We start from the raw sequence: 57,671 nt of genomic DNA on the forward strand, positions 1-57,671 counted from the left end.
AACCTCACATAGTATACTATCATGTGAGCGCTTTCTCGACAATACATTACTTTCAAAATTTTGCTACATCCTGCGTGAAACGGCAAGGAGGCTGCTATGTCAAACCTGATGAGTACGATTAGACGGCCGGTGCTGAAGATCGGGCAGGACCGGTTCGCCTGGGAAGACGACGAGATTGTTACGGAATACCCGCTGACGATATTTCTCAATGACGAAGAGTTTGCGACGATTGTCTGCACGCCCGCCGACCTGGAGGAAATGGTGATCGGCTTTCTCGCCGCAGAGGGAGCAATCCGGCAATACACGGACATCAAGCAGATGTCCATCGACGAAAGCCGCGGATTTGCCTACGTGGATCTGCATCAGCAAACCGGACTGTCACACAGTTTTTACACGAAGCGGCGAATCACGTCCTGCTGCGGGAAAAGCCGGCAGTCGTTTTACTTTTTCAGCGATGCGCGAACGGCAAAACCGGTGGCGGGCACAGTCACGCTCACGCCGGCGCAGGTGTTCCGCCTGATGGACGAGTTGCAGGCGTCGTCCCACATCCACCGCAGCACAGGCGGCGTGCACAATGCCGCGCTGTGCACGCCGGAGCAGACGCTGCTAAGGTACTCCGACATCGGCCGGCACAACGCGCTGGACAAGATTTACGGATACTGCCTGCGGGAAAACCTGCCGACGGAGGACAAAATTCTCGTGTTCAGCGGCCGCATCTCCTCCGAGGTGCTGCTCAAAGCAGCCAAGATTGGTGCCGGCATCATTCTCTCCAAGTCAGCTCCCACCGACTTGGCGCTGCAGTTGGCGGAGGAGCTGAACATCACCGCCGTCGGATTTGTCCGCCCCGACAAGATGAACGTGTATACGCATGCGGAGCGGATTGTAGCTCTCGATAATCGAGTAGGAGGGGGTGGTTAACCCCCGTCCTCTCACACCACCGTACGTACCGACCGGTATACGGCGGTTCACCAAGCTTGACGAAGTGTGAAATATCGCTGTATCAAACTCATCAGCCCTTGTTGTTGCCAGTAGGCAATACCAAGGGCTTTGTGCATGTGCGGGGATTTTGTTGTCCGCCACGCCCCCTTTCGGGTGTTTGCGATTTCCAGTGCTCTGTTGTGAGAAAATCCAAGCGAACGAAGTTCGCGGTACCTCGTACGAACTCGTTTCCACTGCGTCCATAGACAGAGCCGGAGCCTTCGGCGAATCCATTCCTCTATTCGCAGAAGATGGGTTTTCGCCTCGGCCAGCGCAAAATACCCGATCCATCCCATGAGGTATTGGTTGAGTTTTTGAATCCTCTCCTGCATGGTCATGCTTCGATGTGGGTTGGTTAATTGGCGAATTCGTCCTTTTAACCGGGTGATCGATTTGGGATGCAGACGTATCCGCGCTTCCTTTCCCGGAATAAAGCTAAAGCCGAGGAACTTCCGGTTGCACGGGCGGTCCACCGCACTTTTCTGTTGATTTACCTTGAGTTTGAGAACCCTGGTCAAGTATCGCTCCACACTTGCCTTTACACGTTCACCCGCACGTTTGGAGCGGACGTAGATGTTGCAGTCGTCCGCATAGCGGCAGAAACGGTGTCCCCTTTTCTCCAACTCCTTGTCCAGGTCGTCTAGCAGAATGTTGGCCAACAGCGGACTTAAGGGGCCACCTTGCGGCGTGCCCTCTTCCGTCGTGACACACACTCCGTTGACCATGACTCCGGATTGCAGATAAGCGCGAATTAGTTTAAGAAGGCGCTTGTCCTTCACCTTGCGGGCAACCCGGCTCATTAGGATATCATGGTTGACCCGGTCGAAGAACTTCTCCAAGTCGATGTCGACCACATACCGGAATCCTTCGTTGATGTACTGTTGTGCTTTCCGCACAGCACTGTGAGCACGGCGGCCTGGACGGAACCCGAAGCTGGAGTCGGAGAACTCTGGGTCGAATATGGGAGTCAATACCTGCAGGATGGCCTGCTGGATGAAGCGATCTACCACGGTAGGGATGCCTAGCAATCGTATTCCCCCGTCAGGTTTCGGGATTTCGACCCTGCGGACAGGAGACGGCTTGTAGGTTCCCTTCTCGATTTGCGACCGGATGGTCGCCCAGTGCTGACGAAGGTAGTCGCGCAGTTGTTCGGTTGAAACACCGTCGATTCCCGCAGCACCTCTGTTGGCCTCCACTCGTTTGAGAGCGGCCATGAGGTTGTCCCGTGACAGCACTTTCTCCAGCATGCCCCTGACGATACTCCTCTCTTCGCACACATGTTGCTAAGCTTGCCGTACGATGCTCAGCCCTTCTCTGTACCCTCGGGGCTTCACCCCTACTATTCAGAGGAAGTTCCATTTCGGAATTCTGCTTCGACGCACCGTATCGAAAGGGATTAGAACATGTGTTGACTTGATGTTCGGCCCTTCCTCCTTCGAGCGTCCTCTATCGGAGTACTATGGCCTCTGCTGACTTCTGCATGTTCAGCGCCCCCTCGCGGAGACGGTTGCCAACGGTAGTAGGCGTATCATGCAGACCTCCCCGGGTAAGGACGGTAACTTTCGTCCCATGTACCTGCCCAATTTACTGCTGCACTCCTTGGCTGTATGGGGCTTCACCTTGTTCGGCAGGCTCGCCCGAGTACAACAGCCTCAAATTGGGTTCGTGTACCTCAGGTCAGGACTTTGCCGCCGGCTTCCTTCAGATTCCGCCTCACGGCGGACACCCTTGCCTTAAGCTAACGGTTGGTACAGCCAACCCCCGTTCGGGACTTTCACCCTATAGCTACCGCCCATGCCGGGCGCACCGTAAAGGAAACCCCCGGTTTTGCCGGGGTTTTTCCTATTGCTTGATAAAGCCGCGATTCACAACAAACCTACCTCCGCTCCATGTCCCGCGCGTGCTGTTCCGCGAGGGCCATCCGGTATTCTTCCGGCGTGTTGGCGTTGTAGGCAGCCCAGTCATCCAAAAGACCGGGCGGCGTCTCGGCAATCCGCAGCCGCTCCAGCACATCCATCAGTCGATAACGGCCTGATCGCAGTGCTTCTTCCCACAACGGCTGCGTCCTTCTGTGATACAGGGCAAACAACGGATGAAGCCGGCCGGCCGTGTGCGCTGCCACGACATCCCACTCCTTCGCTTGCTGCGCATGGGCGAGCAGGCGGCCGATCTGCTCCCGGTCAGCAAACGGCAGGTCGCAGGAGAGGATGAGCAGCGCTTCTTCCCGCCGCACGCGAAACGCCGTCACGATTCCACTGATCGGACCGGCGGAGGGCACCAGGTCACCGGTGATGCTCACTTTCGCCAGCCTGGTCACTTCCTCCGGCAGCCGTTCAGGGGCGTTGGAGACGATCAGACAGGGCAGGTTCAACGCAGTCACTTCGCTGACCACGTGTCCGATCAATGTGCCCCCTTTCCAGCTCAGCAGTTCCTTGGGCCGTCCCATCCGGCCGCTGCGGCCTCCCGCCAGCACCACTCCGCCGATTGTCAGCACATCCAGATTCACCACTCCCCTCTCCTTACCGGTTATTTTCCATGATAAACCGAGCAAAATATTGGCGGTAATGAAGCCATTGACAAAAGGGGGTATTAGTTTATAATAAGTATTAAATAATAATGATTTTAATTAAGGAGCGGATAAACCATGAAACATCAGGTACACAGTGTATTGAACAAACAAATCGCCAACTGGACCGTCCTGCACATGAAACTACACAACTATCACTGGAACGTGAAAGGCCCTCATTTTTTCACGCTGCACGCCAAATTTGAGGAGCTCTACAACGAAGCAGCCGCCCACATCGACGAACTGGCTGAACGCGTCCTGATGCTGAACGGCCAACCGATCGCCACTCTCGGCGAATGTCTGCGGGACGCCAGCGTCGAAGAGGCATCCGGCATCGAAACAACCGAACAGATGGTCGAGACCCTGATCGACGATTTCCAGACGCTGGTGGACGAACTGCGGGAGGGAATCAAAACGGCCGAACAAGCAGAGGATGAAGCGACCGCCGACATGCTGCTCTCCATCCAGCGCAGTCTGGAAAAACACCTCTGGATGCTGAAAGCCTTTCTGAGCTAATCTCCAGGCCTCAGCTGCTTCCCCAATTCGCTGTTCCCCCGACATCACTGCACAAAAAGGGCGTTCGTGCTTGAAACACAACGCCCTTTTTGCGGCTGTTGTCACCGTTTCAGGGAAAAGATCAGCTTGCGGCCGTCCTTGTCTACTTTCACCTGCGGCAGGTGCTTCAACGCTTTTTGGATGCCGATATACGGACTGGCAAACTCCACGCCGTGCCGCTGTTTCAGTTCGCTGCATAATTCCATCAGCGTCAGCGGCGCCGACGCCTCCCGCAAGATGGCTTCTACCTGTTCGGCCACGGCCGCGTAATCATGACGGATAGGCGTCTTTCTTTTCCGCAAATGCTCCAGCACTTCCGTCGGAACTTCCTCGGCCGCGGGCGCCTCCACGTTCGTTTGGTAAGCGTTTTCACGTTCATCTAACTCCCTGATCCGGGCCAACAATTCCTTGATGTCCAATCCCAATTGTTTGTCCTGATCCACATACTGTCGCCGCAGTGCGGCACGCTGTTCCAGCAGCCCCTGCAGCGTCATGTGCAAAGCCTTGCGTTCATCAAAAAACGACGCCATCCCCTGCCCCCTTTTTTCACATTAATTTCTTTATTCATTATCATAATAGAAATTTGACGGATTGGAAATTGGAGATTTCCGCTGGTTTCCCGCGCCGCTCGTTATCCAAATCGAGGATGGATGCCAACTGGTGCGCTGGCCTGGGGGATGGGCCTATTTACGTGCGTATCTGTATCTCACTCCCCTACCTTGTCTTTGATTTCCCGCAGTTCGCAGATGATCAGATCGTACTTGTCGCTGAACTTGTCCAGCAGGTCCTGCAGCCGGGTTTCCCGCTCGCGGTTGGTTTTCATCACGTAAAACAACAGCCAAACAAACAGCGCTGCAAATGGCCCCTGCTGAATCAGCGCGTCCAAGACCGTATGTTCCATGGCGCCTTCCTCCTTCCTTAACTGGTTTCAACTCCACGTTCTCGCTTCACTTATATAAGGAAAACATCACGGTCGCGTAACAACCGGGTCATCTCTTTTTCTTCCAAACAGAAAAGAGCCTTGCGAAGGCTCATTCGACGCATGTTTTTTGTGCGACGCAGAAACATGACCGGGTGCAGAAGCGTCTTGCATTTAGAAATAATTTAAATAAATGTCAACCATATATGGATCGAGGTGCGAAAACCAACGATGCTTATACAGATCGTCGCTGTGCTGTGTGCAGCGGTAAGTGGTCTCTATTCCCCCGCGTCTCCGGAAACAGGCGCGGACGAACCGGCTGCCTCCCAAGAAAAAGCAGTGTCGGAAATCGTCATTCTGTCACCTCAAGAACGGAGCGTATTCACACTGCCGCTTCCCGAAAACCAAATCACTGTTGCGGGTAAAATCGACGGTTACGTGCAACCGGGCAAAACGCTTCAAATCGGATTGTATGGCGGTCAGGAGAATTACAAGCAGCATATGATGTACGCGTTTGACTATCCTGTCAATCCTGACGGTACCTTTACCGTCCATTTCCCCGTGGGAAGGTTGGTTCCCTTTCCGAACGCCAAACCGGATCACTATACACTGGAATTGACATATCCGCATGCGCCAACGAAAACGGTGACTGTTGTCATCCAAAAACAAACAGCATGGAGTGATAGGCCAGGCGAGCTCCTTTGACGACCTGCTCAGTGGAAAAACGAAAGACGCGAGGGATACAGGGGGCACAAGTCTCACTTCGTCGAAATACCCAGATGTTTGCCTCCTGCCCGCGTCGCGTTTTGAAGCGGATGCCGCCAACTTCTTTGCTGGGCGTCAAGAGAGCGAGCGGGCCCGATCACCCATGCCCCACGGACTTTGTCTACACGCTGAAGCCGGGAAGCATCAGTTCCCGGCCATGCATTTTCCTTACGGCCCAAAACAAACCGTCGTGTAGACGGGTAAAGCCCCGCTCTTTGCTTCTTTCAAATCACCGAAGTAAAACGAACTGGCCTGACCCGTATTGGGATTGATCCACCACGGGCTGTAGGCGGAAGCGAGCTTGTAAGCTGCTTCACCATAGCCTGACGCCTTGGTAGGAACGGGCCAGTTGCCGCAGCCGCTTCCGTACGGTGCAATGGAGCCCGAGTATCCGCACATGGCCCCGTTCCATCCCGTCGCGCTCAGTTTGAAACTGCTCGTTTTGGTCGTCATGGCTTTCAAGTATTGGGCGAGAATGTTGAACGATACCTGTACGGCGGTGGTCGTGTTATCCACGATTTTTCCCTTGCCAATAAGGTCGCTCAACGTATACGATGTGCCGTGGGCGCAATTATACGCGTTCAAGTGATCTTTGCCGATTTGCACAATGCCATACGTCGAACCTGTCGGATCAATGGCTGTCGGGTTACCATTGGTTTCGACAGAGGCGATCGCCAAAAGAGTGGCCGGGTTCATGCCGTATGCTTTCCCCGCCGCATTCGCCTGCGGCAGCCATTTTTGGATGGCGGACGACGTGATGTTGTATAAGTCGCGAGACCCGTATTTCGCGCAGTCGAACGGTCCGCATGATTGCAAACTTCCCATTATCAAATCCCCCATTCAGTTCAGATGGATAAAGGAGAAAACAAAAGGGATACAGGGTAGATGAGGCCTATCCCTAGCCTCTCTGCCTGTTTTGTTTTCCCCTTCACTTTGGAAGGAAAAAAAGCGTGCAAACCAACAACCGCCATGCAACAAAAAAAGAACCGACTCTCCTGCAGTCGGTTCTTTCTTGGGAAAACTTTTTTCTACAGGCTTGTCCGCCGTCCAACCTTGCATCAATCAGACAGATGAGCGATGCCATTCGATCAAAACCAAGCTGTCTGAGCATCCGCACGGTCATTCACCCTCGCGGATAAACGCGATAAACTGCGCCTTGATCTCCTGGATGCTGTCTTCTCTCGGCATTTTGATAAACCGGGCGAGCGCGTGAATCTCCGGTTCAAACCATTCCAACAGCTGGAGCAGCGCTTCATTGTCCCCTTTCCGGGCTTCGTCCATCAGCCGTTCAAATGCTGCAGACGCGTGCGCAGCTGTTGCAGCGCTTTCGTTTTGCATTTGTTCACCCCCTGCTGTGACATGGCCAGTTCGCGAGCCACTTCCCGTTCGGGATACCCGTGCAGGATCACGCGTTGAACGATCCACCTGCCCTTGTCCGACGAGATCGCGGCCAACATTTCCCGGACGTACAGCGCAGACATGTCCTGGTCCGTTGATACCAGGGCCACAACCCGTTCGGCCCCCAGGCATTCCCGCTGTCTGTACTTCCTGGCTTGGTATTGGATGCGCCAAGCAAGCCGGCGCAGTACCGTGCGGCATTCTTCCTCTGTCAATGTTTGCTGATTCAATGTACCCTCCCCCTTTCCAACATTCCTCTCATACATGTAGGAAAAATATGGATCACCATAACAACTACATAAGAACACGTGTTCTGCATTGGAAGATATTCACATCATATAGTACAAGAGTCTTGTATGTCAACGGGGAAATACAAGTTTTTTGTACCATATTTCCTAATAACCTCCAATTGTGTACAATATATTTGTACCCATCTCACAGGAAGGAATGGATGGTCCATGCTGTCCCAGCGCTTGCGAATGGCCCGCAGGGCGAAAGGACTGACGCAGGAAGGTCTGGCGGAAATGGTCCGGACGACCAAGGGAACGATCAGCAACTACGAAAACAATCACAGCTCGCCCCCCAACGACATGCTGACCATGTTGGCCGACGTGCTGAACGTCTCGACCGACTGGCTGCTCGGGCGAGTGGACGAGCAGCTTCCTCCATCCGCCGCGAACGACCATAAGCGCGAACGGACACTGGACGAGCTGCTCCAGGAAAAAATCGACGATCCGGACGACTACTATTTTCTCGACGGGTATTTGGAAGCATCCGAAGAAGAGAAAAAAGAGATTCGCCGATACTGGTACGATTTGAAAAAGCAAATGAAGCCCCACCATGTAAAAGAAAGCCATTCTCCCTCCCTGTATGCCATCACGGAGGAGATCAAAAAGATAAAGTAGCCCCGCGACGGGGCATTCTTTCCACCCATCAACCGAACATACGTTCCGCATAAAGGAGGTTTCCATGCACTTCCTCGTAGCTGATATCTGCCAGCCGCAGACGTGGCTGGAATCACGTGTATACCTGCTGCTGCGGCATCACGGGATCCAGCGTCCCGAGCAGATCGACCTTCCCGAACTGTGCGCCAGTTACGGCATCGAGCTGCGCAGCATCCGCGGGCGGAGCCGCACGCACCGTCATCCACAGGAAGCCGGCCGCTTCGTGATCGCTGTCGACGAACGGCTGGACGAGCCCACACGGCGGGTCAAAATCGCTCACGAGCTGGGGCATCTGCTGCTGCATGAAGGGGTTCAGCCGTTGGGCAGCGACCTGATGATTGACTGGCAGGAGGCCCAGGCCAATCACTTCGCCGAACACCTGCTGATGCCGTATTACATGTTTGACTCGCTGATTGGGCATTGCAGTCGCTATGAAGCACCCAGCTACCTGGCCAGGACGTTTCGTGTGCCGCTCGACTTTGCCCACAAGCGGTTTGAACGTTTTCTCAACAGACTGTACACCAAAGGCTATCCTGTTGCGTGGTGATGAGAGGAGGTTGTGGAATGAAGCGCGTGTTTATTGCCGGTGATGCTTACAGCACCCGTTTCTTTGAGCTGCCGTTGGAGGATGAGGAGCTATATTTGATGCCGTATTTGCTTGCGGCCAGCTATCACGTGGCCCGTTTCGCCTTGATCATGCGGGACGACGGGCTTGCAAACATCGGGATTCGGGAGGGGAACGCCCTGCTGATTGCCGACTATTCACTGGAGCCGGTGCGGGGCAGACCTGTGCTGGTGAGGCAGGAGGGGGAGTACATCGTCCGCATCGCCGAAGACGTCAATCCGCTGGAGTGCGTGTTTACCGCCGCCAAAAAGGGCGTCGCACCGCTCGTCTTGCCGTCGGAAAACATCCGCATCATCGGTGTCGTCTCCGGCATCATCTCTCCGCCGTACGAGACCGGACGGATTGGGAATGCGGGAGATACGCTGTTTTGATCAGGGTGGCTACCGCCAAATCCGTTATCTCATCCATGCGTAAAACCGCATCGGTTGCCGACATCGGTGCGGTTGCTTTTGTCCTGAAAAAAGGCTGCTTTTGGAACAAATGCGTTCCTTTTCCTCAATATCATCGGCGTCTGCACGAGATTTGTCCTAGATTTGCCAGAATATGGACAAGCGGCTGCTCCTTTTTTTCTCCTCTCCCTTCGCCTTCTCTCCCTCCCGACGAACTGCACTGTCCTTCCAGTTTTAGGAGGCTTCCGCACAACGTTTTCTCGTACCAACCGATCATGAACATTTGACTGAACCGACATGATTCGGGTGAAGATGTGCCTGTTCCTGCCCCGGTTGGAGCCAGCATGCGAAGGACCAAGGCTGTATAAATTTTTTGGTCTATTCGATCATTTTCCCACTAGCAGTATTTGGTAGAATGGCACTGTCACGAAACAACGACATCATTTGCGAGAAGGAGGAGGATTACAGATGAAAAAGATCGTAACGACCTCTCTCACGGCTGCCTTGATGATGGGCGCCGTACCTGCAGCACTGGCACAAGCGGAAGAGCTGGCGAACCAAAATCCAGCGGTCTATGCCGAAGTGCAGAGCGAAGATGCTGCCGCGACGACGGATGAAACCGGCACTGACACATCGGCAAACACAGATGAGCAATCGTCGGCGGACAAGCCCTCACAGACCGAAGACGATACAACAACTCCCTCCGCAACTGCACCCGATCAGTCAAACATCACTCTGACTGTCCAGGAAGCAGTGCAGGATGCGGAAAAACTGAGCAAACTCCGCCAGCAGTTGAAAGACGCACCTGAGGTGACAGAGCAGGTGGCAGCCACGTACAAGGAGCTGGTCAACGCACTCGTCGACATCTCCGATCTGCCGCAGGCCATCGAGGTGCAAAAGGAACTGCTGAAGCGAACCTATCAGGCCGGAAATACCGAGCCGTTTCAAACGTTGGGCCAGCTGTACATCAAGGCGAACGTGACGGGTATCAAAGCGTTCGTCAACGGCGTGGAACTCACGCTGGATCAGGCGCCGTTTATCGTAGGCGGACGTGCGCTGGTGACGGAGCGGGTCATCCGCGAGGCGTTGAACGCGGATGTGCGCTGGGATGAGACTACAGGGATCGTCACCGTAACCCGCGGAGACCGCACAATCTCGCTTACGGTGAACAAAAACGTGGCGGTAACGAACAACAACAGGCTCACGACCGACGCCGCGCCCGTTGTGAAAAACGGCAGCCTCTACCTGCCGATTCGCTTGATCAGCGAACAGTTGGAGGCCAAGGTCGACTGGCAAAAAGACGGACAGATCATCATCATCGACGACAATGCAGACCAGGCGCAACCGGCAGACTCCACTGCACCGGACGCAACGGACCAGACGGGCGAAGGAACGTCGGGTGCGGACAATGCCTCGGACAAAGACACTACGGCCCCGGACAACTCCACTGACGGCTCTGATTCGGACCAGTCGGCGGATCAAGACTCGTCTGATTCCGATGATTCCGCGGATGGCGACTCCTCCAGCACGGACGATGCTGCCAATACCCAATAGCGCAGACAAAACTTGGTGAAGTGTGAAATATCGCTATATCAAACTCATCAGCCCTTGTTGTTGCCAGTAGGCAATGCCAAGGGCTTTGTTCATGTGTAGTGTTTTTGTTGTCCACCATGCCTCCTTTTAGGTGTTTGCAATTTCCAGTGTTATGCTGTGAGAAAGACTATGCGAACGAAGCATGCGGTAACGCATACAAACACTTATCCATTGCATCCATAGGCAGATCCAGGACCTTCGGTGACGGAGGCAATCCTGCTGGATGTATTGATCTACTACGGCGGGGATCAAGAGTCTGTATCCAAAAATGGATGATGATTTATAAATTTCCATGTTTTGGTTGACAATCTCATTCTTTCGAACTAACATATTACTTGCTGGTACCAGTCCTTATTCCTATTAATTGAGTATTAATGGAGGTGAATATATCAACAAATCAAGAATTTTCATAATTTTCTTATGTATTATTTGATTAATAGATGGAGGTGGAATTAATGAAAAAACGTAAACTGATTCCTCGAGTTGCTCTAGCATCTACTATATTCACAGCGCTTTTGCTCCCACAAACTGTAATGGGAGAAGGAACTGGTGATGATCCTAGAATGATCGAAGATGTTAAGACTGAAAAACAGGTAAAAGCTGAAAAAGAAAAATTGAGGAAGGTAAGAGAACACATTACTAACAAGAGAGAAGCAGCGGAATCGGAAGGGAAAGTATCTGCTTTAGGTCTTTTTCGAGTCATCTCGGTCCCAAGTTTCGAACAGGAGACAAGTTATTGGTGTGGTCCTGCCACCGTTAAACAGGTACTGGATTACATCAATGGCACATCGAAAAGTCAACGTTACTATGCCGACGAACTTGGTACAACTAAAGACGGTACAGTCTTCTCTGTTGTGGATGACGTATTAAATGATCATCAGGATGAAAATTATTATGTTTACACAACTCATGATTCCGATGAACAAAGTAAATTTAATGATAAAATTGAATGGGGAATCGACAACGGATATCCTAGCATACTCGATTTGAAGATTGACCCGGATTATATGCCCAAATATACCAGGTCCGTTGCAGGACACATCGTAAACACCTCAGGGTATGACTGGGATGATTGGGAAATTCGTATCACAGATCCTTTTGACCAAGGTAATCGCGGTGTAACCCTTGGTAATGTATGGCATCCTGCAGACGGTATTTGGGAAGCCAACCAAGCACACTTCAGACAAGCTATGATTTGGTGAGTAGTTAGAGTCCTAGGGGGAAAAATATTCCTCCTAGGACTCCTATCTTTGCGAATGGAGGAAATCAAATGGGGAGACGGACGATTACAATTGTTGCAATTGCTGGAGTAATGGTATTAGCAGCCTTTGGAATTTGGTATACCCAGTATGATAACCATCAAATGACAACTTCGAATGAAACTGATGATGAGATAATTGAGAACAAAGAAATGAAAACAGTTGAGGATGGTCGAACATTAATCAATATTGAAGAGACCCCCGATGTAGAAATTAACTCCGTTGAGGAATTTTCTTATCCGTTCCAGATTGAGGAGTATGTAGTAGAAAGTCCTGATTTTCGCTGGGCTCCAACCGCACCACAGTTTGTAAACGATCGAGTGATTGCTTTCGATATGGACGACAGTAAGCTCCAACAGTCGTTTGTCGGACTGTTTGACCGGAGTAGTAAGAAATATGAAAAAATATATAGTGCCCCTCCATTTTTTATCATTAATTCTTTAGTGGGAATTGATAACGTTTTATATTGGGTAGAATATGACAGAAATCCCTCCCTAGAACTAAAGTGGAGGATCATGTCCATGGACTTAGGGAATAAAAAAATTGAAATGATCAAGCAGGGCATAAGTCAGGACGGTACAGATCCTCCTATCCTGCGGGTTTACGGAAAAAAAGTTACTTGGATCGAGTATGAGGTAGAGAACCAAATCGTAACAAGTAAGGCGATGATCCTGCATCAAGATCGCCAGAAAGCTATAGAGGTTATTGCAGAAACAAAACTAAGCGAAAAAGATGGTCGGGACGGATATTATTTTGCAGTACAAACCCCCACTGATCGAGGACTAGTCATCCAACAGTCAAAGTACCAAAATAAGGACGGAAAGTCACAAAAGAGTTATGTCATCACTTTGTTTCCTTATGATCGTTCCAAAGCTGTTGATTTGTTAATTGGTGAACGCATCATTGATTTCAACGTTCATGGGAACTGGTTTGTATGGACTGAAGAGGGAAAAGTATCCGTAGCTTCATTGCAGGACGGAAAAGTAAAATACAGATTTTCTGGAAAATCAAAAACCTTGACGAACGATACCCCCTTTATTAAGAACGATTTTCTGATTTATCGCTATGGAATGAACCGAGTTTTTATTGCCAATCTGAAAACAGGCAAGCACCAAGGTTTATTGGAAGAAAAAATAATCACGACGAAACTATTTAGGTCTGGAGAGTATCTGTCTTATGGAATAATTGAAAGAAATGGTCAAAATAGTCGCATGAAGTTTGTCGTGATAAAATAGCTAGAATAGACTGATGACAACTGCTCATTTTTTAGTAAGGTCTCGCTAGAAACCGATCTTCCCATAAAATCCAGTCCAGAGGCTCGGTTTGCCCCCTGCCCGCGTCGCGTTTGGGAGCGGGCGCTATCCACTTCTTTACTGGTCGTCAAGAGAGCGAGCGGGCCCAATCACCCATGCGCCACGGACTTTGTCTACAAACGGAACCCGGACCATTGACTGGTCCGGTTTTTCTGTCGCGGCTGCACAGATTTCCCTCCGGATTACGCCTCCCGCCTCATCCGGTTGGTGAGACGGCCCAGCTTTTCGATCTCGATCGTCACCACGTCCCCGTCCTTCAGCCACACCTGCCGCTCCTTGGGATAGCCGAGGATCACGCCCTCCGGCGTACCGGTCAGGATGACATCCCCCGGCTCCAGGGTCATGTACCGGGAGATGTAGTGAACGATTTCGTCGCAGGCAAAAATCATGTCCGAAGTATTGGAGTGCTGCCGCACGTCCCCGTTGACAAAGGAGGTGATCTCCAGATTGTTGGGATTGCCCACTTCATCGGAGGTGACCAGGTAGGGACCTAGCGGACTGAAGCCGTCACAGCTTTTGCCCAGCAGCCACTGGCTGGTGCGCATCTGCAGGTCGCGGGCGGACAGGTCGTTTGCGTTGCAGTACCCGGCCACGTACGAGAGGGCCTCCTCTCGCTTTACCCGCTTGGCCCGCCTGCCGATCACGATGGCCAGCTCCGCCTCGTAATCCACCTGCTGCGCTTCCGCGGGCAGCGTGATCTCGTCGTTGTGCGCGGCCAGCGCGTTGCTGTACTTGTTGAACAGCACCGGATATTCGGGCACGGCCATGTTGGACTCTTCCGCGTGCTTCCGGTAGTTCAGTCCCACACAGATGATCTTGCCCGGCTCCGGCACGCACGGCCCGAAGCGCAGCGACTCTTCGTCCAGGAACAGCTGCGCCTCCCCCGCTGACTCCATGCGGCGGACGTGGGCCGCAAGCGCCTGAAACGCCTCCTCCCCTCCCTCGAGAAACTGACGGATGGTCTGCGGAACAGCAGCCGTTCCGCCGTGCCGCTCCACCGATGCCGCTACGTCCAGCACACCGCGGTCCGTCTTGACGCCAAGCGTCAGGCCGCGCTCCGCATAAAAGGTCAACAGCTTCATCTTACTCCCCCCGTCTGTCTTCTGGCATGTATGCAAACACGAACCCGCTGTCGATGTACAAGGGTGATTCCATCATCAGGCGGGACTCATCTGCTCCAATCACAGAGCAGCCTTCCTCCTTTGGTTCTTGTATGTAAAACCAGGTTTTATATCATGATTACTCTCATCATAGCAACGATTTTCGCACCAAACAATCACCAAATTTGAAAATATTTTTTATTCAGAAAACAGTTGCAATTGCGCTTCCATTTGCTCTATCATAAAAATTGCCAACCATTATACGATATTGTCGTATGTCGTTTTATATTATAAAACTACTCAGACGTTCTGCCGAACATGCCTACACGTCCCTTTCTTGCACCCGACATCCCGGTATTTCCATCCCCCGTGTTACATACGGAAAGGAGGCTTGTCCATGTCCGCCTATCGCGCCATCATGATGCAGCCGCATGACAACGTGGCCACGGCCCTCGAACCCATACCGGCAGACAGCCGCGTCACCGTTTCCTGTCTGGACGTGCAGCATACGGTGACGCTCCGCCAGGCGATTGAATTCGGGCACAAGTTTGCCGTCCGCCCGATCGGAAAGGGAGAGGACATCGTGAAATACGGGGAGGTCATCGGAGTCGCGACCCGTGACATCGCCCCCGGCGAACACGTCCATGTGCACAATTTGGAAGGAAAACGCGGGAGAGGAGACAAAATCGCTCATGAAGCATGACACAACGTTTTGGGGATACCGCCGTCCGGATGGCCGCGTCGGCGTGCGCAACCACGTCCTGATTCTGCCCACGATTACATGTGCCACACAGGCGGCCAGGCAGATTACCGAACTGGTGCAGGGGACCGTCTCGTTTATCCACCAGCACGGCTGTGCCCAGGTGGGCAGCGACTACGAGCAGACGTTTCGCACGTACGTCGGAATGGGCGCCAACCCTAATGTCTACGGCGTCGTCGTCCTCGGACTCGGCTGTGAAACGCATCAGGCGCGGAGCGTAGCCGAGGAAATCGCCAAGACGGGCAAGCCGGTGGAACTGGTCTCCATCCAGGATCACGGCGGCACGCTGACGGCGATCGCACAGGGCGCAAAAATAGCTGCCAAGATGGTGCAGGACGCATCCGTCTTGCGGCGGGAGCCGTGCGATTTCAGCGAACTGATCGTCGGAACGGAATGCGGCGGTTCGGACGCCTGCTCCGGTCTGTCCGCCAACCCGGCCGTCGGCGTGGTCAGCGACATGATTGTCGACCTTGGCGGCACCTCCATCCTGGCGGAGACGACGGAGCTGATCGGCGCGGAACATCTGCTGGCCAACCGCGCCGTGGACGACAAGGTGGCCAAGCGCGTCTACGAAGTCATCCACGCCATGGAACAGCGCTCCATCCAGATGGGCGTGGACATCCGCACCGGCAACCCCAGTCCCGGCAATATCAAGGGCGGCCTCAGTTCTCTGGAGGAAAAGTCCCTGGGCGCGGCCAACAAGGCCGGCACCCGGCCGCTGCAGGAGCTGATTGATTACGCCCAGCGGCCGACCAAAAAAGGCCTGGTCTGGATGGATACCCCCGGACACGACATCGAGCAGCTGACCGGCATGGTGGCTGGAGGAGCACAGGTGGTGCTGTTTACGACCGGCCGCGGCACGCCTACCGGTTCACCGATCGCTCCGGTGATCAAAATCGCCACCAACACGCCCATTTTCGAGAAAATGGGGGACAACATCGACCTGAATGCAGGCACGATCATCGAAGGAAAAGAAACGCTTCAATCCGTGGGGCAGCGGATTTTTGACGAATTGGTCCACGTCTGCTCCGGCAAGCTGACCAAAGCGGAAATCCTGAAGCAGCACGACTTCGGCATCTGGCGGATCGGCCCCACGTTCTAGCAGTTGTTTCCCTGTAAAACCATACGTTGAGAGGAGGAATCATCGTGAGCGTTCATACACAAGCGCAAACCTACCAAAACTACATCGGCGGCGAGTGGCGGCCGTCCGCGTCCAACCAGGTGGAGGCGAGCATCAATCCGGCCAACCGACACGAGGTGATCGGATACGTGCAAAAATCGACAGCCGAGGATCTGGATCAGGCGGTGAAAGCGGCCCAATCGGCACAAATCGCCTGGCGGAAGCTCTCCGGTCCCGCCCGCGGCGAATACTTGTACCGCCTGGCCAACGTGCTGGAGCGGCACCTCGACGACATCGCGGCAACCATGACGCGGGAGATGGGCAAAACACTGCCGGAAGCGAAAGGTGAAACGGCCCGCGGCGTGGCCATCCTGCGCTATTACGCGGGGGAAGGCATGCGCAAAATCGGCGACGTCATCCCCTCCACCGACAGCGAAGGGCTGATGTTTACCAGCCGTGTGCCGCTGGGCGTCGTGGGCGTGATTACGCCCTGGAACTTCCCCGTCGCCATCCCCATCTGGAAAATTGCCCCGGCCATCGTCTACGGCAACACGGTCGTCTTCAAGCCGGCACAGGAGACCGCTGTCACCGCCGCCAAGCTGATGGAATGCGTGGACGAAGCGGGGCTGCCCCCGGGGGTCGTCAACATGGTGACCGGCGCGGGTTCGGTCATCGGCCAGGGAATCGTCGATCATCCCGGCATCGCCGCCGTTACGTTCACCGGCTCCGATCAGGTGGGCAGGCAGGTGGGCCTGGGAGCGCTCGCCCGGGGAGCCAAGTACCAACTGGAGATGGGCGGCAAAAATCCGGTCATCGTCGCGGCCGACGCCGACCTCGATCTGGCCGTGGAGGCGACGGTAAGCGGCGGTCTTCGCTCCACCGGCCAGAAGTGCACGGCCACCAGCCGCGTCATCGTCCAGAGCGCCGTTTACGACGCGTTCAAGCAAAAGCTGCTGGAACGGGTGGCCGCTCTGAAAGTGGGCGACGGCCTCGCCCCCGACACCTGGATGGGACCGTGCGCCAGCGAACGGCAGATGCAGACAGTGCTCGGCTACATCCAGAAAGGGCTCGAAGAAGGAGCCGTACTGCTGTGCGGCGGAAAACGCGTGACCGCGCCCGGCCTGGAACACGGATTTTACGTGGAGCCGACTGTGTTTGAAAACGTAACGCCGGACATGACCATCGCCCGGGAGGAGATTTTCGGCCCGGTGCTGGCGCTGATGAAAGTGGACACCCTGCAGGAAGCCCTGCAGCTGGCCAATGATTCCCGCTTTGGACTCAGCGCCTCCATCTTCACCCGGGACATCGGCAACATGCTGGAATTTATCCGCGACATGGACGCCGGCCTGGTGCGCATCAACGCCGAGAGCGCGGGTGTGGAGCTGCAGGCCCCGTTTGGCGGCATGAAGCAGTCCAGCTCCCACTCCCGCGAGCAGGGTCAGGCGGCCATCGAGTTTTTCACCGCGATCAAGACGGTGTTTGTGAAAGGATAAAAACAAGCCAAGGGGAAGCCTCTTTCAGCTTCCCCTTTTATTTTTCTGCCGCTCGCGAAACCGGCCGACTTTCTTGTGGTTGTTGCCCATCTCGTCGTCACACCAGCGGCGGGCCCGGTTGCGGCTGTGTCGCCAAAAATCCGGCAGGTCAGCTCAGCGTACAGGCAATGCAGCACGTTGAGAACGGTGGGTTGCAGCACGTCCAGCGCCTGTAGATTTACTCTGCAAGCGTTACGACGTTGCCTGGAATGGTAATTTTCACGTAATTACGGTTCCATATGGTTGTTTCCACGATTACGTTCTGCTGCTCCTTTGTAAACAGATAACCGCTGCCCATTTGTGTGTCGTAGGTCCAGCCTTCCTTGTTCATTCGCTCTTGCAGAAGTGTTAGAACATCAGAGCTGCGTCGTTTGTCCGTCAGATATATGCCATGCCCTTCCGGGGTGACTGTGACCGGAACGAGAGGTTGATCTGTTGTGTTTAAGATGTGCATGGGCATGAGGTAATCGCGATCGGCTTGCTTCAGCGTAAGCAGCAGTTGCAAATTGTCGTATCCGATCCGATTCACAAGCAGCACGACTGCTGTCACACCGAGAACCACCGCGCCAGCCAAGCCAAAAAAAGCAATCTCCACGGATTTTTCATGATTGAACCTCACCGTCCCTTTCCATCTTAATTATTTATTATCTTTCAAAAAATTCACCGTCGCCAAGAAACGACGGTGAATTCTCTGCATAAATCAATTTGTAGCTTTATCCATTTCATACCCGTAGACTGTGTAACCATCATTGTACCACTTTGCCAGAGGATCAAGTTCATCTTTGTGTGTAAATTCCCCACGGTTAGAGAAATAAACCAGCCAACACGAATCACTTTAGACAACGCAGTTGTGGCCTGCATTTCTCGCCATTCTAAGTACTCTCCCATATCGAGATACTTTTTGCCGCCTGCCCATTTTTTGTCTATCTCCATAAGTAAAGCTCCGATTAGGCGGATAACCGATTCACGGTTAGGCAATATGCGAATGACACGTTCTCGTCGGCGAATTTCTTCGTTGAGTCGCTCCATGCCATTCGTTGTCCGAAGTCAATCTGACCTTCCCAGTCGATCATTTCCACTAAATAATCTGACACAAGTTCGGCAAGATCAGCCTTAGCAGGTCGCTCCTGTGTAAATCACGTTACTTTCCACTAAATAGTGGTCAGGAAAAGAGTCGACATAACAAATAACATCCAGCACTCTGCATGGGGTATATATTGCGATTTAATAGCGAGGGGATAATAAACTAGAATCGCCAAGCAAAATTTTAGTGATTTCGAGCCTTTAATCGGATCCATTCGCCTAAAACAGTGCTGTCATAACGACTACAAAAAGAATTAACGCAACAAATAATAAGGCAAAAATAATGCCCCATAAAACTTCTTGTTTTTTATTATCGGCAGAGCGAATATGGAGTATTTTTTTTAAAGCGAACAAGCCAATCAAAACGATCAACCCGATAACAAATGTACCTATTGAAGCGTAGTATAATGTTATTTCTTCTTGGGTTGCTATAATAATAGCTAGAACTGTTAACCATATGATTGCATATATTGCAATTATTTTTGACATGATTTTGTCCATATATTACTCCTTGTTATTGTTTTCAACAAATCCACATTTTTACTAAAGTAAAGGGAGGAAATGAACTGCCAAGCTATTTTCCTCCCTCTTTTTTATTTCCCATGCTTATTTAATTTTTAGAGCGATCGTCATATGCTCCTGTTAACGCTTTTTCTACATAGTATGGTGTTCTTGGGTGTTTACGCATTGTACTATGTCCTCCAAACTCATCATCCCAAATCAGGAATCTAGTATTCATTTCTACTGGAGAATCACCGAAGTCTTCCTCTGGGTCATAATCCGAGCCAAGAGCTGAATCAATATTTACTGGACCATCTTCAATATCTCCGTACAAAGGATAATCTCCCGTTTTATCATAATACTTTTCATTTACATATTCATTCCAACTCGAATAAGTTTTTGTCGGTCCAACCCCTAGTCCAGTCTGATATATGTTTCTTATATCGCCAAAATCCCCAACCAGTGTATTATAGCTCGGGTTCCATCCAGCAAAACCAATAAGTGGTTTGCTGAAATCATTTTCAAGCTTCCTGGAACCATTCCACAATTCACTATCATCTCTATCTAAATCTCCAAAAGGTGCCTGATCGCTTCCAAAATGCGGAGTCCCCAAGGTAACCACCCTTTCAACATCTGCGCTTCTGATATTCTCAACTAAATACCGAGAAACCAAGCCTCCCATGCTATGCCCAACCAGATTTACATCCTGCGTTGAACTACTGAATACACTATTTTTCAACTCACGAATAACTGAATTTAGATGGTTAGCTGCTGTTCTAACACAACCTGAAGTACCATCAGCGTTATATATAAATGTAAAAATATCTTCATTAGGGGTATACCCGTAATCAATAATTAACATTGGACCAAGCTCTTCATCATCAACAATTCCAGTTATTGAATGAACATCAATATTTGAATATGTAGTTTCTTCATGAGTGCTATAGCTTTCTCCAGTTATCGTTTCATAAGAACGAATGGGTTCAGAGGCCCAAGGTTCATCGTATCCAATATGATACCATCTATCTTCAAATCCCCAAGTGTCAGCCCCTCCCAATAAGCCATGAACTAAGATAACGGGTGTCTTTCCAGACTGGGTGGTGACAGCAGTAGCAGTAGCTATTGTCTCATCCCCCTGTTCATACACATCTTCTATTTTATAAGTAGACTCCAATAAATGGGTGTTATCAACATCATCCGCTTCGCCATCCAGACTGATATCATCATCATATTTTACAGTCTTTGAAATTTTAAATGTCCCATCATCACCAATGCTCTCAGCGTCGATTTCTAGTGGTAAATTGATAAGTTTTACTTTCCCTTTTTTCCTCTTGAATTTTCCTCTTTTAGCTTCTTTTGTTGGTACATATTCTGTAAAATCTTTGCTGGATAGTAAAACAAAAGTCCCTCCTCCTACAAACTCAACCTCTATTGAATTTGTCCTTTTGGAATACTTTTGTTCCTTAATAGGTTCTAACTGAACTTTCTTTTCATTGTATTTATATAAAACATAGTCTTCATTTTTTTCTTTCTCATTAACCGGTATCGACAGATTAAATTCTATGTTTGGATCCAAGCTTACAATATTGAAAGTTAGCGCACTCCTTATTTTTTGGGCTAACAGAACCGGTGTCTGACGGACAATTACTTTCTGAGGAACGTTTGAAATTCCGATCATTTCGCCTTTTATGCCAAATTCATTTTTTGGAAATGTGTATTTATGTTTCTCATCCCCATCCAACTTTTTGTTGTTGTTTTCATCAGAATTTAATGGATCCGATCCTAAATACGAAATTTCAATACCATCTTTAAGACCGTCTCCATCAGTATCTGCAACTGATGGTTTTGTTTGGTATTTATCTATTTCAACTTTATCATCTAAACCATCGCCATCACTATCTTTAGCATCTAATTTTGTTCCCAATTCCTGCTCTTCAAGATTTGTAAGTCCGTCACCGTCATAATCTTCATCACCATCTAATATCCCATTACCATTAGTATCATTGTTTATTGTGCTGGTAATAAACAATTCATTAAAGTCTGTTAATCCATCATTATCGCTATCCTGTTTAAACTCTATACTGTCAATAGTTTTTTGCTTAGATTTTGCATAAGCTTCAGGTGTCATCACCCCTTGGAAGAAAAATAATGTAACAAGTGATGCTGATAACGTTAGAATATGTATTTTCTTCATTAACATTATTAAACCTCCTATTTTTCAATTTTTTACCTTTACGTTGGTATTATATTCTTATAATTTTGACATATCAACACTTTATATGTCATATTTTAGGATTGATCTTTAATCGTGCTTGAAATTTTTCTAACGTAGTTTTCGTTTTTTATATGGCTTGTTTACGAATCTCTACAGTCCCAAAAAAGTGCACAGCCCAAACTGGTACGTCGCCTGCAATTCTATGAGTCCCTGATGCACCACTTCCTGTCGTCAGGAATTTGCTGTAGGGGCGGGACCACTCATTGAGCCGTCTGAGACGGTCACTCCCGCCAAATCTTGGCCATCGTTCCTCTATCTTCATTTGTCGAGTACATATTTTTTCGAAAAGCTTGAATGCCATGACCTTCATCTGCGGCTAGCCTTTAGCAAGTACGCCGTAGCTTTAAACGATTGAATTATCGATGCCTCATCAAATAGATGTCTATTATTCATGCTTTGTACATATACATATTTCTCCCTTTCTACTAGACGCCCTAATTTCATTTAAGTAGCTTTTCCAATAGCCAAGTATTGCTCGGCGTGATATCCTTTAATAAATCTTTCGGTAACCCCAAAAGTGTCACCGCCGGGATATAATTGACCCAGGTTCGCCGGAAAGAAAATGACCCACCCATAGCGAATATATCCCCTTCGTAATTAACGGCCAAGTTAATCTTCGGAGGGAGACACATGCTAAGGAGTGGGATAGTGATATCGTTACATACCATGAGGGCAGAAGGCAAGAGTATTCGTGAAATTGCCCGTCTAACGGGGCATTCTCGAAATACAGTTCGCCGATATCTCCGGGGTGAATTCTCCCCCGAAAAGGGAACCCGTAAATCTCGTGGTTCCAAGCTTGATCCGTATAAACCGTTCCTGCAGGAACGTCTTCAAGAAGGTATCTATAACTGCGAGGTTTTATTCGATCTTCTACGAGAAAAGGGGTATACCGGGGGACGTACCATCTTGAAAGACTATGTGAAGGACTTCCGTCCTCCCAAACAAGTTCCCGCTGTTCTTCGTTACGAGACGAAACCTGGTGAATATGCACAGGTCGACTGGGGACTGTGTGATTACGTAGATTTGGACGGTACAGTCCGAAAAGTGCCGGTATTTGTCATGGTATTGGGGTACTCTCGTTCCACCTATATAGAGTTCACTAAGCGTTGTGACATTCACAGCTTTCTTCGTTGCTTGATTCATGCTTTTGAATATTTTGGGGGCATCCCAAAGGTAATGCTGACCGACCAGATGAAAACCGTCGTACTGGGCATGGGAGATGATCGAAAACCTCGCTGGCATCCGCTTTTTGCCGACTTTGCTGCAGCGATTGGGCTTGTTCCAAAAGTATGCAAAGTTCGACGCCCCGAAACAAAGGGAAAAGTGGAACGAGGCGTTCAATACGTAAAAAACAACTTTCTTCCTGGCAAACGCTTCGTTGATTTACAGGATCTCAATCAACAAGCCCTACACTGGTGCGAGCGGATTAACCGCCGTATTCATGGAACAACCGGCGAACGTCCCATCGACCGACTCCGTGAGGAAAATCTGTCGCCTATCCCTTCAGCTGAACGATGGGAAAAATACTTGCATGAACCGAGACAGGTCAGCCGAGACGGATTTGTTAGCTACGATGGTGTACGATATGGGGTTCCATGGAGGTACAGTGGACGTGAGGGTACCGTGCGAGAAGTGAATGGGTGGGTGGAAATCTGGGCCGACGGCACATGTATTGCTCGACACCAAAAGGTCTATCGATCCCGTGCAACTGTTTTTTGTGAAAACCAGTATGCAGGTCTTACGACTGCTCAAGGATATGCCTATCCACGTCCGCAAGCCCGACAGATTTCATCGCAGCAAGTGGAAGTGCGTTCGCTGGATGTCTATGAGCAGCTGACGGGGGTGGGAGCATGATTGAACTGGAACAGGCACGGCTACGTCTTGAGGAACTTGGGCTTCAGCAAGCGGCTCTACTCTTGGATGCCCATTTGGAAGCGGCAAGTCATGGACAGCCCACCTATCTGTCCTTTCTCAACATGCTTCTAGATGCAGAGATAGCGGAACGTCAAAAACGGAATATGGAGGTACGCACCAAACTCGCACACTTGCCTTACCGAAAAACGCTGGAGGAGTTCGATTTTGCTTTCCAACCCAGCATTGACGAACGGTTGATTCGAGAGCTGGCCACGATGACTTTTGTAACCCGACACGAGAATGTCTTGTTCTTAGGGCCTCCCGGAGTAGGAAAAAGTCATCTGGCGGTGGCGTTGGCTGTAGAAGCCATCTCGCAAGGGATATCCGTTTACTTTGTCAGTCTCTCGCAACTCATCGAAGATCTGCGAAAAGCTTACACGGAAAACAGGCTGGATAAACGCCTACGCATCTATATTCGACCAAAGCTCCTGATTATTGACGAAATTGGTTACTTACCGTTTGACAGTTTGGCAGCTAACCTCTTTTTCCAGGTAGTAAGTGCAAGATACGAGAGAGGGAGTATTCTGTTGACCAGCAACAAGAGTTTCGGTGAATGGGGGGAACTGATGGGCGATCCGATACTTGCTACGGCTATCCTGGATCGGCTCTTACACCATTCCCACATCGTCAATATTAGGGGGAATAGTTACCGACTTCGTGAGAAGATGAGGACTGGAGCCTACGGCTCCCCCTCTACCACCTAACCAACAAAAAATCGCCGGGTGGGTCAATTCTAAACCGGCGATGGTGGGTCAAAATAAAGTCGGCGTTGACAAAAAGCAAAGCAAGCAAAAAAATAAACCACCAGCACTGAAGTGACCCCAAAAAGTTAGACAGTAATTTTAGTTAAGCCGCAAGTAAGGTTTGAGTTCGGTATTGCACTGGATTCAAGCCTTTTAATTTTGCCTTGATGCGTTTGTTATTATAGTAGTCGATGTATTTTGCCAACTCTTGTTTAAAATGCTTAATGCATTCAAACTCTTGCATATTATAATAATTCTGATTTCAGGATACCAAAGAAGTTCACAGCATTGTCATGACAGTTTCCTTTCCGCGACATACTCTGCATAACGTTCTTCTCTTTCAATGCATGTTGGTACTTGCTCATTTGGTAATGCCAGCCTTGATCTGAGTGAATAAGCGTCTTCACTTTCGGGTAGATAACTGAAGTCAAATAGCCGTTGACCTGCTTTGTCAACGGCTTTACACTTTCATCTCGTCTTGTCAAAAATCAATTGCAACGTGACCCCCGGTCACGCACGACGCGCTCCTTCCTCCAGCGCCTCGTCGCTTTCCGGAAGCTGGCGGATTGACGCGATCAAGCGCGCGATCATCTCCCGCTGGCGTGCAGTCTCCTCGTCGTCCCACTGCAGTGCATCGGCCATCAGCCTGACGACCTGCTCCGCCTTTTCTTCCGCCTTGTGCAGTTGAAAATACGTCCAGCCGGTGCGCAGCCGCAGGAAGTCCACGGCGTGCACTGTCATCTCCTCCTCCACGGCGTACTGAATCTGCGCCCGCAGCAGCTGTTCGGGGGTGAGCGGCGGTTCCGGCAGCCGGTCGTAAATCCGCAGCGTGTTGGTGCCGTATGTGTCGAGCCACTCCTGCGCCGTATGGCGATCGACGCCTTTTTCCATCCCCATCCGCAGCATCTCCTGCTTCCAGTCTTCATACCGCTCCCATCCTCGCCGCTCTCCGCCGCTAATCACGATCCGGTCGGTCGTGCAGCCGGGAAAGGATCGGCCTTTCCGCTCCTGCAGCCGCTGCGCCACCAGATCGACCACCTTCTCCGCCATCTTGCGGAAGCCGGTCAGCTTGCCTCCTGCAATGGTGATCAGTCCGGAAGGGGAATGAAACACCTCGTCTTTCCGCGACAGTTCCGACGGTCCTTTGCCCTCCTCGTAAATCAGCGGGCGCAGTCCGGCCCAGTGGGAGAGCACGTCCTGCGGCTTCAGCCTGACATCGGGGAACATCGCGTTGACCGCACGCAGCAGGTAGTCGCGATCTTCCACGGTGGTGCGGGGCTGGTCGATGTCGTTGCGGTAGGGCGTGTCGGTCGTACCGATGTAGGTGACCGCGCCGCGCGGGATGACAAACACCATGCGTCCGTCCGGGGTGTCAAAATACGCCGCTTGCGACACCGGCAGACGATCGTAGGCGACCACCAGATGGACGCCTTTCGTCAGGTAGAGGCGCTTGCCGGCAAGCGAGCCGTCCAATTGTCGCAGTTCGTCCACCCAGGGTCCGGCGGCGTTGACGATGCAGGCGGCGTACAGATCAAACGTCTGGCCCGACACGCCATCCGCGACGCGCACCCCCGTCAACCGGCCGTTGTGGTAGAGAAACTGGCGCGCTGCCGCGTAATTGACCGCCCGCGCTCCATGTGCCACCGCCGTCTTCATGATGTCGAGCGTCAGCCGGGCGTCGTCCGTGCGGTATTCCACGTAGAGGCCGCCTCCTTTGAGCCGGTCCCGCCTGAGCAGCGGCTCCTGCCGGATCGTCTCGTCGCGGCTGAGCATTTTCCGCCGCTCCGCTCGCTCCACGCCGGCCAGCAGGTCGTACAGGTAGAGGCCGACCGACGTGGCCAGGTAGCCATAGGTTCCCCCTTGGTAGATCGGCAGCAGCATCGGGGCGGGAATGACCAGATGGGGGGCGTTTTTGTACAGGATGGCTCGTTCTCTCCCCACTTCCCGCACCAGCTTCACTTCTCCCTGCTTCAGATACCGGAGCCCGCCGTGAATCAGTTTGGTGGAGCGGCTGCTCGTCCCCGAACCGAAGTCCGCTTTTTCCACCACGCCCACCTTCATGCCGCGGACGCTGGCGTCCAGGGCGATGCCCGCACCGGTAATCCCGCCGCCGATCACGAGCAGGTCAAGCGTCTCTCCTGCCATTTCCTGAAGTACAGCCAGTCGGCTGCTCGCTGAAAATGTCATGTTCACACAAAAGCCTCCTCTCCGGCGGGAACAAAGCCTCCCTGCTGCTTCGCCCGCGCCGGTTCTTCTCACGCGCTCCAATGTTTCATGAAAAAACCCCCGTGAAAAGTGCAGCCTGCCGTCATCAGACAAGCTGTCCTTTCAAGGGGGTTCTCCTGTTCTCTTCCCTGTATCCTATTTATGAAAAATGATCAAGAAGACTTGCGATACAACACGCCGCTAGTACCACAGTTCCTTGGTGCCGACCGATACAGCCAGCGCCCCGGCGGCAAGCGCGTCGTCAATTTCCTGCTTGGTGCCCACCAGTCCGCCGGCAATGATGGGCAGCGGCGTCAGGTCAGTCATCTCCCGGATCACCCGCGGCATCACCCCAGGCATCACTTCGACCGCGTCCGGCATGCTCTGCTCCACGACCTTGATGCCTTTGATCACGGCGTTGCGGTCGATCAGAAAGATGCGCTGGATTGCCATCAGCCCCATCTCCTTGGCGACCCGAATCAGGTTGCTGCGGGTGGAGATGATGCCGGTCGGAGCGATGTATTGAGCCACGTACGCCACGCCGCTTTTATCGGGCGCGATGCCTTCGATGAACTCCATGTGCAAAAAGACGCATTTGCCGGCCTGCTTGATCCGGTCGACCAGCTCCTTGACGTTGAAAATCGAGCCAGTCAGCAGAAAGACGATATTCACGTCGCTGTTGATCGCGTCATCCACATCGGCTTCCGCTTGAACCGCAGCGATGGTCTGGTGTTCGACTAGATCGACAATAGGATACATCCGTTACCCTCCAGGTCAGGTTGGTTGTACCTATTATACCACCAGTTTCTAAATATTCACAATTTCTTTAATGCTATTTAAAATGTAGCGCGGACGGTATTCGCTCCGCTCGGCCATCTCCCTCGTGGAGATTCCGGTCAGCACGAGGACGGAATTCATCCCGGTATCGTTGCCCATTTTAATGTCTGTTTCCAAACGGTCGCCCACCATGTAGCAGGAAGCGTAGTCCAACCCCAGGTGGCGGACGGCCTCTTCCGCCGCGATCGGAGAAGGTTTGCCCACCACGAGGTCGATCGGCCTGCCCGTCGCCCCTTCCAATGCGCCGATAAACGCGCCGGTGTCCGGGATTTGTCCGTCTTCCAGCGGGCACGTCCGGTCCGGGTTGGTGGCGATCACCTTTGCTCCCCGTACCGCCGCCTGATACAACGTGTTCAGCGTCTCGTAGCTGAACCGCCGATCCCACGACAGGACGACGTACTGCACATCGTACGGGTCGTCGCTCATGACGATGCCATGGGCCGCCAGCTCGTCACGGATCGGCTGCTCCCCGATGACCAGCACCCGCTCGCCCGGCTGCAATACCCGCTGCAGATACCGGGCCGTGATCAGCGAAGAGTTGAGCACGTCGTCCACTGTTGTGGGGATGCCCATGTTTGTCAGCTTCTCCGCGTAGGACTGGCGGGTGGCGATCGGCTTGTTGGAGAGGAACACCACCTTGTCGCTGCGCGCTCGCAGCGTCCGAATCGCCTCCGCCGCCCCCTCAATCAACCGATCACCCAGATAGACCGTACCGTCGAGGTCAAAGATAAACCCTCTCATTGTCCGTTCTCCTTAGTACAGTTGGTCTTTGGTCAGTTTTTTTGCCAGAGACTGCAGTGCGATGACAATGGCGATGATCAGGATCGCCATGGCTGAAGCGGTGTAGTACTCGCCCCGCAGCAGGTTTTGAAACACAGCCAGGCTCATCGGCGCCCAATCCGTCGGCGCCAGCAGCAGCGAGATGCTGGTCTCCTTGATTACCGTCACGAACACCAGGATCGCACCTGCCGCGATGCCCGGCAGCATCAGCGGGCCGATGACCGTAACGGCTGCCAGCAGGTTGGAGGCGCCCAGGTTGACGGCCGCTTCTTCGATGTCTTTGCGGATCGCCATCATTGAGCTCATCGTCGAGCGGATCATGTACGGCATCCGCCGGATCGTGTAGGCGACGATCAGCAAGAGGGCGGTGCCGGTCAATTTCAGCGGCGCCGTATTAAACGTCTGGATCAGCGCAATTCCCAGGGAAATACCCGGCACGATCAGCGGGATCGACGAGACGAAGTCAAGTCCGCCGGAGCCGCGCCGCACCACGAAGTAGGAAACAAACGTGGCAATCACGACGCTCAGCACCAGCGCGCCAGCCGCCAGCACCAGGCTGTTCACAATATTTTTATGCGACGTGCTGAAAATGGTCAGATAATGCTTCAGCGTGTAGCCGTCGGGCAGGGCGTGATGCCCCCAGGTGGTCGCCAGCGACGAGAGAAAGACGGAACCGACTGCCAAAAGCGGCACCAGCATCACCAGGAAAGTGTAGACGGTGAGCACGGAGACGACCCCTTTGTGGTCATTCAGCTTCTGCCGCGTCGGCTTGCCCGAGATGGTGCCGTACTCCTTCCCTTTGATCACTAACCGCTGCAACCAGAAAAAGAAGGCGGCCACCAGCAGCATGATGACGGTCAGGACGGCCGAGCCCGCCCAGTTGTAGAAGCCGGCGATCTCGCGGTACGCTTCGACCACGATCAGGTTCAGGTCTTTGGGCGCCAGAATGATCGGCGTCCCGAAATCGGAAAAGCTGACGGTAAAAATCAACAGCATGCTGGAGACGATCCCCGGCACGGCCAGCGGCAGGGTCACCCGCAAAAAGGTGTACCAGCCTTTCGCCCCCAGGTTTTGCGACGCCTCCTCCAGCGTCAGGTCGCTGATCTTGAACGCCGCCACCATCGGCCACAGCGCGTAGGGAAAGAAGAAAAAGACCTGTACCAGCACGATTCCCAGCATCGACTGCACGTCAAACAGCACGCCTTCGCCGCCCAGCGACCGGTAGATGTGGTTGACCCACCCGGTCTTGCCGAACATCAGCGTAAACGCGTAGGAGGAGATGAACGTCGGCACCACCAGCGGGATGGTGCAGAGCGCGGCGAAGAACGGTTTCCACGGCATGGTGGTGCGGGCGAAGGCGTAGGCGATCGGCAGCACCAACACCGTCACCAGCAGCGCCACCCCCGTGCTCAGCTTCAGGCTGTTCATCAGCGCGGCAAAGTACCCGGTGCCTTCCACCAGCGACGAGTACGCGTCCAGCGACAGGTTGGAGAGCTTCTTCAGCGTGGACATCAATATTTTTTGACTGGTCAGGCTGCCAAACAGGTTGACCGGCTCTCCGGTCAGGCTGACGAGCAGGATGGAAAACAGCGGGACCAGCAAAAACACGAGGAAAAAAAGATACATCAACCATTTCAGCACGGTAAAGCCGCTGAGGGCAAAAGAGTACCGCTGTTTCATAAGATCACCACGACATTCGGATCGATTGCCAGCTTCACGTTCGTCCCCGCCGGCAGCACCGGGCTGCCCGCTTCAAAGGTTTTGTCCACTTCCATCTGCAGCTGCCCCACCTGCACGTCGTAGCGGATGGTCGCTCCCAGATAGGTGGACATCAAGATCGTGCCTTCCAGCAGGTTGTCTCCCGCATCCGCCTGCGCCCCGTCCGCGAACAGACGGATGCTTTCCGGCCGGATAATCACGTCCACTTCGCTGCGGTTGGTCGAAAACGCGGAGCGGATGATTCCGTCGCCGACGAGCTGCAGCACCGTGCCCGCCTCGCCGGACTCCTTCACCGTCGCTTTAAAGATGTTGGACGAGCCGACGAAATCGGCGACAAACGTGGAGGCTGGCTGGCTGTACAGGGACGTGGGCGTGTCCACCTGCACCAGTTTGCCACCCTGCATCACCGCCACGCGGTCGGCCATGCTCATCGCTTCTTCCTGGTCGTGCGTCACGAAAATCGTCGTGATCCCCACTTTCTGCTGGATGCGCCGAATCGTGACGCGCATGCTGTTGCGCAGCTTTTTGTCCAGGTTGGACAGCGGCTCATCCATCAGCAGGACGGCCGGCTCCATGATCAGCGCCCGGGCCAGCGCCACGCGCTGCTGCTGGCCGCCCGAAAGCTGTCCGGGCAGTCGGTCGGCGAGGTGGCCAAGCTCGACGAAGTCAAGGGCGTCACGCACCTTTTGTTCGATCTCCTTGTCCACTTTCCCCAGCTTGCGGTTGAGCATGTGGGCCAGCACGGACAGCTTCGTGCCCAGGCCGCCCTGGTAAAAGCGGCGCACCTGCAGGCTGTAGGCGACGTTTTCAAATACGCTGAGATGGGGAAAAAGCGCGTAGCTTTGAAACACCATGCCGCAGTTCCGCTGGTTGGCGGGCACGTGGCTTACATCCCGCTCCCCGATGAAAATCTTTCCTGAGGTGGGGCTTTCAAAACCGGCCACACAGCGCATGGTCGTCGTTTTGCCGCAGCCGGATGGCCCCAGCAGAGCGAAGAATTCGCCTTCGCGAATCTCCAGATTGACGTCTTCCAAAGCGGTGATTCCGTTGAATTGCTTGTGCAAGTGCTCGATTCGAACCGACCCCATGCAAGAGCCTCCTTACTGGAATTTTTGCCGCCACTCGTTGCGCACCCGGTCGTAGTTGCTCACGACCCAGTCGATGTCCAGCTCCTGCGCGTGCGGGATGACTTTCTCCAGGGTAAGCGGCGTTTTCGACTCCACGTCTTTGGAGATCGGGATATGGTACCAGTTGGCCAGCGTTTGCTGCCCTTCCTTGGACAGCAGGTAGTCGATCAGCGCCTTGCCGCCATCAGGATTCGGGCCGTCTTTTACGAGCGACACCGGGTTGACGATGACCGGCGTCTTGTCCGGCACGATGAAATCGATTTTCTCCCCCTTGGCCTTCATTTCGTACACCATGAAGTCAAAGGCGATCGCAATGTGCGCCTCCCCTTTGGCTACTGCTTTGGAAGGTGCGGAGCCGGAGTCGGGCATGGCGCTCATCTGTTCCACCAATTTTTTGAAGTAGTCCCAGCCCTGCTCTTCGCCGCGGGCCATCAGTTGACTCAGCACAGTGAGGGTGGCTGTGCCGGAAGCGGCGGGGTTGGGCATCTGGATTTTGCCCTTCCATTTGGGGTCAAGCAGGTCGTCCCAGGTTTTCGGCGCCTCTTCCGGCTTCACCAGGTCGCTGTTGTAGGCAAAGCCGAGTACGAACACTTCCGCGCCGATCCACTTCCAGTCCTTGTCGCGGAGCTTGATGCCGTCCCGCACTTCCGGCCAATCCTTGATTGCTTCCGGCGTGTACGATGTGATGATGTCCTTGTCCTTGGCCGCTTCAAACGGCAGGAATCCTCCGCCGCCGTACCAGACGTCCGCCTGCGGGTTGTCTTTTTCCGCAATCATGCGGTTGACCAGCACGTTGGTCCCCGCGTACTGCACGTTGATGGAAGACCCTTTGAAAGCCTTTTCAAAATTGAGACCAATTTCTTTGGTCATATCCGGCGTCTCAGGGGAATACAGCGCGATCGGGCCCAGTTCTTTTGTTCCTCCCGATCCGTCTCCCGCCGGTGTGCTGCCGGACGAAGCCTCCTGGCCGGAGGAGCACCCTGCCAAGGCGACAGTGGAGAGCAAAACGGCTGTGGCTGCTACGTTCAACCATTTTTTCAACATGTGTCAGACCCCTCTTTCTGTGATTGTTGATCGAATAGTCAAACAGTTTCCGAGGAAAAAGAAAAACCCTCACGTAGATAAACACATCCCCCTTTGGGAGTGTGTTTACGGGTAAGGGTTTCTCCGTTTCTCCGCCTAACCGTATGGGAAAATATGCTATCCGATCAGTGTTTCTTCCAGTATAACCAGTTTCTTTTCTAACTGTCAACGAAAATGATCGAATTTTTCGGACAAGTCAGTCTAGAATGAAGGAAATTACTGGGTCCCAAACGTAAATAAATAGGTATGCGGAAAATAGTTTTGAGTGAAGGAGTCCTTCCCCCGCTTACCTTGCTTTTGTTGTGATGTTGGGGCAGCCGTTTTATTTCATCAGAAAGCTTGTAAAAAATGAATATCTCATGGCTGGTCTTGTGCATGTTCTTCAATAAAAAATCATTTCAGCTAATCGCTTTGTATGCAAAACGACCTCTTACAGTTTTTAGTGCTTGATTTTGCCGCGATTTTCTATATACTTGAACCGTAACAAAACTTCACAGATTATCCTCATCACATGCGATGGGGATAGAGGTCGCGGCTTTTATATGATTCTGGCACGAGATCCAGAGAAGATCGATGACTCCAGAGGAGGGAAAAGCCGCCGAAGTCCGCTGTGCATTCTCTGGGCACACGGGCTGGGGCTGTACTCGAAAGGGGCAGAACTGTCACGTTTGCGAGCCGGGCAAACGTGATGTGCTATCTTCAACGAAGGCTTGGTGGGGATGTAACAGTACCGCCCTGTTCGTTGGGGCGGTATTTTTTATGTCCGACCTTCCTTCTGACTATCTTTGTAGAAAGGTCGTGCAAGCACTCATGGAATCCAATCAACTGCAGCGGGGCCTCAAGGCCCGACATCTGACCATGATCGCCATTGGCGGCTCCATCGGCACGGGGCTGTTTTTGGCGAGCGGCGGCTCCATCCACTCCGCCGGTCCGGGCGGCGCACTCGTCGCCTACGCGGCCATCAGCCTGATGGTCTACTTCCTGATGACCAGTTTGGGCGAGATGGCGGCGTTTCTCCCCGTCTCCGGTTCATTTTCCACCTACGCGACGAAGTTCGTCGATCCGTCCCTCGGCTTTGCGCTGGGGTGGAACTACTGGTACAACTGGGCCATCACCATCGCCGTCGAGCTGTCAGCCGGGGCCTTGATCATGAAATACTGGTTCCCCGACACGCCGTCCATCTTGTGGAGCGCCCTGTTCCTCGCGCTTATGTTTGGTCTGAATTATTTGTCTGTAAAAGGATACGGCGAATCGGAATACTGGTTTTCCCTCATCAAGGTAGCGACCGTAATCATCTTCATCGTCATCGGCCTGCTGATGATCTTGGGCATCATGGGCGGTGAAGCAGTCGGCTTCCGCAACTTTACCGTCGGCGATGCACCGTTCAACGGCGGCTTCATGGCGATGCTCGGCGTCTTCATGATCGCCGGCTTCTCCTTCCAGGGGACGGAGCTGGTCGGGATCGCTGCGGGTGAAAGCGAAAACCCTGCCAAAAACGTGCCGAAAGCGATCAAGCAGGTGTTTTGGCGCATCCTGCTGTTCTACATCCTGGCGATCTTCGTGATTGGGCTGTTGATCCCGTACGACAACCCCAACCTGGTCAACGGCGACATCGAGAACATCGCGATCAGCCCGTTTACGCTGGTGTTCCAAAAAGCCGGACTCGCCTTTGCCGCATCCGTCATGAACGCCGTCATCCTGACCTCCGTCCTGTCGGCGGGCAACTCCGGCATGTACGCCTCCACCCGCATGCTGTGGACGCTGGCCAAGGAAGGAAAGGCGCCCAAGCTGTTCAGCAAGGTAAACAAGCGGGGCGTTCCGGTTAATGCGCTGCTGCTGACTGCCAGCATCGGGATGTTTGCGTTTCTCGCCTCCCTGTTTGGCGACGGGACTGTCTACATCTGGCTGCTCAACGCCTCGGGGATGTCCGGGTTTATTGCCTGGCTGGGCATCGCAATCAGCCACTACCGCTTCCGCAAAGCGTTTGCAGCCCAAGGCCGCGATTTGAACGAACTGCCGTACCGGGCGAAGTGGTTCCCGTTTGGCCCGATTTTCGCATTCGTCGTCTGCTGTTTCGTCATCCTCGGCCAAAACTACACCGCCTTCACCGGGGAGACGATCGATTGGAACGGCATTCTCGTCTCGTACATCGGCCTGCCGCTGTTTTTGATCGTCTGGCTCGGCTACAAAGCCGTGAAAAAGACGAAAGTGGTGCCGCTGCGGGAAGTGGATCTCTCCACGGACGAATCAACGATATCCAACTAATCGGTATAGCAAAGGCCGGGGAACCCCCGGCCTTTCCTTTTTTACGACAGTCGCTGCACGAACCGCCCCATCCGTTCCAGCGCCTTCCCAAGCTGATCCAGGGAAGTGGCGTAGGAGCAGCGGATGTGGCCTCTGCCGCTGTCGCCAAACACATCACCCGGCACCACGGCCACCTTTTCCTCCATCAGCAGCCGCTCGGCAAACTCGCCGGCATCCAGCCCGGTGGACGCGATCGAAGGAAACGCGTAAAACGCCCCTTCCGGCTCGTGGCAGGACAGGCCGATCTCCTTGAATCCCTGCACGACGAAATTGCGCCGCTGCCGGTAGCTTTCCACCATCCTCTCCATGTCCGCCTGACCATGCCGCAGCGCCTCCAGAGCGGCCATCTGCGCCATGATCGGCGCGCACAGCATGGTGTACTGGTGAATCTTCAGCATGCCGCCGAGCAGATCTTCCGGCGCGCAGACGTAGCCGAGGCGCCAGCCCGTCATCGCGAACGCTTTGGAAAAACCGGAGATCAGGATCGTCCTCTCCTTCATCCCGGGCAGGGCGGCGATGCTCTCATGCCGCTGACCGTAACTCAGCTCCGCGTAAATCTCGTCGGAGATGACCAGCAGATCGTGCTTGACGAGGATCGGGATCAGCCGCTTCCACTCCTCCGCCGACATCGTGCTGCCGGTCGGGTTGTTCGGGTAGCAGAAGATGATCGCCTTGGTGCGCGGCGTGATGTGCGCCTCCAGCTCCTCAGGCGTTAATTTAAACGACTGCTCCGCGCGCGTGTGCAAAAACACCGGCACCCCGCCGGCCAGACGGATGACCGGTTCGTAGGAGACATAGCAGGGCTCGACGACCAATACCTCGTCGCCAGGATCGACGATGGCCCGCAGCGCGATGTCAATCGCTTCACTGGCGCCGACTGTAATCATGATCTCTTTTTCCGGATGGTACGAGACGGCGAAGCGCTCCTCCAGGTACTTGTGAATCTCCCTGCGCAGCTCGATGAGACCGGCATTGGAGGTATACGCCGTGTAGCCCCGTTCCAGCGAGGCGATGCAGGCTTCCCGCACGCGCCACGGGGTGACGAAATCCGGTTCCCCTACCCCGAGCGAGATGACCCCTTCCATCGAAGCGGCCAGGTCAAAGAAACGGCGGATGCCCGACGGCTTGAGCGAGGCGACCGTGGCGGACAAACGCTGACGTACACTGATTTGCTGACTCATGGGGTTACCACCATCCTGTGGTCTTCGTCTCTGTCTTCAAACTGAATGCCGTCGTGTTTGTACCGCTTGAGGATAAAGTGGGTCGCGGTCGAGACGACGGAATCCAGCGTGGCCAGCTTTTGCGACACAAACGACGCCACTTCCCGCATCGTTTTTCCTTCCAGCACGACGGACAGGTCGTAGCTGGCGCCGGACATCAGGTAGACGGCCTTCACTTCCGGGAAACGGCAGATTCGCTCCGCCACCTCGTCAAAACCCACTTCCCGCTTCGGCGTCACCTTGACATCGATCATGGCCGTCACGTACGGATGGTCCTCCACCAGCTCCCAGTTGATCAGCGCGGGATACTTGACGATCACTTTTTCCGCTTCCAGCCGGGCGATTGTCTCTTTTACGCTATCCACCGGTTCGGCCAACAAGCTGGCGATCTGTTCCGGGTTCAGGCGGCTGTCCTGTTCCAGCAGCCGCAAGAGTTCACGCTGCTTTTGACGATCCATTACTTCCACTCCATTCCTGTAAAATTGCGCGTGGCCAACCCGCGTACTCCAACAAAAAATCGCCCCGCAACCGAATCCGGAACATTCGTCCCAAAGATTCGATTGCTGAGGCGACGGAATCGCGGTACCACTCAGCTTTTCTGCTCTCCTCACGAAAAGCAGACTCGGAAAGTCCTGCACAGACTTTCACCCGATAACGGGGGCTGATCCGCTGCTTTCTACTCGCAATTTCAAAAGCAGGAGCTCCAAGGCGGCTTCAAAGAGAGATGACGGCCCCCCTCTCAGCTTGCAGGCAGGCTCTCTGAACGTCAGCGCCCTCTCTTACTCTTCCTCTTCAATGCCGTGGTATGCTATGCATCTGTCGGCTCCTTCGCTGGTGCAAGGAAGGAGGTAAGCATGAGAGATTATAAAAACAGTTGACCGCGTTTGTCAATACGCCCTACCTTCCTCCCCGCAGGCCGGTTTCCCAAACAAGGGGGACATCATCACTGGGCGTACTCGCCGTTGTAGCTGACCAGCACCACGTCCTTGACCCCTTCCAATGCAGAGAAATCGTTGACAAACGCGGTGTTGTCGTCACGTATCCGCAGTTCCACCGTCAGCTCGGTCAGCTCCTTGCGCACTGTCTTTGACTTCAGCACGGCGTTCATTTTCCGAATCCGCCGCTTGACCTCGTCTTCGGCAATCGCTTCGTAATGCAGGATCAACAGATAGGGGGAGGAGGCTTCCTTGCGCCGCGTCAGCCACCAGATCGTAAGACCCACCACCAGCGAACCGACGATGGCAACGGAGTATATTTTCGCCCCCGCGGCAATGCCCGCCGAGATGGCCCAAAACATGTAGACGATGTCCATCGGATCCTTGACCGCTGTCCGAAACCGGACGATGCTGAGCGCTCCGACCATGCCGAGCGAGAGCACGATGTTGGTGCTGATGGTCATGATAATCAGCGCGGTGATAATCGTCATCAGCACGAACGTGACGTTGTAATTGTGGCTGTATACCACTCCCCGGTAGCAGACGCGGTACACATAGTAGATAAACATGCCGACCGCAAACGCGACCAAAAGACTCAGACACATGTCCACCCACGATACATTGGTAAACGCCCCGAGGTTGAGCACGCTTTTTTTGATGATATCCCGAAACGTAATCAGCTCGTCCATAACGCACTTCCTTTCCCATCCATACAGTGCATCCCACCGCGTATCCGCCGTTAGCGGTCGTATACTTTTTGCCTCTCCTTGCACAGGACGTACTTGGAGATCGCCGAACGCTGGTGAGCCGACACCTGCGCCAGCGAGCGAATCGTCCCCGGCAAAAAGCGCCGGAATTTGATCTCCATGATCATCCGCGGCCCCTGGATCGCTTCCCAGGTAGCCAGGTTGGGGTCAAACAGGTCAAACGAATGAAGCCCGGCTGCCAGCTGTTTGTCAAAGGTAACCCGGGTGTTGGTGGAAACATCCACATACGCCTCCCGGATGTAGTCGACGATGACGGACGGCCTCATCGCACCTGCCTTGAGATCCTGGTAAAAATCAGCCAACAGGCGCTGCCCCTTGTCCGCCAACCAGTCGATGTCACCCTCCAGCAGCCGGTACACCTGACTGCGGGTCAACGGGGCCGATTCCTTGAGCACGTACTCGTTCCACTTGCTTTTTCGCTCCAGCCGGATGATCCGGTCGCTGACGTTGTAGATGCGGATGCGGTACTTTTTCCGCTGGAAGTAACCGCTGATCTTGTCGTACAGCGCGCTCTCCCGGATGTCGTCAAAATACAGGCTGCGGATGTGGTAGCCTTCGTCGTTTACGGAATGGCGGTCCAAGGGAAGGAGCGCCCGCAGCCGGTTGCGCAACCCGACGTAATCGTGCGGATGAATATAGTACTTCAGTTCATGACGCAGCGTGTTTCCGTTTCCATGCACGCACAGGCTCCCCTCCCGTCATTTCACGTAAAAGTCGCGGACGCCGTTATAGACGTTGCCGTTCTCGTCAAAGAACTTGTCAAACGCCGTCATCACGTGCCCCTTCGCGTCCTTCACCGTGACTCGCCAAAAGTAACGTCCCTTGCCGATGCCGTTCAGCACGAGCGAGGTTCCCTTCAACCCGTCGCGATCCACCAACGGGCGGGCAAACGACGGCTCTTTCGCCAACTGGAAGCGGTAGGTCAGCTCATCGCCCTGCAGGTCGTACGACATCCCCCAGCGAAACGTCAGCGTTCCGTTCGCCTGCTCCACATCTGCCAGATAATACGGCATCGGTGCCTGCAAGCTGGCGATGAATGCCTGCTCATTCTTCACGGGCATTTGGATGATCCGCTCCAGCTCCTGCTCGTACAACTCCACCCGCCCCGGCAGGTAGCGGATGTCCGGTTCCCGTCTGACGAAAGCGGACACGACCGGTTTGTACGTCTCGATCATGCGCCGCGAGTTTTCCGGATTGATGATGGTGCGAAGTTGGCGCACTTTGGCCACAAGCTGCTCGACGTTTTGCGGATTTTTAAAAAACCGGTTGGCCAGCACGCTGCCCCAATAGTTATGAATCCCCCGCTCCCACAATGCGCGCTCATTGGGATTACCGGCCGGGCTGCCGTAAAAATCAAACGCCGCGTCGTAATCCCATGGGAGAAAATACCATTTTTCCGCGTTCAGCGGAGAATAGAGGAAAAAGTTTTGTGTCATCGTGTCAACATTGTCCATCAGGATGTTGGCCGCCATCCAGGTCAGGAAGTTGTCGCGGTCGAAATGGCGGTCAAAGACTTCGTCGAAATCCTTGGTCATGTCATTCACATCATCCAGCATGCGCAGCAGTTTGGCATGGTCATGGGAACCGTTGATTTCCAGGACGGACTCGAAAGCCTGTTTGTCGTACGTGGGATCGTCCGCCATTTTCAACTTGTCGGGATAGCGGAAAAACTCAAAGTTGGTAGCCTTGTACAGATGGCCGTAGGGGTCCAGCCCGTGCGTCCGGAGAAACGACTTGTTGGGCTGTTCAATCTGGGTGTACAGGCCGTAATCCTCAAACGGCGCCTGCGCCCGCCCGCTGGTGAGATCCCTGACATGCAGGTGAACGAACTGGGTGCGCAGGCTGGTGATGTCCGGCAGCTGCTTGAAGTAGTCAAAGCTCAGTTTGTTGCGCAGCCGGGAAAAATCGTACACGTGCTTGTTCAGGTTGATGGTCCGCTGATCCCGCCAGTAGCCGGCATTGTCAAAGAGCCTGATCTTGTACGACTTCTGCATCGCCTTGATCGACGACTTGCCCCGAAGGGTGATGGAAGCGTTGGGCTCGTTCGTTCCGTAACCAAACATCCCCTTTTGTGGTCCCTGATCCGTCCCTTCCTGCACGATGACGTTCAGTTTTCGCTCGACCGTGTTGTCGTTCTCGTTGGCGATGCGGTTCAACTCCGCCCAGGTCATCGGCCGCTCGGCGCTGAGGTTGTCATCCGTCACGGTAATGTACAGGTGTACGACGCTTCCCGGCTGATCCTTATCGTAGACCAGCCGATTTTCCTGCAATTTGGGCGCGTACTCCACGGCAGGCGGCACGACCGGCCCCTCCACCTGCGGCTGGCTGACATCTGCGTCCGGCGCACAACCGCCAGCTGCGACGCTTATCGCCAGCAAGACAGCCAGCCACCCGCTTCTCCATATCTGTTTCATTCCATTTTTTCCTCCTCCATTGTCACCCTGCCCTGCCGCGCATCCGGTCTTGCTCCCGCGATGCCAGCGGCTGTGCGCTGAACGTCGCGTAGTGCAGCCGGCGCAGCCGGTATATCAGCCTGCTCAGAGTGGCGATGAGGACGGGAAACGAGGCGGCAAACAGGGACAGCCCCTGGTATTCGATGTCGCGCAGGGCCCAGGCAGCTGCTATGTTGGCCGCCAAAAAGATCGCCGAGAGCGCCAGCGCTCCCTTTCGATCATCAAAGTAGAGCAACAGCAACAGCGAAACACTGGTCATGATGTACGTGTAAAAGGACATAACCAAAATGTTGAAGGTATCCACCTGTTGGGCGGTAAAACCGATGTAGGGCAGATACAGGATGCCGCAGGCTACAGCCACCAGCGAAAAGACGAGTTGAATCCCCATCAGCTTGGCCATCTCGCCGATCAGCACCTGTTCCATCTCGCGGCGGGCGCGGTCGATCTCGATAATGCTTCCCTGTCCAAGAATCGCGTCGTAATACTGGCGATACTTCGGGTAAAATGCCGTCTCCACCGACACCACGAACCAGACCAGCGTCGGCAGCACGGAGAGGACGGCGTAGTAGACGGCCACATCGTATTCCGGAGCAAGCAGAAACGTCCCCTCCAGCCACTCGCCGTGAAACACCCACTGGGCAAACTGATGCGCATACATCGAGAAGGCGGTGAACAGGCCGATCGCCAACAGGGAGGGATACTGGCGCAGATACGAGACCAATCCATTCGGATACAGCGGCTTGGGTGTGCGAAAGAAACGCTCAATCTCCCACAGCAGTACCGATGCCGTGACAAAAAATCCGCCGGCCAATCCGGCAAACAGCCCCCACGCTGCCAGATGCTCCCCTTCCAGACGAACGTACAGCCAGACCGCAATCATCGCCAGCAGCATGCCTGCGAAAAATGCCCCGGCAATCCGGCGGTACGCTTTCATCGCCGACACGTACACCACGCCCATCCAGATGACAATCAGCTCCATGTACATCACAACCAACACCAGCTTCTCCGCCAGCTCCAGCGGCGCCAGCAGGAGAAAAGCCGCAGCGGGCACCGCAGCGCTGCCCAGCGCCAGCTGCAGGCTTCTGTAAAACGTCGGCAGCAGTTCGTCGTAGCGTTTATCGTAGAGCTGGTCGGACGCAAGCCGGGTAAACAGCATGGAGAACGGAGCCGCGACGATAAACGAAAAGGCAAAGACGTACGCTGTTCCCGCCTGAAACAGCAGCCGGGCCCGATACGGCGCCATTTCTGTGACGAGCAGCCAATGGACGGCCGCGACCGCCGCCATGCAGCTCAGAATCGGCCCCACCGTCACCAGCGAAGCGTACGAGATGGCCTGCACGCGGCCAAACAGGCCTTCACGGTCAAACAGCCGCTTTAGCTGGAAGCCGATACCTGCCATGTCTTCTCCTCCTTTCCGAGCGAGGCGTACAGCGATTCGTAACGGGAAATGAACTGCTCGTGGGTATACGCCGACAGGACGCGGCGCCGTCCGTTTTCTCCCATTTCCCGGCGCAGCGATTCGCTATTGCACAAGGTGATGATGGCGCGGGCAATCTCTTTGTCGTCCAGCACCGGCACGACCAGCCCGGCGCGGCCTTCCACCCCGTCCGCCTCGCTGCCGTAGAGCAGTTCCCGACAGCTTCCGACGTCGGTCGCCACGACCGGTTTGGCCGCCGCCATCGCTTCCAGGACGGCCAGCGGCTGCCCTTCGCTGATGCTGGTAAGCACGACCACGTCCAGCTTGCCGATGCGAGTCTTGACGTCGACGCTGCCCGTGAATGTGAGATCCCGCACGCCCAGCATTTCCGCCAGTTCCACGCATTCGCGGTAGTAGTCCGGGTCCTCGTCGTACGGCCCCATGATGCTAAACCTGGCTTGCGGCACTTCCCGCTTGACCACAGCGAAGCTCTGGATCATCGTCCGGATGTCCTTGATCGGCACCACTCGCACGATGGCACCGATGTGAACGGCCGGGTCGTCCGCCGTTTTTCGCGGCAGGTCGACGTATTCGTCCGCCTTGATGCCGTTGGGGATAATCGCGATTTTTGACTCAGGGCAGCCCAGCTCGATCTCGATCTCCCGGTTTCGGTTGAACAGCGTCACCACCTGGTCGGCATACTGGTAGGCGCAGCGGGCCAGACCGTAAAAATAGCGAATCCACAAGTCTTTGAAATACCCTTTGACCCAGTCCGCCTTGATGATCTCCTCCTCCCGCTCGCGGGAATAGATGCCGTGCTCGGTCAAAAGCATCGGACGGCCGTAGCGGTGCTTGCCCAGACTGGCGATGACACCGGCGTACCCGGTCGAGACGGCGTGGTACAGGTCCGCCTCGGGAAGCGGGTGGCGAAGCAGCTGCATCAGCGGCAGCAGCATGGAACGGACCGTCCAGAACAACTCCCGAAACGGAAGCTGCTCGTACCGCTGTCGTGCCACATCGCTCAACAGATCAAAGTAATCCTGGCTCATCAAAAATTCCGTGGACGCATCCCAGCGCCCGCCGCACAGCAGCTGAAACAGTGTCTCCCAGTCGGTATCCCGCTCGCCGACAATCAGCCCCTGCAAGGCGTCCCGTTCTTTGCCGCTCAGTTCAATCCGGCGGCCCCAGCGGCCTTCTTCCTGCAAAAAGGTGTCGAGAAACACTTCACGAACCTCGCATACATTGTCGGGCGGCCGGTAGGAGAATCTCCCCCTGTTTCGCTCCTCCGCTCCGATGGCAAATATGACAAACTCGTGCTGGGGCATGGAGTTGATCAGGTCATGAATCCAACTGGACACCCCGCCGGTCACATACGGATAGGAACCTTCCGCAACAATACAAATTTTCATGGTTTATCCGTCCAATCAATTGAAAAGATTTCTTGATCGGCGCGCACCAGAAATGCGCCCTGATCGATGCGCCGCACTTCGCACTGCTTCGTGCGCACGATGTTTCGGTCGGTCCGCAGCAGAAAGTACTGCGGGCCGGAAAAGCCGTTGATGTAGCCGGTTAGGCCATCTGGACGCCGTTCAAACACAGGCTGGCTCACTAGCGTACGCCTTGCCTCAGCGCTCGCCTCTGCCGAGGTCATGGGCCGCAGCCAACCGTATTTGTCCTGCACCAGTTCCAGGAACTCATCCAGGCGCGTGTACAGATCGCGCCAGCTTTCTTTGCCGCCCCGTTCCTCATCAATCACGTCGTCCGGGTGAACAAAGTGGGAAAAGATGCCATGAGCGGTGACTGCGTTGGCCATCGCCCAGCGGTCGTACTCATCGATCAAGTGCCCGGACGTCACGCGCGGCAGCTCCACCAAGCCGTCGGGAGCCAGTTTGTATTCCTGCACATAGGAGATATCCTGGTGGTCTTCGATGTAGAGGGACGAGATGTTGTCCAGGTCGGGCAACGCCTGTTTCAGCACCTGCCGCCCCGCACCATCCAGTGCGTTGGACGGCGGCACGTAGGTACGCAGCGGGTAGTGGGGAAAGACAGACTCGACGTACTGCCGCAAGGAGCGAAGCGAGTCCTTCATCTCCTGCTGGCTCGACCACACGTTGTAGCCAAACGCCCGCGACAACCGCGGAATGGTGGTCAGCGACTGATGGTTGTAGCCGTGGATGCCGATTTCTCCCCCTTCCTTCAGCAGTTCGCGCCCGTACATCACCAGGCTGGAGACGTCCGCTTCGTTCTCCCAGTCAAACGGCGGGGTAACCCGGTCGCTGTAAGTGACGATGAGCGCCCCTGTGTACTTCAGATCGTGTCTGCGCGCCAGCCGGATCATGTCCGGCCACCACACTTTCTTGAAAAATTGCGGCAAATCCATCCGGTAGTCCCGGTCGATGATGGGATGGGTTCCCTGGGGGAACGGGGCGGGAAAGTCGTCGAGAAACATCAGTTTGGCGTTGAGCACCGGATAGATCAGGTCGGGCAGCAGCACGCCGATGGCGCCCGCAAACAGTCCGCGGTTGATCTTCTCCTGCAGCAGCACGCTGTTGAACACAATGTAGGCTCCCTTTTCATACGGCGCCTCCCACAACAGCGGCACATGTTCCCCCGCCGAGACGTGAACGCGGCTGCGCTGTCCCAGCTTGACGCGCAGCACGTGATTCTGCAGGCCGGGATCGCGAAACACGCTGCCGGCAAACCCGAGCAGCACGTTGGTGTGGAGGTGAATCTCGCTGGTATCCACGTACGTGCCGATCTCAACGATATCCAGCCGGCGGTACATGGCGGAAAACGCCTCGTTGTTGTCCGGCTCGATCGCCAGCAATACGCGGCCGCCCCGCGCCACGTAGCCGTTCAGCCATTCCGATCCGGCAAGCCGGGTCAAATCGGACACGGTCACAATCACGCCATCGGGCGCTGGAACAGGCACGGCGCTTCCCACAGGCAACCGCTCAAACTGCTTTTTCATCCCGATCAGGAGTTGTTCCGCCTGATACGCCACCTTTTGGCTCATCGCGTCATTCGGGTCTGCCAGGATGACCAGCCGTTCCTGATCGATGCGGGCCAGCTCCGCAGGCGTCAGCGCGTTGCGGGCCGCGGCCTTGGCACTAAGTCCGTCGTTGAACCCATTCCAGCGCATCACCAGCGTTGAACGGGACATCTGCATCAACAGCGTCAGCAGGAGTACGAAGACGAGCAGCACAATCATGCGTCTGAGCGATTTTGTCCTGATTATCATACGAAATCCCTGCTCCAGTACCGGATAATCTGCAAAGTCGGATACGACACGGTGATGGACGATTCTTTCAGCCTGTTCAGCGTCTCGTGAAACTTCATGACGGCCCGCAGCGAGTAATACAGTTTCAGCGCCGTGTAATAAGCCATCTCCGATTGCGGATAAGCCTGGAGAAACCGCTCGCAGGCTGCTTCTGCCCTGTCGTAGCGGCGCAGGAGAAGTTCGCATTCCACCTTGTCGGCAAACGCCTCTTCCCCGCAGTCCTCACGTCGGATCAAACGCTCCAGTACATCCGCCTGCTGCAGGCGGTAGGTGCGCTCCATCTCGGCATCCATCAGCCCGCTGCCGATATACCGCTTCAACGCGTTGGCATACCCGGCCAACACGGTCGGATCATCAGGGGAACGCTCCCGTTCGACCGACCACCGCTGCAGTTCGGCCATCATCCCCCGTTTCATTTCCACAATGGCGGTGACGGCGTAGTGGGCGGTTTCACTGTCATCGTTTCGGGCGGCCTTGGCGAGGTAGCTGACGAGGTCCAGCGTTTCCTCCTTGAGAGCGTCCATCACGATCCGGCGGCGGGTGGTGTGATCATTGAGCACCAGTGCCTCTTCAATCGGCACAATCGACGTCTCCTTCTCCAGATCCACTTTGACCAGGACGCCTCCCGAATCCGCCTTCAGTCCCACCACGTCGGCGAATCGGTCCGGATTGGCGGACGCACTCTTGGCCCCCGCCCTGCTGGCGACCAACACCAGCGGCAACCCGGCAAACGGGAGCAGGCAGGCCAGCGCTGCCCTGCCGCCGCGCATCGGTTCCCGGCGGCGAAACAGGATCACCAGATACACCGCCGTCAGCACGTAATAAGCCGCAATTGCTCCGTTAAGCATAGACCGTATCCTCGCTCACCAGGCGCGTTGCCACGCCGTATTTTTGCAGCCGCTCCATTGCCGCCCCGGCCTCTTCCGGCCCGGAGTTGGACAGGAGCAGCACCAGCTGTCCCCGCAACAGCCCGATATAATCCGTGTCGCGCAGCAGGTGGGCAAGACGCGCAGCCGTTTCCTTGAAGCCGTTTTCGGAGGTTTCCACGTGCAGCAAGGTGTACGCGGCCTGGTACCGTTTCTTGGCCGCCTGTTTGCTGCGCAACACTTCCAAAAAGGCTCCCTCCTGCAAAATCGGGGTCTCCTCCACGAAGCGTTCGCTGCGCGTGGCGGCCACGTAGATAAAGGCACGGGAGAGCGAGCGGGAAATCATGTCTACGGCAATCCGAAACAGGTTTTCGTGGTACAGGGTAAACTGTTCAAACCCCTGCTCGTGCACGCAGACCAGCGCGACCGTCTCTCCCTGGTGAACCACCGGCGCTGCCAGCATCGGCAGCTCCGGCACCAGATTTTTGTTCACCCACAAGCGCTGCGACGTAACGACCTCGGAGAGTTCCGGCACGTCTCTCAGGTGCAGCGAACGGGGGGCGCGCAGTTCGTCGTCGTTGGACTGCAACAGCAGCCGCAAGTAGCCGGTCGCCGATACGGCATAGATCGAGATTTTCCTGGACTCCATCAGGTCTTCCATCACATTCACCGCTGCGCTGACCACCTGTTCCGGCTCCAGGCTCTCCAGTTCGGTCACGAGCGCATGGATGCGGCCCAGGCTGTCCCTGTTGGTCAGCACCTGTCGCTGCAGGGACTCCTTGACGCTGCGCGTGTCCTTGTACACGTCCATCAGCAGCTTATACCGCTGCGCTTCCACCGCCAGCTCGTTTTTGGCAAACGCCAGCTCTTTTTTGTATTTGTCCCGCACAAACCCGACCGACAGGCCGAAAAACAGGTAGACTGCGGCGACAAACAGCGTTTCCGGGTCAAACAACAGCGAGCCCCAGGCGCGCCCGTTGGCCAGGTTGTCGGCCACATACAGGCTGATCACCGCCGCAGCGGAGAGAAACGACTGGCGCGAGCCGTAGAGCAGCCCGATCAGCAGAATGTACAACAGCCGAAAATCAATGCCATATTCGTATAAAAGACCGCTCTGGTCGCGGGACAGCAGGACGACTGCGGCAAAGGCCAGCCCGTTTTCCACATACGGCCGGACGATCCGCCACCATCTGGGCGTCTCTCTTGCGGGTGCTGCCTCTTCACGGGCCGCAACCGCCTCCTGCCGCAGCATCCATTCGTAGGTTTTGGCAATCCCCTCCTGCAGCGAATAGAGCGGCACCCAGTCCAGGTCGTGCTTCAGCCGGCTGTTGTCCAGCAAGGAGCGGGTGATCTCGCCCGGCCTGCTGTCGAGGTACTGGACATCATTTATCGGAACCAGCGTTCGGACCAGCTCGATCAGCTCGTTCACACTGGTTTCCACGCCCGTCGACACGTTGTAGATGCCCGTCACATTGCTCGTGGCGCCGCGGTAAATGGCATCGGCCACATCGTCGACGTAGATGAAATCGCGCGTCTGCGTTCCGTCGCCAAAGACATACAGCGGTTTGCCTTCCCGTGCCTGGTTCAGAAAGGCGGAAATGACGCTCCCTTCCCCTGAGCTGCTCTGACGGGGGCCGTATACGTTGGAGAAGCGCAGGCACAAGGTATCGAGCTTGTACAACTCCTGCCATTTCTCGCAGTACATCTCTCCCAGCCGCTTGTTCATCCCGTAGGGCGACAGCGGATGGCAGGCTGTCTCTTCACGGATCGGAAGCTGGGCGGTATCGCCGTAGACGGCCGCGGACGAAGCGAAAATAAACTTTTTGACGCCGTGCAGCCGCACGCAATTCAGCATGTTGAGCAGCCCGAGGATGTTCGCCTCCGCATCGTGGCAGGGGCGTTCCAGTGAGTCCATGACGCTCGTATGGGCCGCCAGGTGAACCACGACGTCGAATCCCACGCTGCGAAATACTTCTTCGCAGGCCCGGTCATCCACGCTGTAGATGTACGCTTTGTGGGGGACGGTCACGCGTTCCCGCCTGCCCGTAGACAGGTTGTCGATAATGTACACCCGATGACCCTCTTTGTGAAAACGTTCGACCACCGAGGACCCGATGAAGCCATATCCTCCCGTTACGAGAACGTTCACGCACAGACACCTCCAATAGACAATCGACAACAATTGACAATTACGTTCGTTTTATTCGGAATTCCCATCCGCTTTGGGACATAAGACCTTGAACAAGTACGAAAACCTAGATCATTTGATTCATTCGTTGCATTCCTGCTTGTGCTGTCGTGTCTGCTCACGCAGGCCGCAGACGCCTCGTCTCCGACTGCTGCCGCTGCAGATGCGCCTAGTCTGCCGGCTGTTGGTCTGCTTTGATATTTCAACGGGCGTTAAGCAGGTATGAGGTGAATACAGGGCGGTCGGGACGAGGAAAATTTCCATACATAGCCAATGAATAGGACTATTATACTATGGCGATCAACCATCTTGCCACGTATGATTATCGAGTTTTTTCGCGCGGAGGCTTTTCATCCGCTCGCTGTCGGGCGATCACTTGTGCGTGGTTCCCGAAACCGTTCGCGGCTTGCCGGCTCTGCTCGGTACTTTTCTCCTATCTGTTATCCGATTTCTTTGAGGTGTTGAATGGCCCATGCCACCCGGTCTTTCTGCAGCGGTTTGGCCAGAAAGTCGGACGCGCCCGCGTCGATCGTCCGCATGATGGCATCCCGCTGCACAACGGCTGAACAGACGATGATCTTGGCCTTTCCGTCGATTTTCCTGATCTTTTTCACCACCGCCAATTCGTCCATGGCGGGTGTAGATACATCCACGGCGACCAGGTCGGGACGGAACAGCATAAATTGTTTGACCGCCTCCTCTCCCGACTCCGTCTCCACCACCACCTTCAGCCCGAGCGATTCGAGCATGTCGCGAAGGATTCCCCTGGTCAACGCCGTGTCATCGACAATCATGGTCGTTTTCACTGGTACTCCCCATTTCTTCTGTCCTGGTGCCGCACTAGTATATTCCCTCCTTCTTACCATATTTCGCCGCTCGCAAAGTATGACATGACGCACATGACTTTCGAGCCAATCCGGGGCCGAGAAGAGACTACCTGCTTTGCGTTTTCTTCCAACGCAGATACCACTCCCGAACGGCCTTGTGGGGGGCGACGCCGTACTCTTCGCTCAACATCCTGTTCAGGTTCATGTACTCTCTCACCACGGCATTGCGGTCGCCTAGTCTGTCATACAGCTTCATCAGCTTTACGTACGTCTCTTCCACATGCGGGTGAAAGCGCTGGATGCGGTGATAGACGGCCAGCGCTCGGGCGTATTCGCCAACAGACTCCAGATAGCCGGCTACATGATTCGCGTGGTAAAACCAGTGCGTCCGCAGCCGCTGCCGCTCGCTTTCCGCCCATATGTAGTCGTAGTCGTCCAGGTAATCTCCGCGGTACAATTCAAGCAAGCGCAAGTGTTCGGACAGTCTTTCCCGCGTAACGGGGGACCACATCCTTATGCCGCGCTCCCATTCATCCACATCCACCCTGACGTGTTTCATGTCCAGCAGATAGCCGTCGTCGCAGTTGCTGATGTGAATGCCGACGTTGAGCTCTTTCAATGTTTTTCTGATCTGGTAGATGGTTGTGTACAGCCGGGCAAAACCTTTTTTGTGGTCCGCATCCGGCCAGAACAATTCCAGCAGCGCATCTTTGCGAACGGGCTGGCCCCGCCGATGAACCAGGTACGCAAACAGTTCCTGCGCTTTGGCCGTCCGCCAGCGGATGGGTTCCGGTCCGCGCGGCGGAATCTCGATCTGCAGGGACTGAAAGCAGCGGATCATGATGGCTTGTCCTGCGAGCGAAACGACGTGCGTCTCATACCGCCTGTCAATCAGCCGCTGCACCGTTTTGATCAGGCGGTCGCGCTGAACCGGTTTTAGCACGTAGTCCAGTGCGTTGAGCTCAAACGCCTTGACCGCGTACTCATCATAGGCCGTTACAAAGACAAGATCCGTTTCAGGCGAGAGTCTGAGCACCTGTTCCGCCGTTTCGATGCCGTTCAACTCGGGCATCTCCACATCTAGAAAGATGACGTCGGGCTTTACCTGCGAAAGCTCATCCAAAGCGCGGCGGGGATTTTGATATCGCCCGACGATTTCCAGACCTCCGCATTCCCGCAGCAGTGTTTCCAGGTGGTACAAAGCCAGAGGTTCATCGTCAACCAATACGGCTTTCAGAGTTTCACACCTCGCTTTTTCAACCCGAATCCGACACAAGCCGCACATTCTATTATCATAGGCATTCGATCTCAACAATTTCTGAACACGATCACGGGCGGCCCGCAAAGACAGGCCGCCCGTTTTCAGCTGGCCTCCGCCAGCCATCTACGACGCTCCCAACTGTGCCAGCATGTTCATCAGCACATTGGATTGCCGCAGCTCGTCTTCTGCTGCTCGGGTGAACCCCCTTCTGATCGCGAGCGTCACCGCCCGATCGGCAATGTCCCGGTACAGATCGGCGGCGGCCAGCTCGTCCCGGATGGCAAATTCCAATCCCCGGGCAAATGATTCCGGTGCCGGCACTTCTTCCCGCCTCACTTGCGGCGCCCGTCCGGTCAACTGCCGGTAGATTGTCGCGAATCGCTGGGAATGCTTGATCCGCTCGTCGCGGATGATGTTCAAAACCGTCCGGATGCTGTCGTTGGGGGCCAGCTCTATCAGCCTGCTGAAATAATTGATGGCCCGCTCTTCACGTTGGGTGGCCCGCAAGATATCGGCGGCCAGCGCCCGATCGCGCGGTTCGCTAAATCCCGGCTGCCGTACGAGCCTGGGCCAGTAGCGGGGAAAAGCTATCGGATAACCATGCATGAGAATCTCCTCCACATGTGTAAAGATGATGTATACCCCAGCTTATGGTTGTGCCCATGAGGTAGTGAACCCAGATGCGCAGGGAATATCGTGGGCTGCCAGAAAAAAATGAAAAAGACCCTTTGCCAGGGTCTTTGCATCGCTCGCGCCATCTGACGCGTTCAGCCCGCTTTTCGCAGCGTGGCCGCCTGTCCCGGCGGGAAGGAGACTATCGCTTCCATGTCGCCCGCCAGTCTGTACCTGCCCAATGTTCTCGGTAACAGCAGGTGATCCCCTTTTTTCACCGTAAGCTCACCGCCGCTCCATTCCAGCAGGGCTGATCCGGCGAGAACGGACACGAGGGAGAACCGGTCCCCGGACTCTTCTTCGCGCGAGCCGTGCAGCGTCCATTTTTCTACCGTGAAAAACGGGCTGTCCAGGTAGTGGTTCACCTGCAGGAAGCGGCTGCCTGCTGTCTTTGCCCGGATCTGTGCCGGCTTGTTCGGCACATTGGTTACCTGCAGCACCTTGTCGATGTGCAGTTCGCGCTTCCGTCCGGACTGGTCGACGCGGTCGTAGTCGTAGGCGCGGTATGTGGCGTCTGAGTTTTGCTGAATTTCCAGGACGACAATGCCTTTGCCCAGCGCGTGGAGCGTGCCGTGCGGAATGTAGAAGAAGTCGCCGGTCCGCACCGGGACTCGCACCAACAGGTCGTCCCAGCGGCTGGCCTTCACCATCTCCGCCAGTTCCTCCCGCGTCCTGGCGGTATGGCCGTACACGATTTCTGCTCCAGGTTCGGCGTGCACGACGTACCAGCATTCCGCCTTTCCCAGTTCGCCGTTCTCATGGACATGGGCAAAGCGGTCGTCGGGATGTACCTGTACGGATAACGAGTCGTTGGCGTCCAACAGTTTCACCAACAGCGGAAAGCGGTCCGGACGCTTCGGCGCAAACCAATCGGGCTGTTCCGCCAGCAGTTCGCTGATCGTCTTTCCGCGATAGACGCCGTTTCTGATCGTGGTTCTGCCTTTCGGGTGATCGGATATGACCCACGCCTCACCCGTCTGCTCACTGGGAATGGGATAGCCGAATAATGTACGCAGGCGATTGCCGCCCCAAATCCGTTGATGATACATCGGTGAAAACAGTAACGGATACGCGTTCATTTTCCTCACTCACCCCGGTTGATCTCAGTATGCAAACAGGCACTGCCAGCGAATCACGACAAGATGGTACGGGTACACGAGTCCGCTGTTTCGAGGTTACCAGTCCACCGTCAGCGCGGAATCGGCAAACGCAAGAGACTTCTCGATCTCCCGTTTGATCTCGGCCAGCCCTTCCGCCGATTCCGCCTCCGCCCGCAGGACCAAAATCGGCTGCGTGTTGGAGGCGCGGATCAGTCCCCAGCCGTTCGGGAAGATCACCCTCGCGCCGTCCACGTCAATAATCTCGCGCTCGGGCCGGAAATACTGTTTGACCTTGTCCAGGATGGTCCGCTTTTTGCTTTCCTCGCAGGGGACTCTCGTCTCCGGCGTGGCGTGGTAGCGGGGAATGTCGGCAAACAACGCTGACAGCGGCTTGTCGCTGTTGGTCAAGATGCGAAGCAGCCGCCCCGCCGCGTAGAGCGCGTCGTCAAAGCCGAAATACTCGTCCTTGAAGAAGATGTGGCCGGACATTTCACCGGTAAACGGCACGTTCAGCCGTTTCATCGAGGCTTTGATATGAGAATGGCCGGTGCGGTGGAACACGGGCACTCCGCCCAGCTTCTCGATTTCTTCCACCAGTGCCCGCGAGCATTTTACTTCCACCAGCGCCTGGCATCCGGGATGTTTCGGCAGGATCTCCCGCCAGAACAAAATCATCAGCTGATCGCCCCACAGGACATTGCCCTGCTCGTCGACGACGCCCAGGCGGTCGCCATCGCCGTCGAAGGCCACCCCGAGGTCGGCTTTTTCTTCGCGCACCTTGCGAATCAAGTCCTGCAGGTTTTTCGGGTCGACCGGATCGGGATGATGATGAGGGAAATTGGGATCGGATTCACAGTAGAGCGGAACCACTTCGCAGCCCCACTGGACCAGCGCTTTCGGCACGAACGGCGAGGGGGTGCCGTTGCCGCAGTCAGCCACCACCTTCACTTTGCGCGGTCCAAGGACAATTTTTTCCCTGAGCATCGCCAGATAGGGCTGTTCGATGTCCACCCGCTCCACTCCTTCCTGTAGGGAGAAAGGTTGGTGCGGCACGCCTTCCTCGGCGAGCAGCGCGCGCATGGTGTTGTACAGGTCCTGAATCGCCTCGCCGTAGATGGTGGTCTTGTCCATGGCAATTTTAAAGCCGTTCTCGTCACCGGGGTTGTGGCTTGCCGTCACGATCAGCCCGGAAGGAATGTCCAGATGCTCCAGGCTGTAGTAAAACATCGGTGTCGTCACCTCACCGATATCGACGACGCGGATGTCCGAGCGAAGAAGCCCGGCCATCAGAGCGGTTTGCAGCTCCGGCGAGGATTTCCGGTTATCCCTCCCCACGACCGCCTTGTCCAGCCCGGCCGCCTTCAGCTTTCGGCCAAACGCTCTCCCCAGGAGCCAGGCAAACGCCGGATGAATCTCTTTCCCGGCTCTGCCCCTGATGTCGTACTCCCGGAAAACGTGGGACGGGATGTGAATGCCGTGTGCAGCCGTAACGTCCATATGCATCAACCTCCAGTCACCGCATTGTGATAAATCGCTTCCGTCAGCAAGTAGGACAGGGTCGATTCCGCTCCCCGATTCAGATTGGCTCCGTTTGGTGTCAGTCCGTCGCAGCAGCTGCCTTCCGCCGCATCTGCCATCGGCACGGCTCCATCGTTGCCGCCGTAAAACCACGCCCGGCATTTTTCCACTGTTTGCCAGTACATAGGATCAGCCAGTACCGCATGGGCTTCCGCCGAAGCGAGCGCCAGTTTCATTACTTCCAACGGCTGCTGATCCCAGTCGCTGCGGGACTGCGGCGTGCACCAGCCCCGGTTGCCGATGGGGCGAATCACGCCGTTTTGTCCGGTCATCTTGGCGATCAGAAAATGGAGACTCTCTTTGGCTATTTCCAGCGTCTCCTCCCGCTTCGTCACGCGGTAGGCGGAAAACAGCGCCCACGGCAGTACGCCGTTTCCGTAGGTCATCACCGGCTCGAACCAATGCCAACCATCTCCGGACGCCTCCCGGTACAGCCGGATCAGCCGTTCTTCAAACAGCTCGATCAGCTCCATGCAGGCGGCAGAATCGGCAGAGCCGCTGCCGTTCCTGGCCAAAAAGCTGCACGCTGCCAGCGCGAAGGCCCATCCGCGCGGAAACTTCATCGCCGTCGCCCGCGGCAGCCCTTTGGCAAGCAGTTGGGAGGCGACAAACCGCCGGCCGCTGTCGGGAAGCGACGCCGATGCGACCGCGCACGCCCACAGCGCACGTCCGAGACAGTCGTCGGACGGCTTCTCCGGTTCCGGCCTGCGGTCGTAGCCGATGTTGTTGTGAAAGCTGCCATCCTCCTGCTGAACCCACAGAAGAAACCCGAGATAGCGGTCGATCAGGCGGTCAAGGGTCGCCAGCAAATCGCGGTCGCCTGTCCGGTTCGCATGCTGCCGCCAAACGGCACACGCCCACAGCGCTCTGGCGTTGTCATCGGTTGTATAGCCCTCCCGGCGGCGCGGGATGTTTCCGAGACAGTGCTCCAACAGTCCGGTGTCATCGGTCATTCTCTCCAGGTGTCGAAAGCTAACGGGAAAGGGCCGCAACGGGTGTCCCCTCCGTCTGTTCAAACGTGCTGCCGGACTGTTTGGAGAGGGTGGCAAACAGGGAAGCGCAGCGCTTGCCGATCTGCGGCCAGTGCATGGCGGAGCCGACGCGGCCGATCTTTGCCTCCCAGTCCCGCCTCAGGCTGTCGTCACGCAAGAGCGACGCGATTTTTTCCGCCCACCGGTCGGGCTCGCCATACGGAATCAGCAGCTCGTCGCAGCCCTCCAGCAAATCCTGGGCATAGCTGTACGGCGTGCTCAACACCGGACGTCCCAGCCCGACGGCATAGGCCAGCGTGCCGCTGGTGATCTGCTCCATTCCCGGGTAAGGGGTGACGTACAAATCGCACGCCGTCAGAAATTGGACCAGTTCCGCTTCGTCCACGTACCGGTCGATCATCACCACATGGCGTTCCAGGCGGTTTCGCCGGATCAGCTCCATCAGCTCCTCCCGGTACGCTTCTCCTTCCCGTTTCTTCACTTCCGGATGGGTTTGGCCGACCACCGCGTAGAGCAGGTTGGGGACATCCTTGACCGCTTGCGGCAGCGCCTCCAAAATCAGTTCCAACCCTTTTCCGCGGCTGAGCAGGCCAAACGTCATCACGACTTTTTTATCCGCCCAGTTCAACCGCTGCCGAACAGCCTCCCGCTGCTGCGGGTCGGGGACGGGGGTGCCGTGCGGGATAAACGCGATTTTCGCTTCCGGAATCCCGAACGACTGCCGCAGATAGCCGACGGCCCGGCGATTCATTACGACGATCCGATCGCTCCGTTCGGCAATCTCCCGCTGAATCGACCGGTACGGTTCCTTAGGCGAGGCAAACACGGTGTGGAAGGTCGTGACCAGCGGTTTTTTCAGCTCGCGTACAAAGTCCAGCACATACGCCCCTGCTTCCCCGCCAAAAATGCCAAACTCATGCTGCAGGGAGACGACCGACACGCCGCTCGCGTTCACTCTCTGCGCCATCGCCCGATACGCCTCCCTGTCGTGTTTGGCAAGCGGCCACAGCGCCTGATCGTTCCCGTACTCCTGTTCATCCCCGTCGGTCATCACGATCACCGGGTCCGCTGCGTTCCACAGGTTCGCCTGTTTCACGTAATGCCGCAGGTGATGGGTATACGTCGCCAGTCCGCACCTTTTCGGAACGTACGTGCTCATGTAAGCCACCTGGATCATCCTTGTCCTCCTCCCGCTGTCCGGTTCATCACCGCTTCATGCAATATGTGGCTGGCTTCCAGCTCCAATCCGTATCCAATGATGCAGTTTTTCAACTGGGCCGCGTCACGCACCTTGCAGCCGTTCCACATGATCGTTTCCGAGCAGCGGACGCCCTTGCCCAGTTCGCAGCCGTCGCCGATCACCGCATACGGTCCAATCACGCTCCGCTCGCCGATTTTTACCCGCCGGCCGATCAGCACCGGCGGCACGATCAGCACGCCTTGGGCGACCTCGCTCTCCTCCCCGATCAGGATGCCCGTGCCGTGTTCTTTTTCTCGCAGCGGCAGGGACAGCTTGCGGTCCAAGAGGTCCCAGTGCACCTGCCGGTAACGGTTTTTCGTCCCCAGATCCATCCAGTAGCCGTCGATCAACGTGCCGTAGACCCCCACGTTCCGTTCGATCAGCAGCGGGAACGTCTCCCGTTCGATCGAAACTTCCCGTCCCTGCGGTATCCACTTCAGCACCTCTTTTTCCATCACGTAGATACCGGCGTTAATCCGGTTGGACGGCGCCGACTCCTTGTCCGGCTTTTCCACGAAGCGGATAATTTCCCCGGTGTCACGCTGTTCCACCACGCCGAACTGCGACGGGTCATCCACCTCGGTCAGCCCGATCGTGACGCCTCCCTTGTGCTTCACGTGGAAGTCCAGCAGCGGGAGCAGCGAGACCTGGTGAACGATGTCCGCATTGACCGCCAAAAAACGGTCGCTCAGCAGTGTTTCCGCGTTTTTGATCGCCCCTGCCGTGCCCAACAGTTTTTTTTCCACGGCGTATTCGATGTTGACGCCCCACGCCTGTCCGTCGCCAAAGTACCGTTGAATCATTTCCGGATAATGCTTGACGGCAATCACAAAATCGACGATTCCCTGCTGTTTGAGGTGAACGATGAGATGCTCCAGCCACGGGCGGTTTCCCACCAAAGCCATTGGTTTTGCCAGATTTTCCGTCAGCGGTCTCAGCCGGGTGCCCAAACCACCCGCCAACAGCAATGCCTTCACGAGTCATCATCCTCCCTTTTTTGAGAAAATAAAAAAGAAGCTTGCACATAAACGAAATCTTTTACCTTCATTTGGAAAAATGAGAAATAAAAAATTTCCATTTATGAACAATCTTCTTTTTTGTTACACAGCACTCAGGAACTAACAGCGATGTGCCGTATGGGTTCTGGAAAGACAACGGTAACGTGCGGCGTCGAACCGGCTGAAGCCTGTGTTCTTCACGCTTGTCGCACCACTACTGTTAGCACTCGATTGGTGTGAGTGCTAACAATTCATATGGTAAAATTATGATAACTTCCTGGCAACCGTGGATTTCAGCGATTTTTCCCGACTTTCACTAAAAATGAGGATATTTCCCACATTACAATTCGTTTTCTCCATACTCTTCCATAAATCTCGCTATTAGGCCGTTTTTTTGTAGACTTGTCCCTCGTCGCATTGGTCGCAAACGCATGAGCTGCCGAGGAAGAGCGGCCCGTTGTGTATGCGGTACCCATTTCCAAAGCGCCTGGAGCCGGGCAGACAGGTTTTTCCCAGCCCTCCCGAACATGACACACAGCTGTCACGGACGCCGGTCAACTGTCTGTGCCATAATAAAATCTGTACCATAGCAAAAACGACCCTGCGAGGGGCCATCGCTCAAGGAAAGGAACCAAAGCTGATGAACAACATCCGCACGATTCGCGAAGAACTGTTGAAACACCCCGTGTACCGGGAGATCAACACGCCCGAGCGCGTCCGTATCTTCATGCAGCACCACGTGTTTGCTGTATGGGACTTTATGAGCCTGTTGAAACGGCTGCAGCGGGACCTGACCTGCACGGAGGTTCCCTGGATGCCGTCCCGACACAGCCAGTACGCCCGTTTTATCAACGAGATTGTGCTGGGCGAGGAGACCGATGAAGACGGTCAAGGCGGCTATGCCAGCCATTTCGAATTATACGTGGAAGCGATGAACGAATGCGGCGCGGATACCGGTCCCATCAATCGCTTTCTGGCCGAACTGCAGGCCGGACAAGACCCGCTTGCAGCGCTCAAGGCCGCGGAAGTTCCGGAATCCGTCTTTCGCTTTGTCCGCCATACCCTGGACCTGGCGAAAAACGGCGGAACCCACGAAGTATGCGCTGCCTTCTTCTTCGGACGGGAAGACATCATCCCGGACATGTTTCAGGTGCTGGTCGACGAACTGAACCGAAACGGCCAGTCGACCAAACGGCTGAACTACTACCTGCAGCGGCACATCGAACTGGACGGGGACGAACACGGCCCGCTGGCGGAAAAGCTGCTGACCGCCTTGTGTGAAGACTCCCCGGAAAAACAGGCGGAGGCAGAACGAACGGCCGTGCAGTCGCTTCGTGCCCGCATCGATCTGTGGAACGGAGTGCTGGCCGTACTGTAGCCGCACCGGAGGAACAGACGCAAAAAACCGGACGGTACCCGTCCGGTTTCCTCTGCACTCATCCCGTACTGACTTCCTTTTTCCCGAAAAACGTCTTGAGCGCTTTGTACAC

General features: G+C 55.1%; 52 protein-coding genes, 3 pseudogenes, 1 riboswitch and 1 other annotated feature (1 of these 57 cut by a window edge). Of the genes and pseudogenes, 16 read left to right on the plus strand and 39 right to left on the minus strand.

Annotated elements, in window-relative coordinates; translation table 11 throughout:
• Nucleotides 1-96: 96 nt before the first annotated feature.
• Nucleotides 97-918, plus strand: coding sequence for a formate dehydrogenase accessory sulfurtransferase FdhD (gene fdhD, locus Q7F15_RS15780; protein ID WP_230076578.1), 822 nt, complete (start codon nt 97-99; stop codon nt 916-918).
• A gap of 47 nt (nt 919-965) precedes the next feature.
• Here the strand turns inward: fdhD and ltrA are convergent, their stop codons facing one another.
• Entirely contained in the window at nt 966-2,225 is a 1,260-nt protein-coding gene (gene ltrA / locus Q7F15_RS15785) for a group II intron reverse transcriptase/maturase (protein WP_212133750.1), read from the minus strand.
• Nucleotides 2,226-2,854: 629 nt separating this feature from the next.
• Complete coding sequence (gene mobA / locus Q7F15_RS15790) at nt 2,855-3,484, minus strand: molybdenum cofactor guanylyltransferase (RefSeq protein WP_304414603.1); 630 nt, start codon at nt 3,482-3,484, stop codon at nt 2,855-2,857.
• A 138-nt stretch (nt 3,485-3,622) separates the two neighbouring features.
• Here mobA and Q7F15_RS15795 point away from each other — a divergent pair, with 138 nt between their 5' ends.
• Nucleotides 3,623-4,060 (plus strand): Dps family protein, encoded by a 438-nt coding sequence (locus tag Q7F15_RS15795; protein ID WP_304414604.1) that lies wholly within the window; start codon nt 3,623-3,625, stop codon nt 4,058-4,060.
• A gap of 101 nt (nt 4,061-4,161) precedes the next feature.
• Here the strand turns inward: Q7F15_RS15795 and Q7F15_RS15800 are convergent, their stop codons facing one another.
• Together Q7F15_RS15800 and Q7F15_RS15805 are read right to left on the minus strand one after the other, a co-directional pair.
• Nucleotides 4,162-4,629: a Rok-like winged helix domain-containing protein gene (locus tag Q7F15_RS15800; protein WP_171566615.1), complete on the minus strand. Its 468-nt coding sequence runs from the start codon at nt 4,627-4,629 to the stop codon at nt 4,162-4,164.
• A 176-nt stretch (nt 4,630-4,805) separates the two neighbouring features.
• Nucleotides 4,806-5,000: a BhlA/UviB family holin-like peptide gene (locus Q7F15_RS15805; RefSeq protein WP_212133520.1), complete on the minus strand. Its 195-nt coding sequence runs from the start codon at nt 4,998-5,000 to the stop codon at nt 4,806-4,808.
• A gap of 234 nt (nt 5,001-5,234) precedes the next feature.
• Here Q7F15_RS15805 and Q7F15_RS15810 point away from each other — a divergent pair, with 234 nt between their 5' ends.
• Nucleotides 5,235-5,723 carry a hypothetical protein gene (locus Q7F15_RS15810; RefSeq protein ID WP_304414605.1) on the plus strand — a complete coding sequence of 163 codons (489 nt, stop codon included), beginning with the start codon at nt 5,235-5,237 and terminating at the stop codon, nt 5,721-5,723.
• Between the two features lie 228 nt (nt 5,724-5,951).
• Here the strand turns inward: Q7F15_RS15810 and Q7F15_RS15815 are convergent, their stop codons facing one another.
• The 3 genes from Q7F15_RS15815 to Q7F15_RS15825 form a co-directional block, all read right to left on the minus strand.
• Nucleotides 5,952-6,608: a transglycosylase SLT domain-containing protein gene (locus tag Q7F15_RS15815; RefSeq protein WP_304414606.1), complete on the minus strand. Its 657-nt coding sequence runs from the start codon at nt 6,606-6,608 to the stop codon at nt 5,952-5,954.
• Nucleotides 6,609-6,902: 294 nt separating this feature from the next.
• Nucleotides 6,903-7,121 carry a helix-turn-helix domain-containing protein gene (locus tag Q7F15_RS15820; protein WP_230077832.1) on the minus strand — a complete coding sequence of 73 codons (219 nt, stop codon included), beginning with the start codon at nt 7,119-7,121 and terminating at the stop codon, nt 6,903-6,905.
• Nucleotides 7,064-7,411: a sigma-70 family RNA polymerase sigma factor gene (locus Q7F15_RS15825; RefSeq protein ID WP_171566612.1), complete on the minus strand. Its 348-nt coding sequence runs from the start codon at nt 7,409-7,411 to the stop codon at nt 7,064-7,066. Before Q7F15_RS15825 ends, Q7F15_RS15820 begins: the two co-directional genes overlap by 58 nt.
• 228 nt (nt 7,412-7,639) lie before the next feature.
• Between Q7F15_RS15825 and Q7F15_RS15830 the strand changes: the two genes are divergently transcribed.
• The 6 genes from Q7F15_RS15830 to Q7F15_RS15855 all read left to right on the plus strand — a co-directional run bounded on the left by Q7F15_RS15830 (nt 7,640) and on the right by Q7F15_RS15855 (nt 13,226).
• Nucleotides 7,640-8,086 (plus strand): helix-turn-helix domain-containing protein, encoded by a 447-nt coding sequence (locus Q7F15_RS15830; RefSeq protein ID WP_230077831.1) that lies wholly within the window; start codon nt 7,640-7,642, stop codon nt 8,084-8,086.
• Between the two features lie 64 nt (nt 8,087-8,150).
• Nucleotides 8,151-8,672 (plus strand): ImmA/IrrE family metallo-endopeptidase, encoded by a 522-nt coding sequence (locus Q7F15_RS15835; protein WP_230077830.1) that lies wholly within the window; start codon nt 8,151-8,153, stop codon nt 8,670-8,672.
• 17 nt (nt 8,673-8,689) lie between these two features.
• Nucleotides 8,690-9,121 carry a LexA family transcriptional regulator gene (locus tag Q7F15_RS15840; protein WP_230077829.1) on the plus strand — a complete coding sequence of 144 codons (432 nt, stop codon included), beginning with the start codon at nt 8,690-8,692 and terminating at the stop codon, nt 9,119-9,121.
• A gap of 486 nt (nt 9,122-9,607) precedes the next feature.
• Nucleotides 9,608-10,693 carry a copper amine oxidase N-terminal domain-containing protein gene (locus Q7F15_RS15845; RefSeq protein ID WP_304414607.1) on the plus strand — a complete coding sequence of 362 codons (1,086 nt, stop codon included), beginning with the start codon at nt 9,608-9,610 and terminating at the stop codon, nt 10,691-10,693.
• A 494-nt stretch (nt 10,694-11,187) separates the two neighbouring features.
• On the plus strand, nt 11,188-11,934 hold the full coding sequence (locus Q7F15_RS15850) for a C39 family peptidase (RefSeq protein ID WP_230077827.1): 747 nt from the start codon (nt 11,188-11,190) through the stop codon (nt 11,932-11,934).
• Between the two features lie 68 nt (nt 11,935-12,002).
• The gene (locus Q7F15_RS15855) at nt 12,003-13,226 is read left to right on the plus strand and encodes a hypothetical protein (RefSeq protein ID WP_171566606.1); all 1,224 of its coding nucleotides are present in this window, start codon (nt 12,003-12,005) and stop codon (nt 13,224-13,226) included.
• Nucleotides 13,227-13,486: 260 nt separating this feature from the next.
• Here Q7F15_RS15855 and Q7F15_RS15860 read toward each other — a convergent pair whose 3' ends face one another.
• Nucleotides 13,487-14,386 carry a fumarylacetoacetate hydrolase family protein gene (locus Q7F15_RS15860; RefSeq protein WP_171566605.1) on the minus strand — a complete coding sequence of 300 codons (900 nt, stop codon included), beginning with the start codon at nt 14,384-14,386 and terminating at the stop codon, nt 13,487-13,489.
• Between the two features lie 415 nt (nt 14,387-14,801).
• Between Q7F15_RS15860 and Q7F15_RS15865 the strand changes: the two genes are divergently transcribed.
• The 3 genes from Q7F15_RS15865 to gucD are packed head-to-tail and all read left to right on the plus strand — an operon-like array spanning nt 14,802 to nt 17,777.
• On the plus strand, nt 14,802-15,107 hold the full coding sequence (locus tag Q7F15_RS15865) for a UxaA family hydrolase (protein WP_171566604.1): 306 nt from the start codon (nt 14,802-14,804) through the stop codon (nt 15,105-15,107).
• The gene (locus Q7F15_RS15870; protein WP_171566603.1) at nt 15,097-16,266 is read left to right on the plus strand and encodes a UxaA family hydrolase; all 1,170 of its coding nucleotides are present in this window, start codon (nt 15,097-15,099) and stop codon (nt 16,264-16,266) included. Before Q7F15_RS15865 ends, Q7F15_RS15870 begins: the two co-directional genes overlap by 11 nt.
• Before the next feature lie 44 nt (nt 16,267-16,310).
• On the plus strand, nt 16,311-17,777 hold the full coding sequence (gucD, locus tag Q7F15_RS15875) for an alpha-ketoglutaric semialdehyde dehydrogenase GucD (protein WP_171566602.1): 1,467 nt from the start codon (nt 16,311-16,313) through the stop codon (nt 17,775-17,777).
• A 24-nt stretch (nt 17,778-17,801) separates the two neighbouring features.
• Here the strand turns inward: gucD and Q7F15_RS15880 are convergent, their stop codons facing one another.
• The 5 genes and pseudogenes from Q7F15_RS15880 to Q7F15_RS15900 all read right to left on the minus strand — a co-directional run bounded on the left by Q7F15_RS15880 (nt 17,802) and on the right by Q7F15_RS15900 (nt 21,600).
• A complete protein-coding gene (locus tag Q7F15_RS15880; protein WP_212133530.1) occupies nt 17,802-17,924 on the minus strand; it encodes a CGNR zinc finger domain-containing protein in 123 nt (40 codons plus the stop codon).
• 70 nt (nt 17,925-17,994) lie between these two features.
• Nucleotides 17,995-18,435 carry a hypothetical protein gene (locus Q7F15_RS15885; RefSeq protein ID WP_230077825.1) on the minus strand — a complete coding sequence of 147 codons (441 nt, stop codon included), beginning with the start codon at nt 18,433-18,435 and terminating at the stop codon, nt 17,995-17,997.
• Between the two features lie 236 nt (nt 18,436-18,671).
• Nucleotides 18,672-18,863 (minus strand): annotated as a pseudogene (locus Q7F15_RS15890) (transposase); the annotation flags it as partial.
• Between the two features lie 255 nt (nt 18,864-19,118).
• Nucleotides 19,119-19,400 (minus strand): hypothetical protein, encoded by a 282-nt coding sequence (locus Q7F15_RS15895; RefSeq protein WP_029097907.1) that lies wholly within the window; start codon nt 19,398-19,400, stop codon nt 19,119-19,121.
• A 109-nt stretch (nt 19,401-19,509) separates the two neighbouring features.
• A complete protein-coding gene (locus Q7F15_RS15900; protein ID WP_212133205.1) occupies nt 19,510-21,600 on the minus strand; it encodes an esterase/lipase family protein in 2,091 nt (696 codons plus the stop codon).
• A 705-nt stretch (nt 21,601-22,305) separates the two neighbouring features.
• Here Q7F15_RS15900 and istA point away from each other — a divergent pair.
• Both istA and istB read left to right on the plus strand, forming a co-directional pair.
• The gene (istA, locus tag Q7F15_RS15905; protein ID WP_008409807.1) at nt 22,306-23,529 is read left to right on the plus strand and encodes an IS21 family transposase; all 1,224 of its coding nucleotides are present in this window, start codon (nt 22,306-22,308) and stop codon (nt 23,527-23,529) included.
• Entirely contained in the window at nt 23,526-24,293 is a 768-nt protein-coding gene (istB, locus tag Q7F15_RS15910) for an IS21-like element helper ATPase IstB (protein WP_008409491.1), read from the plus strand. Before istA ends, istB begins: the two co-directional genes overlap by 4 nt.
• A gap of 142 nt (nt 24,294-24,435) precedes the next feature.
• On the opposite strand, the pseudogene Q7F15_RS15915 reads toward istB, so the two are convergent.
• From Q7F15_RS15915 to Q7F15_RS15945, 7 genes and pseudogenes are all read right to left on the minus strand, one after another.
• Nucleotides 24,436-24,730, minus strand: a pseudogene (locus Q7F15_RS15915) (IS3 family transposase); the annotation flags it as partial.
• Nucleotides 24,731-24,842: 112 nt separating this feature from the next.
• On the minus strand, nt 24,843-26,519 hold the full coding sequence (locus tag Q7F15_RS15920; protein WP_230077874.1) for a glycerol-3-phosphate dehydrogenase/oxidase: 1,677 nt from the start codon (nt 26,517-26,519) through the stop codon (nt 24,843-24,845).
• A 219-nt stretch (nt 26,520-26,738) separates the two neighbouring features.
• Nucleotides 26,739-27,296 carry a glycerol-3-phosphate responsive antiterminator gene (locus Q7F15_RS15925; RefSeq protein WP_171566600.1) on the minus strand — a complete coding sequence of 186 codons (558 nt, stop codon included), beginning with the start codon at nt 27,294-27,296 and terminating at the stop codon, nt 26,739-26,741.
• A gap of 48 nt (nt 27,297-27,344) precedes the next feature.
• Nucleotides 27,345-28,115, minus strand: coding sequence for an HAD-IIA family hydrolase (locus Q7F15_RS15930; protein ID WP_304414608.1), 771 nt, complete (start codon nt 28,113-28,115; stop codon nt 27,345-27,347).
• 12 nt (nt 28,116-28,127) lie between these two features.
• A complete protein-coding gene (locus Q7F15_RS15935; protein WP_171566598.1) occupies nt 28,128-29,834 on the minus strand; it encodes an ABC transporter permease in 1,707 nt (568 codons plus the stop codon).
• Nucleotides 29,831-30,961, minus strand: coding sequence for an ABC transporter ATP-binding protein (locus tag Q7F15_RS15940; protein WP_304414609.1), 1,131 nt, complete (start codon nt 30,959-30,961; stop codon nt 29,831-29,833). The genes Q7F15_RS15935 and Q7F15_RS15940 overlap by 4 nt, the downstream gene beginning before the upstream one ends.
• A 12-nt stretch (nt 30,962-30,973) precedes the next feature.
• On the minus strand, nt 30,974-32,044 hold the full coding sequence (locus Q7F15_RS15945; RefSeq protein ID WP_171566596.1) for an extracellular solute-binding protein: 1,071 nt from the start codon (nt 32,042-32,044) through the stop codon (nt 30,974-30,976).
• Between the two features lie 554 nt (nt 32,045-32,598).
• Nucleotides 32,599-32,787, plus strand: a riboswitch (Lysine riboswitch).
• A gap of 106 nt (nt 32,788-32,893) precedes the next feature.
• Between Q7F15_RS15945 and Q7F15_RS15950 the strand changes: the two genes are divergently transcribed.
• Nucleotides 32,894-34,348: an amino acid permease gene (locus tag Q7F15_RS15950; RefSeq protein ID WP_171566595.1), complete on the plus strand. Its 1,455-nt coding sequence runs from the start codon at nt 32,894-32,896 to the stop codon at nt 34,346-34,348.
• 41 nt (nt 34,349-34,389) lie between these two features.
• Here Q7F15_RS15950 and Q7F15_RS15955 read toward each other — a convergent pair whose 3' ends face one another.
• The 18 genes from Q7F15_RS15955 to Q7F15_RS16040 all read right to left on the minus strand — a co-directional run bounded on the left by Q7F15_RS15955 (nt 34,390) and on the right by Q7F15_RS16040 (nt 56,160).
• Entirely contained in the window at nt 34,390-35,568 is a 1,179-nt protein-coding gene (locus tag Q7F15_RS15955; protein WP_171566594.1) for an aminotransferase, read from the minus strand.
• A complete protein-coding gene (locus Q7F15_RS15960) occupies nt 35,565-36,065 on the minus strand; it encodes an Lrp/AsnC family transcriptional regulator (protein WP_212133200.1) in 501 nt (166 codons plus the stop codon). The genes Q7F15_RS15955 and Q7F15_RS15960 overlap by 4 nt, the downstream gene beginning before the upstream one ends.
• 103 nt (nt 36,066-36,168) lie before the next feature.
• Nucleotides 36,169-36,412 (minus strand) — a binding site (T-box leader).
• A 138-nt stretch (nt 36,413-36,550) separates the two neighbouring features.
• Nucleotides 36,551-37,231: a DUF4956 domain-containing protein gene (locus tag Q7F15_RS15965; RefSeq protein WP_171566592.1), complete on the minus strand. Its 681-nt coding sequence runs from the start codon at nt 37,229-37,231 to the stop codon at nt 36,551-36,553.
• Between the two features lie 50 nt (nt 37,232-37,281).
• Nucleotides 37,282-37,989, minus strand: a complete 708-nt coding sequence (locus Q7F15_RS15970) for a polyphosphate polymerase domain-containing protein (RefSeq protein ID WP_171566591.1) — start codon at nt 37,987-37,989, stop codon at nt 37,282-37,284.
• Between the two features lie 18 nt (nt 37,990-38,007).
• Nucleotides 38,008-39,723, minus strand: a complete 1,716-nt coding sequence (locus Q7F15_RS15975) for a CotH kinase family protein (protein ID WP_171566590.1) — start codon at nt 39,721-39,723, stop codon at nt 38,008-38,010.
• Between the two features lie 22 nt (nt 39,724-39,745).
• Nucleotides 39,746-41,161 carry an exopolysaccharide Pel transporter PelG gene (pelG, locus tag Q7F15_RS15980; protein WP_171566589.1) on the minus strand — a complete coding sequence of 472 codons (1,416 nt, stop codon included), beginning with the start codon at nt 41,159-41,161 and terminating at the stop codon, nt 39,746-39,748.
• Complete coding sequence (gene pelF, locus Q7F15_RS15985; protein WP_304414610.1) at nt 41,137-42,588, minus strand: GT4 family glycosyltransferase PelF; 1,452 nt, start codon at nt 42,586-42,588, stop codon at nt 41,137-41,139. Before pelF ends, pelG begins: the two co-directional genes overlap by 25 nt.
• The gene (locus Q7F15_RS15990; protein WP_304414611.1) at nt 42,585-44,420 is read right to left on the minus strand and encodes a DUF2194 domain-containing protein; all 1,836 of its coding nucleotides are present in this window, start codon (nt 44,418-44,420) and stop codon (nt 42,585-42,587) included. Before Q7F15_RS15990 ends, pelF begins: the two co-directional genes overlap by 4 nt.
• Nucleotides 44,417-45,307, minus strand: coding sequence for a hypothetical protein (locus tag Q7F15_RS15995; RefSeq protein WP_171566586.1), 891 nt, complete (start codon nt 45,305-45,307; stop codon nt 44,417-44,419). Before Q7F15_RS15995 ends, Q7F15_RS15990 begins: the two co-directional genes overlap by 4 nt.
• Nucleotides 45,300-47,474 carry an NAD-dependent epimerase/dehydratase family protein gene (locus tag Q7F15_RS16000; protein WP_304414612.1) on the minus strand — a complete coding sequence of 725 codons (2,175 nt, stop codon included), beginning with the start codon at nt 47,472-47,474 and terminating at the stop codon, nt 45,300-45,302. Before Q7F15_RS16000 ends, Q7F15_RS15995 begins: the two co-directional genes overlap by 8 nt.
• Before the next feature lie 479 nt (nt 47,475-47,953).
• Nucleotides 47,954-48,319: a response regulator gene (locus Q7F15_RS16005; RefSeq protein WP_212133198.1), complete on the minus strand. Its 366-nt coding sequence runs from the start codon at nt 48,317-48,319 to the stop codon at nt 47,954-47,956.
• 127 nt (nt 48,320-48,446) lie between these two features.
• A complete protein-coding gene (locus Q7F15_RS16010; RefSeq protein WP_171566626.1) occupies nt 48,447-49,625 on the minus strand; it encodes a response regulator in 1,179 nt (392 codons plus the stop codon).
• 99 nt (nt 49,626-49,724) lie between these two features.
• Nucleotides 49,725-50,207, minus strand: a complete 483-nt coding sequence (locus Q7F15_RS16015) for a ferritin-like domain-containing protein (RefSeq protein WP_171566583.1) — start codon at nt 50,205-50,207, stop codon at nt 49,725-49,727.
• Between the two features lie 161 nt (nt 50,208-50,368).
• Nucleotides 50,369-51,352 (minus strand): mannose-6-phosphate isomerase, class I, encoded by a 984-nt coding sequence (gene manA, locus Q7F15_RS16020; protein WP_171566582.1) that lies wholly within the window; start codon nt 51,350-51,352, stop codon nt 50,369-50,371.
• 96 nt (nt 51,353-51,448) lie between these two features.
• Entirely contained in the window at nt 51,449-52,870 is a 1,422-nt protein-coding gene (locus tag Q7F15_RS16025) for a phosphomannomutase/phosphoglucomutase (protein ID WP_171566581.1), read from the minus strand.
• 5 nt (nt 52,871-52,875) lie between these two features.
• A complete protein-coding gene (locus tag Q7F15_RS16030) occupies nt 52,876-53,943 on the minus strand; it encodes a glycosyl transferase (RefSeq protein ID WP_171566580.1) in 1,068 nt (355 codons plus the stop codon).
• Complete coding sequence (locus Q7F15_RS16035; protein WP_171566579.1) at nt 53,924-55,120, minus strand: glycosyltransferase family 4 protein; 1,197 nt, start codon at nt 55,118-55,120, stop codon at nt 53,924-53,926. The genes Q7F15_RS16030 and Q7F15_RS16035 overlap by 20 nt, the downstream gene beginning before the upstream one ends.
• Nucleotides 55,117-56,160, minus strand: coding sequence for a nucleotidyltransferase family protein (locus Q7F15_RS16040; RefSeq protein ID WP_171566578.1), 1,044 nt, complete (start codon nt 56,158-56,160; stop codon nt 55,117-55,119). The genes Q7F15_RS16035 and Q7F15_RS16040 overlap by 4 nt, the downstream gene beginning before the upstream one ends.
• 661 nt (nt 56,161-56,821) lie before the next feature.
• Between Q7F15_RS16040 and Q7F15_RS16045 the strand changes: the two genes are divergently transcribed.
• On the plus strand, nt 56,822-57,559 hold the full coding sequence (locus Q7F15_RS16045; RefSeq protein WP_212133192.1) for a DUF3050 domain-containing protein: 738 nt from the start codon (nt 56,822-56,824) through the stop codon (nt 57,557-57,559).
• Between the two features lie 58 nt (nt 57,560-57,617).
• Here Q7F15_RS16045 and Q7F15_RS16050 read toward each other — a convergent pair.
• Nucleotides 57,618-57,671: pseudogene (locus Q7F15_RS16050) on the minus strand (sporulation protein YhbH) (its annotated part continues 99 nt past the right edge of the window); the annotation flags it as partial.

It is taken from the genome of Brevibacillus aydinogluensis (assembly GCF_961514395.1).
GTDB lineage: Bacteria > Bacillota > Bacilli > Brevibacillales > Brevibacillaceae > Brevibacillus > Brevibacillus aydinogluensis.

Bases quoted from the DNA above. Each gene is read 5' to 3' on its own strand.
- Q7F15_RS15815 (WP_304414606.1), bottom strand. From the start codon at position 6,608: ATGGGAAGTTTGCAATCATGCGGACCGTTCGACTGCGCGAAATACGGG.
- Q7F15_RS15950 (WP_171566595.1), top strand. From the start codon at position 32,894: ATGGAATCCAATCAACTGCAGCGGGGCCTCAAGGCCCGACATCTGACC.
- manA (WP_171566582.1), bottom strand. From the start codon at position 51,352: ATGAACGCGTATCCGTTACTGTTTTCACCGATGTATCATCAACGGATT.
- Q7F15_RS15945 (WP_171566596.1), bottom strand. From the start codon at position 32,044: ATGTTGAAAAAATGGTTGAACGTAGCAGCCACAGCCGTTTTGCTCTCC.
- Q7F15_RS15960 (WP_212133200.1), bottom strand. From the start codon at position 36,065: ATGGATCGTCAAAAGCAGCGTGAACTCTTGCGGCTGCTGGAACAGGAC.
- istB (WP_008409491.1), top strand. From the start codon at position 23,526: ATGATTGAACTGGAACAGGCACGGCTACGTCTTGAGGAACTTGGGCTT.
- Q7F15_RS15840 (WP_230077829.1), top strand. From the start codon at position 8,690: ATGAAGCGCGTGTTTATTGCCGGTGATGCTTACAGCACCCGTTTCTTT.
- fdhD (WP_230076578.1), top strand. From the start codon at position 97: ATGTCAAACCTGATGAGTACGATTAGACGGCCGGTGCTGAAGATCGGG.
- Q7F15_RS15995 (WP_171566586.1), bottom strand. From the start codon at position 45,307: ATGCTTAACGGAGCAATTGCGGCTTATTACGTGCTGACGGCGGTGTAT.
- Q7F15_RS15920 (WP_230077874.1), bottom strand. From the start codon at position 26,519: ATGACATTTTCAGCGAGCAGCCGACTGGCTGTACTTCAGGAAATGGCA.
- Q7F15_RS15900 (WP_212133205.1), bottom strand. From the start codon at position 21,600: ATGTTAATGAAGAAAATACATATTCTAACGTTATCAGCATCACTTGTT.
- Q7F15_RS15955 (WP_171566594.1), bottom strand. From the start codon at position 35,568: ATGAGTCAGCAAATCAGTGTACGTCAGCGTTTGTCCGCCACGGTCGCC.
- Q7F15_RS15975 (WP_171566590.1), bottom strand. From the start codon at position 39,723: ATGAAACAGATATGGAGAAGCGGGTGGCTGGCTGTCTTGCTGGCGATA.
- Q7F15_RS16015 (WP_171566583.1), bottom strand. From the start codon at position 50,207: ATGCATGGTTATCCGATAGCTTTTCCCCGCTACTGGCCCAGGCTCGTA.
- Q7F15_RS16010 (WP_171566626.1), bottom strand. From the start codon at position 49,625: ATGTGCGGCTTGTGTCGGATTCGGGTTGAAAAAGCGAGGTGTGAAACT.
- Q7F15_RS15845 (WP_304414607.1), top strand. From the start codon at position 9,608: ATGAAAAAGATCGTAACGACCTCTCTCACGGCTGCCTTGATGATGGGC.
- Q7F15_RS15795 (WP_304414604.1), top strand. From the start codon at position 3,623: ATGAAACATCAGGTACACAGTGTATTGAACAAACAAATCGCCAACTGG.
- Q7F15_RS15855 (WP_171566606.1), top strand. From the start codon at position 12,003: ATGGGGAGACGGACGATTACAATTGTTGCAATTGCTGGAGTAATGGTA.
- pelF (WP_304414610.1), bottom strand. From the start codon at position 42,588: ATGAAAATTTGTATTGTTGCGGAAGGTTCCTATCCGTATGTGACCGGC.
- Q7F15_RS15805 (WP_212133520.1), bottom strand. From the start codon at position 5,000: ATGGAACATACGGTCTTGGACGCGCTGATTCAGCAGGGGCCATTTGCA.
- Q7F15_RS16025 (WP_171566581.1), bottom strand. From the start codon at position 52,870: ATGGACGTTACGGCTGCACACGGCATTCACATCCCGTCCCACGTTTTC.
- Q7F15_RS15930 (WP_304414608.1), bottom strand. From the start codon at position 28,115: ATGAGAGGGTTTATCTTTGACCTCGACGGTACGGTCTATCTGGGTGAT.
- Q7F15_RS15865 (WP_171566604.1), top strand. From the start codon at position 14,802: ATGTCCGCCTATCGCGCCATCATGATGCAGCCGCATGACAACGTGGCC.
- Q7F15_RS15835 (WP_230077830.1), top strand. From the start codon at position 8,151: ATGCACTTCCTCGTAGCTGATATCTGCCAGCCGCAGACGTGGCTGGAA.
- Q7F15_RS15935 (WP_171566598.1), bottom strand. From the start codon at position 29,834: ATGAAACAGCGGTACTCTTTTGCCCTCAGCGGCTTTACCGTGCTGAAA.
- Q7F15_RS15830 (WP_230077831.1), top strand. From the start codon at position 7,640: ATGCTGTCCCAGCGCTTGCGAATGGCCCGCAGGGCGAAAGGACTGACG.
- Q7F15_RS16045 (WP_212133192.1), top strand. From the start codon at position 56,822: ATGAACAACATCCGCACGATTCGCGAAGAACTGTTGAAACACCCCGTG.
- Q7F15_RS15860 (WP_171566605.1), bottom strand. From the start codon at position 14,386: ATGAAGCTGTTGACCTTTTATGCGGAGCGCGGCCTGACGCTTGGCGTC.
- istA (WP_008409807.1), top strand. From the start codon at position 22,306: ATGCTAAGGAGTGGGATAGTGATATCGTTACATACCATGAGGGCAGAA.
- Q7F15_RS15820 (WP_230077832.1), bottom strand. From the start codon at position 7,121: ATGCAAAACGAAAGCGCTGCAACAGCTGCGCACGCGTCTGCAGCATTT.
- ltrA (WP_212133750.1), bottom strand. From the start codon at position 2,225: ATGCTGGAGAAAGTGCTGTCACGGGACAACCTCATGGCCGCTCTCAAA.
- Q7F15_RS15990 (WP_304414611.1), bottom strand. From the start codon at position 44,420: ATGATAATCAGGACAAAATCGCTCAGACGCATGATTGTGCTGCTCGTC.
- Q7F15_RS15800 (WP_171566615.1), bottom strand. From the start codon at position 4,629: ATGGCGTCGTTTTTTGATGAACGCAAGGCTTTGCACATGACGCTGCAG.
- pelG (WP_171566589.1), bottom strand. From the start codon at position 41,161: ATGGCAGGTATCGGCTTCCAGCTAAAGCGGCTGTTTGACCGTGAAGGC.
- Q7F15_RS16035 (WP_171566579.1), bottom strand. From the start codon at position 55,120: ATGATCCAGGTGGCTTACATGAGCACGTACGTTCCGAAAAGGTGCGGA.
- Q7F15_RS15925 (WP_171566600.1), bottom strand. From the start codon at position 27,296: ATGTATCCTATTGTCGATCTAGTCGAACACCAGACCATCGCTGCGGTT.
- Q7F15_RS15965 (WP_171566592.1), bottom strand. From the start codon at position 37,231: ATGGACGAGCTGATTACGTTTCGGGATATCATCAAAAAAAGCGTGCTC.
- Q7F15_RS15895 (WP_029097907.1), bottom strand. From the start codon at position 19,400: ATGGACAAAATCATGTCAAAAATAATTGCAATATATGCAATCATATGG.
- Q7F15_RS15850 (WP_230077827.1), top strand. From the start codon at position 11,188: ATGAAAAAACGTAAACTGATTCCTCGAGTTGCTCTAGCATCTACTATA.
- Q7F15_RS15870 (WP_171566603.1), top strand. From the start codon at position 15,097: ATGAAGCATGACACAACGTTTTGGGGATACCGCCGTCCGGATGGCCGC.
- Q7F15_RS15940 (WP_304414609.1), bottom strand. From the start codon at position 30,961: ATGGGGTCGGTTCGAATCGAGCACTTGCACAAGCAATTCAACGGAATC.